45 protein-coding genes, 1 tRNA gene, 4 pseudogenes and 1 riboswitch are annotated in these 55,062 nt (G+C 71.7%); of the genes and pseudogenes, 26 read left to right on the top strand and 24 right to left on the bottom strand.

Annotated features, from left to right (window positions below; translation table 11 throughout):
* Positions 1-217 precede the first annotated feature (217 nt).
* Positions 218-1,090: an ABC transporter permease gene (locus ABT297_RS16840; RefSeq protein ID WP_350549869.1), complete on the top strand. Its 873-nt coding sequence runs from the start codon at positions 218-220 to the stop codon at positions 1,088-1,090.
* Positions 1,091-1,133: 43 nt separating this feature from the next.
* A complete protein-coding gene (locus ABT297_RS16835; RefSeq protein ID WP_350549866.1) occupies positions 1,134-1,601 on the top strand; it encodes a hypothetical protein in 468 nt (155 codons plus the stop codon).
* A gap of 60 nt (positions 1,602-1,661) precedes the next feature.
* Here ABT297_RS16835 and ABT297_RS16830 read toward each other — a convergent pair whose 3' ends face one another.
* Positions 1,662-2,582 (bottom strand): glucosyl-3-phosphoglycerate synthase, encoded by a 921-nt coding sequence (locus ABT297_RS16830; RefSeq protein WP_350549863.1) that lies wholly within the window; start codon positions 2,580-2,582, stop codon positions 1,662-1,664.
* Positions 2,583-2,680: 98 nt separating this feature from the next.
* A riboswitch (SAM riboswitch) is annotated at positions 2,681-2,826 on the top strand.
* A gap of 13 nt (positions 2,827-2,839) precedes the next feature.
* On the opposite strand from ABT297_RS16830, the gene thrC reads away from it, so the two are divergent.
* From thrC to ABT297_RS16800, 6 genes are all read left to right on the top strand, one after another.
* Positions 2,840-4,108 carry a threonine synthase gene (gene thrC, locus ABT297_RS16825; protein WP_350549861.1) on the top strand — a complete coding sequence of 423 codons (1,269 nt, stop codon included), beginning with the start codon at positions 2,840-2,842 and terminating at the stop codon, positions 4,106-4,108.
* A 385-nt stretch (positions 4,109-4,493) separates the two neighbouring features.
* The gene (locus ABT297_RS16820) at positions 4,494-5,504 is read left to right on the top strand and encodes a GNAT family N-acetyltransferase (RefSeq protein ID WP_350549858.1); all 1,011 of its coding nucleotides are present in this window, start codon (positions 4,494-4,496) and stop codon (positions 5,502-5,504) included.
* Between the two features lie 66 nt (positions 5,505-5,570).
* Positions 5,571-7,262 (top strand): phenylacetic acid degradation protein PaaN, encoded by a 1,692-nt coding sequence (gene paaN / locus ABT297_RS16815; protein WP_350549856.1) that lies wholly within the window; start codon positions 5,571-5,573, stop codon positions 7,260-7,262.
* A 262-nt stretch (positions 7,263-7,524) separates the two neighbouring features.
* Positions 7,525-7,728: a cold-shock protein gene (locus ABT297_RS16810; protein ID WP_223100800.1), complete on the top strand. Its 204-nt coding sequence runs from the start codon at positions 7,525-7,527 to the stop codon at positions 7,726-7,728.
* A gap of 453 nt (positions 7,729-8,181) precedes the next feature.
* Positions 8,182-9,804: a chaperonin GroEL gene (gene groL, locus ABT297_RS16805; RefSeq protein ID WP_350549853.1), complete on the top strand. Its 1,623-nt coding sequence runs from the start codon at positions 8,182-8,184 to the stop codon at positions 9,802-9,804.
* A 181-nt stretch (positions 9,805-9,985) separates the two neighbouring features.
* Positions 9,986-10,855 (top strand): GNAT family N-acetyltransferase, encoded by an 870-nt coding sequence (locus ABT297_RS16800; protein WP_350549850.1) that lies wholly within the window; start codon positions 9,986-9,988, stop codon positions 10,853-10,855.
* Positions 10,856-11,605: 750 nt separating this feature from the next.
* Here the strand turns inward: ABT297_RS16800 and ABT297_RS16795 are convergent.
* Together ABT297_RS16795 and ABT297_RS16790 are read right to left on the bottom strand one after the other, a co-directional pair.
* Positions 11,606-13,948 carry a S8 family serine peptidase gene (locus ABT297_RS16795; RefSeq protein WP_350549847.1) on the bottom strand — a complete coding sequence of 781 codons (2,343 nt, stop codon included), beginning with the start codon at positions 13,946-13,948 and terminating at the stop codon, positions 11,606-11,608.
* Between the two features lie 102 nt (positions 13,949-14,050).
* A complete protein-coding gene (locus ABT297_RS16790; protein ID WP_350549845.1) occupies positions 14,051-14,503 on the bottom strand; it encodes an SRPBCC family protein in 453 nt (150 codons plus the stop codon).
* Between the two features lie 67 nt (positions 14,504-14,570).
* Between ABT297_RS16790 and ABT297_RS16785 the strand changes: the two genes are divergently transcribed.
* The 3 genes from ABT297_RS16785 to ABT297_RS16775 all read left to right on the top strand — a co-directional run bounded on the left by ABT297_RS16785 (position 14,571) and on the right by ABT297_RS16775 (position 20,391).
* On the top strand, positions 14,571-16,415 hold the full coding sequence (locus ABT297_RS16785) for a glycerol-3-phosphate dehydrogenase/oxidase (RefSeq protein ID WP_350549842.1): 1,845 nt from the start codon (positions 14,571-14,573) through the stop codon (positions 16,413-16,415).
* A 140-nt stretch (positions 16,416-16,555) separates the two neighbouring features.
* Positions 16,556-19,783: a diguanylate cyclase gene (locus tag ABT297_RS16780; protein ID WP_350549839.1), complete on the top strand. Its 3,228-nt coding sequence runs from the start codon at positions 16,556-16,558 to the stop codon at positions 19,781-19,783.
* 2 nt (positions 19,784-19,785) lie between these two features.
* Positions 19,786-20,391 carry an HD domain-containing protein gene (locus ABT297_RS16775; RefSeq protein WP_350549836.1) on the top strand — a complete coding sequence of 202 codons (606 nt, stop codon included), beginning with the start codon at positions 19,786-19,788 and terminating at the stop codon, positions 20,389-20,391.
* Here ABT297_RS16775 and bfr read toward each other — a convergent pair.
* Genes bfr through ABT297_RS16760 form a run of 3 tightly spaced genes read right to left on the bottom strand, consistent with a single transcriptional unit; the run spans position 20,366 to position 21,428 of the window.
* A complete protein-coding gene (gene bfr / locus ABT297_RS16770; RefSeq protein ID WP_350549833.1) occupies positions 20,366-20,848 on the bottom strand; it encodes a bacterioferritin in 483 nt (160 codons plus the stop codon). The two genes, ABT297_RS16775 and bfr, sit on opposite strands and share 26 nt — an antisense overlap.
* Positions 20,849-20,878: 30 nt before the next feature.
* Positions 20,879-21,064: a (2Fe-2S)-binding protein gene (locus ABT297_RS16765; RefSeq protein ID WP_350549831.1), complete on the bottom strand. Its 186-nt coding sequence runs from the start codon at positions 21,062-21,064 to the stop codon at positions 20,879-20,881.
* A 40-nt stretch (positions 21,065-21,104) separates the two neighbouring features.
* Positions 21,105-21,428 (bottom strand): DUF4031 domain-containing protein, encoded by a 324-nt coding sequence (locus tag ABT297_RS16760; RefSeq protein ID WP_350549828.1) that lies wholly within the window; start codon positions 21,426-21,428, stop codon positions 21,105-21,107.
* A 19-nt stretch (positions 21,429-21,447) separates the two neighbouring features.
* Between ABT297_RS16760 and ABT297_RS16755 the strand changes: the two genes are divergently transcribed.
* Together ABT297_RS16755 and ABT297_RS16750 are read left to right on the top strand one after the other, a co-directional pair.
* Positions 21,448-22,851 carry an FAD-binding oxidoreductase gene (locus ABT297_RS16755; RefSeq protein ID WP_350549825.1) on the top strand — a complete coding sequence of 468 codons (1,404 nt, stop codon included), beginning with the start codon at positions 21,448-21,450 and terminating at the stop codon, positions 22,849-22,851.
* 100 nt (positions 22,852-22,951) lie between these two features.
* A complete protein-coding gene (locus ABT297_RS16750) occupies positions 22,952-23,653 on the top strand; it encodes a hemerythrin domain-containing protein (RefSeq protein WP_350549823.1) in 702 nt (233 codons plus the stop codon).
* Between the two features lie 79 nt (positions 23,654-23,732).
* Here the strand turns inward: ABT297_RS16750 and ABT297_RS16745 are convergent, their stop codons facing one another.
* On the bottom strand, positions 23,733-24,497 hold the full coding sequence (locus tag ABT297_RS16745) for a hypothetical protein (protein WP_350549820.1): 765 nt from the start codon (positions 24,495-24,497) through the stop codon (positions 23,733-23,735).
* A 187-nt stretch (positions 24,498-24,684) separates the two neighbouring features.
* Between ABT297_RS16745 and ABT297_RS16740 the strand changes: the two genes are divergently transcribed.
* Entirely contained in the window at positions 24,685-26,262 is a 1,578-nt protein-coding gene (locus ABT297_RS16740; protein ID WP_350549818.1) for an AfsR/SARP family transcriptional regulator, read from the top strand.
* Between the two features lie 470 nt (positions 26,263-26,732).
* Here ABT297_RS16740 and ABT297_RS16735 read toward each other — a convergent pair whose 3' ends face one another.
* Complete coding sequence (locus ABT297_RS16735) at positions 26,733-27,668, bottom strand: NAD(P)-dependent oxidoreductase (RefSeq protein ID WP_350549816.1); 936 nt, start codon at positions 27,666-27,668, stop codon at positions 26,733-26,735.
* Positions 27,669-27,764: 96 nt separating this feature from the next.
* On the opposite strand from ABT297_RS16735, the gene ABT297_RS16730 reads away from it, so the two are divergent.
* The 3 genes from ABT297_RS16730 (at position 27,765) to ABT297_RS16720 (ending at position 28,782) form a co-directional block, all read left to right on the top strand.
* The gene (locus ABT297_RS16730; RefSeq protein WP_350549970.1) at positions 27,765-28,325 is read left to right on the top strand and encodes a CGNR zinc finger domain-containing protein; all 561 of its coding nucleotides are present in this window, start codon (positions 27,765-27,767) and stop codon (positions 28,323-28,325) included.
* 174 nt (positions 28,326-28,499) lie between these two features.
* The gene (locus ABT297_RS16725; RefSeq protein ID WP_350549814.1) at positions 28,500-28,634 is read left to right on the top strand and encodes a hypothetical protein; all 135 of its coding nucleotides are present in this window, start codon (positions 28,500-28,502) and stop codon (positions 28,632-28,634) included.
* Entirely contained in the window at positions 28,597-28,782 is a 186-nt protein-coding gene (locus ABT297_RS16720; protein WP_350549967.1) for a hypothetical protein, read from the top strand. Before ABT297_RS16725 ends, ABT297_RS16720 begins: the two co-directional genes overlap by 38 nt.
* On the opposite strand, the gene ABT297_RS16715 is transcribed toward ABT297_RS16720, so the two are convergent.
* Together ABT297_RS16715 and ABT297_RS16710 are read right to left on the bottom strand one after the other, a co-directional pair.
* Positions 28,692-29,039, bottom strand: coding sequence for a hypothetical protein (locus ABT297_RS16715; RefSeq protein WP_350549811.1), 348 nt, complete (start codon positions 29,037-29,039; stop codon positions 28,692-28,694). The genes ABT297_RS16720 and ABT297_RS16715 overlap by 91 nt on opposite strands.
* Positions 28,964-29,200, bottom strand: a pseudogene (locus ABT297_RS16710) (IS110 family transposase); the annotation flags it as partial. The gene ABT297_RS16715 and the pseudogene ABT297_RS16710, both read right to left, overlap by 76 nt.
* Before the next feature lie 1,580 nt (positions 29,201-30,780).
* Here ABT297_RS16710 and ABT297_RS16705 point away from each other — a divergent pair.
* The gene (locus ABT297_RS16705) at positions 30,781-31,251 is read left to right on the top strand and encodes a hypothetical protein (RefSeq protein WP_350549805.1); all 471 of its coding nucleotides are present in this window, start codon (positions 30,781-30,783) and stop codon (positions 31,249-31,251) included.
* Positions 31,252-31,879: 628 nt separating this feature from the next.
* Positions 31,880-32,485, top strand: coding sequence for a hypothetical protein (locus ABT297_RS16700; protein WP_350549802.1), 606 nt, complete (start codon positions 31,880-31,882; stop codon positions 32,483-32,485).
* A 781-nt stretch (positions 32,486-33,266) separates the two neighbouring features.
* On the opposite strand, the gene ABT297_RS16695 is transcribed toward ABT297_RS16700, so the two are convergent.
* The 3 genes from ABT297_RS16695 to ABT297_RS16685 all read right to left on the bottom strand — a co-directional run bounded on the left by ABT297_RS16695 (position 33,267) and on the right by ABT297_RS16685 (position 35,499).
* Positions 33,267-33,340, bottom strand: a tRNA-Pro gene (locus ABT297_RS16695).
* Positions 33,341-33,424: 84 nt separating this feature from the next.
* Positions 33,425-34,609, bottom strand: a complete 1,185-nt coding sequence (locus ABT297_RS16690) for an alpha/beta hydrolase family protein (protein ID WP_350549799.1) — start codon at positions 34,607-34,609, stop codon at positions 33,425-33,427.
* Entirely contained in the window at positions 34,606-35,499 is an 894-nt protein-coding gene (locus ABT297_RS16685) for a metallophosphoesterase (protein ID WP_350549796.1), read from the bottom strand. The genes ABT297_RS16690 and ABT297_RS16685 overlap by 4 nt, the downstream gene beginning before the upstream one ends.
* Before the next feature lie 64 nt (positions 35,500-35,563).
* Between ABT297_RS16685 and ABT297_RS16680 the strand changes: the two genes are divergently transcribed.
* Positions 35,564-36,016 carry a GatB/YqeY domain-containing protein gene (locus ABT297_RS16680; RefSeq protein WP_350549793.1) on the top strand — a complete coding sequence of 151 codons (453 nt, stop codon included), beginning with the start codon at positions 35,564-35,566 and terminating at the stop codon, positions 36,014-36,016.
* A gap of 80 nt (positions 36,017-36,096) precedes the next feature.
* Here ABT297_RS16680 and ABT297_RS43160 read toward each other — a convergent pair whose 3' ends face one another.
* From ABT297_RS43160 to ABT297_RS43150, 3 genes and pseudogenes are all read right to left on the bottom strand, one after another.
* Positions 36,097-36,513, bottom strand: coding sequence for a PASTA domain-containing protein (locus tag ABT297_RS43160; protein ID WP_502885581.1), 417 nt, complete (start codon positions 36,511-36,513; stop codon positions 36,097-36,099).
* Between the two features lie 150 nt (positions 36,514-36,663).
* Positions 36,664-37,374 (bottom strand): annotated as a pseudogene (locus tag ABT297_RS43155) (penicillin-binding transpeptidase domain-containing protein); the annotation flags it as partial.
* A gap of 462 nt (positions 37,375-37,836) precedes the next feature.
* Positions 37,837-38,325, bottom strand: a pseudogene (locus ABT297_RS43150) (transglycosylase domain-containing protein); the annotation flags it as partial.
* Between the two features lie 663 nt (positions 38,326-38,988).
* Between ABT297_RS43150 and ABT297_RS16670 the strand changes: the two are divergent.
* Positions 38,989-39,294, top strand: coding sequence for a WhiB family transcriptional regulator (locus ABT297_RS16670; RefSeq protein WP_350549791.1), 306 nt, complete (start codon positions 38,989-38,991; stop codon positions 39,292-39,294).
* Between the two features lie 23 nt (positions 39,295-39,317).
* Here the strand turns inward: ABT297_RS16670 and bagB are convergent, their stop codons facing one another.
* The 3 genes from bagB to ABT297_RS16655 are packed head-to-tail and all read right to left on the bottom strand — an operon-like array spanning position 39,318 to position 42,333.
* On the bottom strand, positions 39,318-40,463 hold the full coding sequence (gene bagB / locus ABT297_RS16665; protein WP_350549962.1) for an ArsA family ATPase: 1,146 nt from the start codon (positions 40,461-40,463) through the stop codon (positions 39,318-39,320).
* A gap of 25 nt (positions 40,464-40,488) precedes the next feature.
* Positions 40,489-41,466 carry an ATPase BagA gene (gene bagA / locus ABT297_RS16660; RefSeq protein WP_350549788.1) on the bottom strand — a complete coding sequence of 326 codons (978 nt, stop codon included), beginning with the start codon at positions 41,464-41,466 and terminating at the stop codon, positions 40,489-40,491.
* A gap of 30 nt (positions 41,467-41,496) precedes the next feature.
* Complete coding sequence (locus ABT297_RS16655; RefSeq protein WP_350549785.1) at positions 41,497-42,333, bottom strand: Rv0361 family membrane protein; 837 nt, start codon at positions 42,331-42,333, stop codon at positions 41,497-41,499.
* Between the two features lie 124 nt (positions 42,334-42,457).
* On the opposite strand from ABT297_RS16655, the gene sp36 reads away from it, so the two are divergent.
* The 5 genes from sp36 to ABT297_RS16630 all read left to right on the top strand — a co-directional run bounded on the left by sp36 (position 42,458) and on the right by ABT297_RS16630 (position 49,520).
* Positions 42,458-42,616, top strand: a complete 159-nt coding sequence (gene sp36 / locus ABT297_RS16650; protein ID WP_350549782.1) for a Sp36 family protein — start codon at positions 42,458-42,460, stop codon at positions 42,614-42,616.
* A 1-nt stretch (position 42,617) separates the two neighbouring features.
* Positions 42,618-43,076, top strand: coding sequence for a RidA family protein (locus tag ABT297_RS16645; protein WP_350549779.1), 459 nt, complete (start codon positions 42,618-42,620; stop codon positions 43,074-43,076).
* 146 nt (positions 43,077-43,222) lie between these two features.
* Positions 43,223-44,008, top strand: a complete 786-nt coding sequence (locus tag ABT297_RS16640; RefSeq protein WP_350549776.1) for an MBL fold metallo-hydrolase — start codon at positions 43,223-43,225, stop codon at positions 44,006-44,008.
* Positions 44,005-47,589 carry an adenylate/guanylate cyclase domain-containing protein gene (locus ABT297_RS16635; RefSeq protein WP_350549774.1) on the top strand — a complete coding sequence of 1,195 codons (3,585 nt, stop codon included), beginning with the start codon at positions 44,005-44,007 and terminating at the stop codon, positions 47,587-47,589. The genes ABT297_RS16640 and ABT297_RS16635 overlap by 4 nt, the downstream gene beginning before the upstream one ends.
* Before the next feature lie 62 nt (positions 47,590-47,651).
* Entirely contained in the window at positions 47,652-49,520 is a 1,869-nt protein-coding gene (locus ABT297_RS16630) for a serine/threonine-protein kinase (protein ID WP_502885580.1), read from the top strand.
* Positions 49,521-49,529: 9 nt separating this feature from the next.
* Here the strand turns inward: ABT297_RS16630 and ABT297_RS16625 are convergent, their stop codons facing one another.
* The 5 genes and pseudogenes from ABT297_RS16625 to ABT297_RS16605 all read right to left on the bottom strand — a co-directional run.
* Complete coding sequence (locus tag ABT297_RS16625; RefSeq protein WP_350549771.1) at positions 49,530-50,690, bottom strand: acyl-CoA dehydrogenase family protein; 1,161 nt, start codon at positions 50,688-50,690, stop codon at positions 49,530-49,532.
* Positions 50,691-50,713: 23 nt separating this feature from the next.
* On the bottom strand, positions 50,714-52,744 hold the full coding sequence (locus ABT297_RS16620) for an acetyl/propionyl/methylcrotonyl-CoA carboxylase subunit alpha (protein ID WP_350549768.1): 2,031 nt from the start codon (positions 52,742-52,744) through the stop codon (positions 50,714-50,716).
* A gap of 9 nt (positions 52,745-52,753) precedes the next feature.
* A complete protein-coding gene (locus ABT297_RS16615) occupies positions 52,754-54,271 on the bottom strand; it encodes an acyl-CoA carboxylase subunit beta (RefSeq protein ID WP_350549956.1) in 1,518 nt (505 codons plus the stop codon).
* A 93-nt stretch (positions 54,272-54,364) separates the two neighbouring features.
* A pseudogene (locus ABT297_RS16610) lies at positions 54,365-54,553 on the bottom strand (acyl-CoA dehydrogenase family protein); the annotation flags it as partial.
* A 5-nt stretch (positions 54,554-54,558) separates the two neighbouring features.
* Positions 54,559-55,062 (bottom strand): AtuA-related protein (locus tag ABT297_RS16605; RefSeq protein WP_502885579.1); only part of this gene is annotated, 504 nt, incomplete at its 5' end.

Raw genomic sequence — 55,062 nt, 5'->3', positions numbered from 1 at the left:
TAGCTCAGGCCGTGGCCGGAGCGAAGCGGAGGTTTCGGCATGAGCGGTACGGAGCGAAGCGGAGTGGCCGCTCATTGGGGGCGCAGGTTTAGCTCAGGCCGTGGCCGGAGCGAAGCGGAGGTTTCGGCATGAGCGGTACGGAGCGGAGCGGAGTGGCCGCTCATTGGGGGCGCAGGTTTAGCTCGCGCCGCTGCCGGAGCGAAGCGGAGGGTTCGGCGTGAGTACGGACGTGGTGGGGGGCGCGGTCGGGTATCGGCCGGGCGCCACCCTCTCGCTGTGGACCGAGATCCGCCGGCAGGCCTCCCGCCGGCGCACCCAGCTGGCGCTGGGCTTCATGGTGCTGCTGCCGCTGATCATCCTGGCCGCGTTCCAGCTGGACAGCGCGAACGACCGCGACGAGGGCGGCCCGGGCGGCGAGTTCTCCCGCCTGTCCGACCTCGCCACGTCGGGCGGCCCCAACTTCACCCTGTTCACGCTGCTGGTCTCGGCGGGCTTCCTGCTGGTCGTGGTGGTCGCGCTGTTCTGCGGCGACACCGTGGCCGGCGAGGCGAGTTGGGGGAGCCTGCGATACCTCCTGGCGATGCCGGTGCCGCGGGCCCGTCTGCTCGGCATCAAGCTGGCCGTTTCGCTGCTCTACAGCCTGCTCGCGATCCTGACGCTGGTGGCCACGGCGCTGCTGGCCGGGACGCTGCGCTACGGCTGGGCGCCGCTGAGCGCCCCGATCGGCGGCGAGATCCCGCCGGGCACGGGGGTCCTGCGGCTGATGGAGATCGTCGCGTACCTCTGCGTGACGCTGCTGGTCGTGGCCTCGCTCGCGTTTCTGCTGTCGGTGTCGACCGACGCCCCGCTCGGCGCCGTCGGCGGGGCGGTGCTGCTGCAGATCCTGTCCAACATCCTGGACCAGATCACCGCGCTGGGAAACCTGCGCACCCTGCTGCCGACCCACTACGCCGACGCCTGGCTGGGCCTGCTCTCCAGCCCTATGCAGACCGGCGACCTGGTCAAGGGCTGTGTGGCGGCACTGGCGTACGCCACCCTGTTCTTCTCCCTCGCCTGGTGGCGCTTCCTGCGCAAGGACGTGGTGAGCTGACCGCCGCCGGACGGCCCCCTACCGGCGGGTAGGGTGCTCGTCCATGCGGAGATCCGCCCTCGGTGGCGCATGCGTCTTGGCCGTGGGGCTCGCCGCCCTGGCGGCGGGCCTCTACTACGACCAGGCGCATCTCATGCAGTGGACCCACTTCGCGCAGAGCTCCGACCTGACGAGGGGCCCGGTCGAGGCGGAGACCGCCCGGATCTTCACCCTGCTGGGGGCGATAACGGCGGCGTTCGCCGCCGCGATCGCGGGCGGCAGCGTGGTGCTGGCCGTGCTGCCCGGCCGCACGGGCGTGTGGGTGCTCCGCCTGACCTCGGTCCTGCTGCTGGTGCTCATGCTCCTGGTCGCCGCCGCGCTGCTCGTGGGTTCCCTCACCGGCGACGCCCCGGTCGCGATCATCGACACCCCGTGGTGGCTGCTCACCGCGGAGTGGTCCGCCCTGGCCCTCGCCGTCGCGGGCGCCGGCACCGCCACGACCCAGCTGTGGCGGTTCGTCCCCGAGTCGTGAAAGACATCACGCCGTCGCCGCGTTCACGCTCGCGCTGTGGCCGAGGAACCGGCGCGGGGATCAGGCGGGCGAGTAGCCGGGGATGCTCCGCATCGGGGGGCGGTCCGGGTGGGCGACGGGCGTCACCCGCGGTACGGCCGCGGAGTCATGGCGCTCGAACTGCGTCAGGGTCGGCCACAGCGGGTTGCCGGGGGACACGCGGGCGTTGACCGTGTGCACGATGGTGGCGGCCATGCGGCCCAGGGCGGCCGTGTCCTGATGGCCATGGGTGCGCTGGCCTAGGTCGACCTGGGCCACCGCGTCCAGGCCGTGGCGGCGGTAGGTGTCGATGAGCAGGCCGGTCTCGACGCCGTAGCCCGCGGCGAACGGCAGCGACTCCAGCAGCGTGCGGCGGGCCGCGTATTCGCCGGCCAGCGGCTGCACCACGCCGGCCAGCTCCGGGAAGTGCGCGTTGAGCAGCGGGCGGGCGGCGAGCTCGGTGACCCGGCCGCCGCCGGCCGCGGAGAGGTCGAGCAGGGGGCGGTCGTAGAAGGCCTTGACCATCAGCGTGCCCGGGTCGTCGAGCAGCGGGCCCAGCAGGCCCGTCACGAAGTGCGGGCGGAAGTCGGTGAGGTCGGCGTCGACGTACACGACGATGTCGCCCTTGGTGACCGCGAGCGCCTTCCACAGCACCTCGCCCTTGCCCGGGCGGGAGCCCGTCGACGGCAGGATGTCGTCGCGGTGGTGGACCGTGGCGCCGGCGGCCGCGGCGACCTCGGCAGTGCGGTCGACCGAGCCGGAGTCGATCACGACCAGTTCGTCGACGATCGGGCCGAGGGTCCGTATGCCGGTCACGATCTCGCCGACGGTGGGCTCCTCGTCCAGGGCGGGCAGCACGACGCTCACCATCGTGTCGCCCTTCGCGTCGAGCAGCTCGTCGGCGGGCCAGTCCCGCCAGCTGGACGTACGCCGCGAAAACCAGTCGATCGCGATCGGGTGCATGGGTGAAACGCTAGCCGGGCCCACGTCGTGAGATGACTCATACCCGGGCGCCGGTGGTGCCCCTTACACTCATCTGAAGCGCACAACCACAATTGCATACCTCATCCAGAGGGGCAGAGGGATACGGCCCGATGAAGCCCCGGCAACCCCTGCGGCGTCTCAATGGTGTCTCGATGTTGAGGTCCGACGCGGTAGGTGCCAAATCCGTCCCGGTGCACGCCCGTGTGCTTGGGAAAGATGAGAGGAAGGCCTCCGCCATGACCTCGACGCTCAGCGTCTTCACTGACTCCCCGGCCCGCAACCTTGTCTGCCGGGGGTGTGGGGCCACGTTCCCGCTCGCCGCGCAGCACGCCTGTTATGAGTGTTTCGGCCCCCTCGAGGTGGGCTACGACCCCGCGGCGCTGGCGTCGGTGACCCGCGAGCAGATCGAGGCGGGACCGAAGAACATCTGGCGCTACGCGCCGCTGCTGCCGGTCGGCGTCGACCCGCAGACCCGCGTCACGCTCGACCCGGGGCTCACCCCGCTGGTCAAGGCCGACGGGCTGGGTAAGGAGCTCGGCTTCACCGCCCAGCTGTGGGTCAAGGACGACTCGGCCAACCCGACGCACTCGTTCAAGGACCGGGTCGTCTCCGTCGCGCTGACCGCGGCTCGGGCGCTTGGCTTCACGCGGTATTCCTGCGCCTCCACCGGTAACCTCGCCAACTCCGTCGCCGCGCACGCGGCCCGGGTCGGCGTCCCGTCGACCGTGTTCATCCCGGCCGACCTGGAGCCGGGCAAGGTTGTCATGACCGCGGTGTACGGCGGCGAGGTCGTCGCGATCGAGGGCTCCTACGACGAGGTGAACCGGCTCTGCTCGGAGCTGACCGAGACCGACGAGTTCGAGGACACCGCGTTCGTCAACGTCAACGTCCGGCCGTTCTACGCCGAGGGCTCCAAGACGCTCGGGTATGAGGTCGCCGAGCAGCTCGGCTGGCGCATCCCGGCCCAGGTGGTCATCCCGATGGCCAGCGGCGAGCTGCTCACGAAGGTCGACAAGGCGTTCGCCGAGCTGGTCGAGATCGGGCTGGTGCCGAACACGCCGTGGAAGGTCTTCGGCGCCCAGTCGGCCGGCTGCAACCCGATCGCGAAGGCGCTGCACGACGGCGTCGACGACATCACCCCGGTCAAGCCGACCGGCATCGCCAAGTCGTTGAACATCGGCGACCCGGCGGCCGGCGTCTACGCCCTGGAGTCGGTGCGCCGCAGCGGCGGCTGGATGGAGTACGCGGACGACGACGAGATCCGCGCGGGCATCCAGCTGCTGGCCCGCACCACCGGCGTGTACGCCGAGACGGCCGGCGGCGTGACCACCGCGGTGCTCAAGAAGCTCGTCGAGTCCGGCCGGCTCGACCCGAGCGCCGAGACGGTCATCTTCAACACCGGCGACGGGCTCAAGACCCTCGATGCGGTGGCGGACCTGGTTGGCCCCACCCATCGGGTGAAGCCGTCGCTGAAGTCGGCGCGGGAGGCCGGCCTGCTCGGATGATTTTTTCGGGCGATGCGATTACCGAGCGTTCAGATTGAGAGAGCGCTTCCACGCTTGGACGAGGGATGGATCGTCCGATTGGTGGAGATGATCGACACTGAGCGTAACCGATGGTGCGCCGTGCGTTCAGTGGTGGACTTGACGCCTTAAGACCCGAGCGCCAGGATGCTCGGTGCGGGAGGACGTGTCGCCGCGAGGCTCGAGCCGATTAGTCGGTGGGAGCCCGCGACCACAACACCGGAGGTGTTGGCGAGCGTCCTCTCGACCATTTCCGGAGCCTGTCCAGATCCCCAGCCGGACCTTCGTTCCGGCCGATCGCCCTTTCCGGCCGATCGCCGACATAAATGGATTGCCGGGCTCTGGTGCGCGGGGCGACCCTGAGGGTATGGCCCAATCCCCGTTCGAGATCGTCGAGGTGCGCGCCGATGACCCGGCGGCGATCGACGCGGCATTCGAGATCGGCAACGACGCGCTGCGCGTGGACCTGCCGGATTTGCCGGAGAACTGCCGATACCAGCACGACATGAGCTTCACGGTGCCGCCGCCGTGGGATGAGCGGCACGTGTTCCTGGCGATGGATGGTGACGTACCGGCCGGGACCGTCAAGCTCGACCTGCCCCGCCACGACAACCTGGACAAGGCGCACGTCGAGGTCCGGGTCCGGCCCGCGCATCGGCGCCGGGGGATCGGCCGCGCGCTGTACCGGCACGCCGCGGGCGTCGCTCGGACCGCCGGCCGCACGAGCCTGCTCGGGTTCAGTGCCTCGCGCCCCGCGCCGCGGGGGTTCGCCGAGGCGTTCGGGGCGAGCAACGGGCTGACCGAGGCGAGGCGCCGGCTGCTGCTGGCCGGTCTCGACGAGGGCGCGGTCGACCGCCTGTATACCGACGGTCTGGCCCGGTCCGGCGGCTACGCCGTCGTGCAGTGGTGCAACGAGCCGCCGGAGGAGTACCTCGAGGACCTCGCCGCGCTCGACAGCTCGTTCCTGGTCGAGGCGCCGACGGGGGAGATCGACTACGAGCCGCAGAAGGTCGATGCCGAGCGGCTGCGGCGCCAGCACGAGGTGTTCACGCGGTGGGGCTTCCGGGCGTATCAGACCGGCATGGTCCACGAGGCGACCGGCCGGCTCGTCGCCTGGACCGCGATGCGGGTGACGAAGAGTGTGGACTGGCACGCCTCGCAGATGATCACGCTGGTCCACCCCGCGCACCGCGGGCGCCGGCTGGGCGTCGTGGCGAAGGTGACGAACCTGCGCTTCCTGCGCGCGCAAGAGCCGGCGGTGACGACGATCGACACGTTCAACGCCGTGGAGAACTCCTACATGATCGCGATCAACGAGGCCATGGGCTTCCGCTTCGCCGAGCTCTGGTCCAACTGGCAGGGGCCCGCACCCGAGTAGGGCTGCCCGCCCGCGGGAAATCGCGGGATCGTCGGCGGCTCCGCCCGGCGGTGGCAGGATGGCGCCATGGAGAACTCACACCCCATGTTCGCCAGCCACGCCGACACGCTGGAGCGAGCGCTGACCGCGATCGCCGAGCGTGCGTACTGGTCCAACTACCCCGAGTCGCCGAGCCCCAGGATCTACGGCGAGCACGCCGCCGCCGAGGGCGAGGCCGCCTTCCGCGCCTACCTGGGCGCCGACTTCCCGCTCAAGGACCAGCCGGGCATCACCGGCTGGGTGTCGACCGAGCGCTCGCCGTTCGGCGTCGCGCTCGACGTGCGGTACCCCCACCTGGATCTTGATCTTGCCTTTGCCGCGCTCGCCGAGGGCATGCCGGCGTGGCGCGCGGCCGGCCCGCAGACTCGCGCCGGCGTGTGCCTGGAGATCCTCGCCCGCCTGCACCGGGCCGCGTTCGAGCTGGCCAACGCCGTGCACGCGACCACCGGCCAGGCCTTCGTCATGGCCTTCCAGGCCGGCGCGCCGCACGCGTTCGACCGTGCGCTGGAGGCGGTCGCCTACGCCTACCGGGAGATGACCCGCACCCCGGCCACGGCCGACTGGGAGAAGCCCGCCGGCAAGGGCCAGACGCTGCACATGTCGAAGACCTTCCATGTCGTACCGCGGGGTGCGGCCCTCGTCATCGGCTGCAACACGTTCCCGACGTGGAACTCCTACCCTGGCCTCTTCGCGTCCCTGGCCACGGGCAACCCCGTGATCGTCAAGCCGCACCCGCGCGCCGTCCTGCCGCTCGCGATCACCGTCAAGATCGCCCGCGAGGTGCTCGCCGACGCCGGCTTCGACCCCAATCTGGTGCTGCTGGCCGCCGAGGCCCCCGGCGAGGGGCTGGCCAAGACCCTCGCGCTGCGCCCCGAGGTCCGCATCATCGACTTCACCGGCTCGACCGAGTTCGGCGACTGGCTGGAGGCAAACGCCCGCCAGGCCGTCGTCTACACCGAGAAGGCCGGCGTCAACACCGTGGTGATCGACTCGACGGACGATTTCGCCGGGATGTGCCGCAACATCGGGTTCTCCCTGGTGCTGTACTCCGGTCAGATGTGCACGACCCCGCAGAACATTCTCGTCCCGGCGTCCGGCGTCGCCACGAACGAGGGGCACAAGAGCCTCGACGAGGTGGCGGGCGGCATCGCGGCCGCGGTGGGCGCGCTCACCGCCGACGCCGCCAAGGGTGTCGAACTCACCGGCGCGATCGTCAACGACGGCGTACTGAAGCGGCTCGAGAGAGCCGGCGCGGTCGGCGAGGCGGTGCTCGAATCATCAGACGTTTCGCACCCCGCGTACGAGGGCGCGACCGTGCGTACGCCGCTCATCCGGAAACTCGGCGTGAGCGACGCGCAGACCTACGGGACGGAGTGGTTCGGGCCCATTTCCTTCGTTGTCGCCACCGATTCCACGGCGGGCAGTTTGCGGATCTTCGCCGACACCGTCGGCAAGAAGGGCGCATTGACCGCCTCGGTGTATTCGACATCGGACGAGGTCCTGGACGCGATGGAAGAGGCCGCTTTACTTGCCGGTGTGCATTTGTCAGTCAACCTTACCGGCGGGGTCTTCGTGAACCAGTCGGCGGCGTTTTCCGACTTCCACGCCAGTGGCGCCAATCCGGCGGCCAATGCCGCGCTCACCGACGGGGCCTACGTGGCCAGCCGCTTCCGCGTCGTACAGTCACGCCGTCACGTGTGTAGCGTCCAAGGTTACTAACACGTAGTCGCCGGGCAATGTTTGACTCTGCAAGGAAACGCGTGGAGAAGGCATGCCCGGCGACCTTTTCGAACTGCATGATTCGTGACCTTGCTGTCCGATTTGGGCCTGTCGGGGCTCGGGTTACCTCGTGTACCGTGCGGTTCGGTCGTCGTTCCCTCGCCGGAGCCACCCCCGGAGCCGGCGGCTGTGGTCGAGACCCGGGGCTGGTCCCCACAGCCAGCCGAATGACGCAGCAGGACCGAAGTAGAGGAAGTGCACCGTGGCACAGGGCACCGTCAAGTGGTTCAACAGCGAGAAGGGCTATGGCTTCATCGCGGTCGACGGGGGGCAGGACGTGTTCGTCCACTTCTCCGCGATTGAGATGGACGGCTACAAGTCGCTGGAAGACGGACAGCGCGTCGAGTTCGAGATCGCGCAGGGCCAGAAAGGCCCGCAAGCGGAGCAGGTCCGCCTTCTCGCCTGACCAAGTTCCGCATTCACCCCACCGGGGCACCGTCCTCATTGACGAGGAGCGGTGCCCTGCGTCTTTTCCGGAATTCTGGCGCGATTCGCGGGATCATCGCGTGATTGTTGATCTTTGAGTGATTTACGCCAATGTCATCCCTTTTGGGGCCCCGGCGGGGGCGGTCGTCGAGTTGATCTTGCCGGGTGGCCACCTTGCGCGTCACCCCGGGTTTGCTTGCACTCGACCAGCCAGAGTGCTAAACAAGGACTTGGCACTCGCAACCGGTGAGTGCCAATGGTCGGGGCGGTGCAGTCCTCCGGTGGGCAACCATCGCGAGGCTGGTCGTCGCGGGCTCATCCGGCCCGACCGCCGGGGATCCGGCTGGGTCCTCGAAGGTGCGAAAGCAGGCGGTGAGCCGCAGGCCCCACGTGGGTCGAGGCGAATCGTGAGTGTCCAGGAGGACAACGCCGAATGGCCAAGATTATCGCGTTCGACGAAGAGGCGCGCCGCGGTCTTGAGCGGGGTATGAACACCCTCGCCGACGCCGTCAAGGTGACGCTTGGCCCGAAGGGCCGCAACGTCGTCCTCGAGAAGAAGTGGGGCGCGCCCACCATCACCAACGATGGTGTGAGCATCGCCAAGGAGATCGAGCTCGAGGACCCGTACGAGAAGATCGGCGCTGAGCTGGTCAAGGAAGTCGCGAAGAAGACCGACGACGTCGCCGGTGACGGCACGACGACGGCAACCGTGCTGGCGCAGGCGCTGGTCCGCGAGGGCCTCCGCAACGTCGCCGCCGGCGCGAACCCGATCGCCCTGAAGCGCGGCATCGAGGCGGCGGTCTCGTCCGTCGCCGACGAGCTGGCCAACCTGGCCAAGGACGTGGAGACGAAGGAGCAGATCGCCTCCACCGCCTCCATCTCCGCGGGCGACTCCACGGTCGGCGAGATCATCGCCGAGGCGATGGACAAGGTCGGCAAGGAAGGCGTCATCACCGTCGAGGAGAGCAACACCTTCGGCCTCGAGCTCGAGCTCACCGAGGGCATGCGCTTCGACAAGGGCTACATCTCGCCGTACTTCGTGACCGACACCGACCGGATGGAGGCCGTCCTCGACGACCCGTACATCCTGATCGTCGAGTCGAAGATCTCCGCGGTGAAGGACCTCCTCCCGGTTCTGGAGAAGGTCATGCAGTCGGGCAAGCCGCTCGCCATCATCTCCGAGGACGTCGAGGCCGAGGCCCTGGCGACCCTCGTGGTGAACAAGATCCGCGGCACCTTCAAGTCGGTCGCCGTCAAGGCCCCCGGCTTCGGTGACCGTCGCAAGGCGATGCTGACCGACATCGCGATCCTGACCGGCGGTCAGGTCATCAGCGAGACCGTCGGCCTCAAGCTGGAGAACGCCGACCTGTCCCTGCTCGGCCGCGCCCGCAAGGTGGTCGTGACCAAGGACGAGACGACCATCGTCGACGGCTCCGGCGACGCTGACGCGATCAACGGCCGGGTCTCGCAGATCCGCGCCGAGATCGAGAAGAGCGACTCGGACTACGACCGCGAGAAGCTGCAGGAGCGGCTGGCCAAGCTGGCCGGCGGCGTCGCGGTCATCAAGGTCGGCGCGGCCACCGAGGTCGAGCTCAAGGAGCGCAAGCACCGCATCGAGGACGCCGTGCGCAACGCGAAGGCGGCCGTCGAGGAGGGCATCGTGCCCGGCGGTGGCGTGGCCCTGGTGCAGGCCGGCAAGACCGCGTTCGAGAAGCTGGACCTGGTCGGCGACGAGGCCACCGGCGCGCAGATCGTGCGCGTCGCGCTCGACGCCCCGCTGCGCCAGATCGCCGTCAACGCCGGCCTCGAGGGCGGCGTCGTCGTGGAGCGTGTCCGCAACCTGGACCCCGGCCACGGCCTCAACGCGGCGACCGGCGAATACGTCAACCTGCTGGCTGAGGGCATCATCGACCCGGCCAAGGTGACGCGTTCGGCGCTGCAGAACGCCGCCTCCATCGCGGCGCTGTTCCTCACCACGGAGGCCGTGGTGGCGGACAAGCCGGAGAAGGAGAAGGCCCCGGCCGGTGCGCCGGGCGGCGGCGACATGGACTTCTGAGTCCAAGCCTCTCGTCAGGGCGGGTCGACCTCCGGGTCGGCCCGCCCTTTCGCATCCCCACGCCGCCCGCGCACCACGCTTGCGGTGCGCATCTTGCGGAGCGTAGCTGGCTCGTTTCGTTTTCTTCACATCCGTGCGACGAGGGCGCTTGCCAGGGCAAACAGTTCGATATGTTGACCAAATGATCGTGGATCTCCAGGACGTTTCCGCAGCGGAGGGGCTGCTTGCCCGGGCACTGGACCTGCCGGAGGATGCCGCCGAGGCGGGCAGTCTCGTCGCGCGGCTCGCGGCGCCTCCGGCCGGGCGGCTCGTCGCGCGCCTGGGCGCCGCCGACGGCAGCGGCGTCGTCTTCGCCTCGATCAACGACTCCGACCCGGGGCTCGGCCACATCGAGCTGCTCGCCGTCCTGCCGCAGGCCCGGCGCCGGGGCCTCGGCTCCGCCCTGGTGCGCGCCGCCGAGGAGCGCTTGACCGCCCTCGGCGCGGACCGGGTCCGCCTCGGCGGCAATCCGCCGTGCTACGCGTGGCCGGGCATCGATGTGCGGTACACCCCGGCGGTCTGCCTGGCCCGCAGGGCCGGCTACGAGCTCTCGGACACGGCCTGGAACATGACCGCGGACCTGGCGCTGTCCAGCCCGGAAGCCCCCGGCGACGAGGCCCGCCTGGAGGTGTCCGGCGTGAAGGTGCTTCCGGCCGGCCCCGACGCCCCCGACTGGGTGCGCTCGATCTGGGGCGACGGCTGGGCCTGGGAGGTCGAGCAGTCGCTGGGCCGGCGCGGTGCCGGCTGCTACGTCGCCGTGCGGGACGGGGAGATCCTGGGCTTCGCCGCGTACGGTGCGAACCGCCCGAGCTGGTTCGGCCCGATGGGCACCGCGCCGGCCGCTCAGGGCCTGGGCGTCGGCCGGGTGCTGCTGCGTCGCTGTCTTGCCGACCAGCATGCGGCCGGCCATGCGACGGCGCAGATCGGCTGGGCGGGCCCGATCGGTTTCTACTCCAAGGCGGTGGCCGCCCGCCTGGAGCGCATCTTCTGGATCTGCACCAAGACCCTCTGATCGGGGCGGCACGACATACGCGTGCGGGGCGGGCCGTGGGTTCGCCACGATCCTGCCCCGCACACGTGCCGCCGAAGCCCGTGATCCCCCGTCATGCCACGGGCGCCGACGTCGTACTCGGTGCCGTCACATGCCCGGCTGGCCGCCGCGCTTCTTTCTGCGGCGAGCCCCTCATGTCGGCCGACTTCACCATATGGGGACAGTCGGCAGGTTGGTGGCAAATCGTGCATTTCGGAAACCGTAAGGCCTGGGGCCATGTCGCGCGCCGCGTGTGCAGGGGCGGCGCGGGTTGTCGCGGTGCTGGCGGGTCGGTGGCGTGTCGCGCGCCGTGCGTGCAGGGGCGACAAGAAGCGGGCCGCGGCGCCGGTCGACAGGATCTATGACCCCGGCAACTCTCAGCGGGTGTGGCGCCAGCCGCCGCGGAACGCGGAGACGTCGATGGCTCGGCCGGGATGGCGTCGAGGAGCTCATGCGGCGCCGCATGGTCGACGACGGGATCGTCGGCGCGCTCACCACAGACCGCGTCGACGGGGCGCGGGCTGTACCGGTCCGCCAATTCCAAGGCCGGCCGGTGCGGCGGTCTGGGGCCCGGTGCGATCAACGGTCCGGCCTCGACGATGTCTCCGGCGACGACGCCTCGCATTCGGCGCAGGTCGAAGTAGTCCGTGCTCGGTGACGAGATGACGGCGACCGGACGGGGCGCACGACGAACCGGCACGGCGGACCGAGCCACGAAGGGCCGGGCCGGGGTCAGGGCGGGGGGAGTGCGACCGCGGCCTGCACTGCCGCCAGGGCATCGACCACGCCGGCGCCCTCCGTGTCGGCCGGGAGGCCGCAGACCCTGCCGGTGAGCTCCACCGGGCGGGCGGTGGCCGCCAGGATCGCACGGGTCCGGGTGACGTCGCCGACCAGCGCCGGGTTGGCCGACCACATCAGCGCGACCACGCCCGCCACGTGCGGGGTCGCCATCGACGTGCCGTCGAGGTAGCCGTAGCCGCCGCCCGGCAGCGCGGAGAGGACGCGGACGCCGGGCGCCATGACGTCGGGCTTGGTCAGGCCGCCGGGGGTCGGGCCGCGGCTGGAGAATTCGGCGACGCGGAGGTTGCGGTCCACGGCGCCGACGGTCAGCGTGCTCGCGTAGTTGGACGGCGGGTCGGTGATCGACTCGCAGCGCGGGCCGCTGTTGCCGGCCGCCGCGACGAAGAAGATGCCCGCGGCCGCGAAGGCGTCGATGGCGGGGCGCATCGAATACAGGTCGCAGCCCTCGACCGCGGGGCACCCCCACGAGTTGGTGAGCACCTGCGGCGCCCGCTCGGGACGCCCGGCGTGCCACGGGTCGGTGCCCGGCGCATACGGCGCGAGCATGAACTGCAGGCAGGTGATGTAGTTGGCCATGCTGCCGAGGTTGCGGGGCAGGTTTTCGCAGGCCATCCACTGCGCGCCCGGGGCCACGCCGACGCCCGCGCCGACCGCGGTGGCCATCGTGTGGGTGCCGTGGCCGTTGTGGTCGGACGGGCTGCGGGCGGTGCCGAATGGGGCGAGCCAGGAGTCGTCGCCGCCGCGGAAGTTGCCGCGCAGGGCGGGGTGGGTGCCGTCGACACCTGAGTCCGAGTTGCCGACGACGATGCCCTTGCCGGTCGTATAGCGCGCCCAGACCCGGTCCGCCCCGATGAGCGAGAGGTTCCACGGCGTCGCGGACGGCGCGCCGACCGTGCCGCGCATCGGCGGCGCGGTCGCCGGCAGTGGCCGCAGGCGCGGGTTGAGCAGCACGTGCGCGACGTCGGAGCGGCTCTCCAGCCACTGGCGCGCGACCGGCCCGACGTTCACCTCCACGCCGTTGACCAGGTAGAACGGTGTGAACGACACGTGCCTGGCGCGCAGCGTGGCCCGCAGCGGCGCCTGCGTGCGCTCGGCGGTGCCGACCAGGCGCTCATACGTCTGCCGAACCCGGTCCGTGCGATTCGGGATCGCGGACAGCCCGGACAGGTCGGCCTGCTCGCGCATGACCACGAACAGCCGCTCGCCCTCGAAGCCGGGCCGGCCGACCGTGGCGTAGACCGCGGCGCCGCCGGCGGTCACCACGGCCACCAGCACCGCGGCGAGCCAGGGGCTCCAGCGCACCCGGCGGAACACCACCAGCACCGCGATCGCGGCCAGCAGGGCCAGCACGCCGGTCGCCACGGCGCCCACCGCGCCCCAGAACAGCCCGTCGCGCAACCCCAGGATGAGCGACGTCTCGTCGGGGTCGATGAACGCCAGCAGGCCGAACAGCACCGGCGTGAGCAGCGCGACGACCGACGGCTCGCCCTTGTGCCGCAGGGCGGCGAGGGCGAAGGCGACCGGTGGCACGCACAGCAGCGCGAGCAGTTGCACGGCCGGCTCGCCGACGCCCCCGGCCAGCGGCGTCAGGCCGACCCCGGCGAGCAGGCCCGCGAGCGCCGCCCGCCCCCAGCCGCTGCCGCGGGCCGTGACCCGGCCGGTCAGCGCCAGCATCGGGCGGGTCGCGAGCCAGGCCACGGCGAGCGCGGCGATCAGCGCGAGCACCGTCTCCACGACGCCGCCGAGCGAGCCGACCCACAGCCAGGGCAGCAGGAGCAGCAGGCCCGCGGCGAGCGACAGCCAGAACATCCAGCGGTCCGGCTGGATGCGCCGCTCCAGCCGCCCGGCGACCGTCATGTGCACGGCCGCGGTCACGGCGGCCAGCGCGGCGAGGACGGCGAGGTAGACCTCGTGGTAGGTCTCCGGGACCAGCCGCGCCAAGCCGAGCAGCACGCCGAAGATCGAGGCGAGCAGCCACTGCCGCCCGGCGGTGCGGGCGAACTGCACCGGGGACAGCTGTGCGAGCAGCAGCGCCGGCAGCCCGGCCAGCAGCGCGATGAACAGCGACACCAGCGGCCAGGCCACGACCGGCAGCGAGAGGCCCTCGATGACCAGCGTGTCGCCGATGAGCCAGACGATCGCGTTGGGCACGACGACCACGGCGACGGTCCACAGCCCGAGCAGGATGGTCAGCGCGAGCGACCAGCCCCAGGCGCGCCGCGACGGCGTCGCCGGTGGCGGCGGGAAGACGGGTCCGGCCTCGGGGGGAACCATGGTCGGGACTCTACGTGGCGGGTACGACAGATCGGAGCGCGAAGGGAAGGAGACTGGGGAGCATGCCGGAACGGCCGACGCGATGCGCCGGATCTATCCGCGTCAGTGCTGCGGCTGCCCCGTGCGGTGCTCGGCGATGTCGGCCAGGCGCTGCAGTACCTCGGCGTTACGGAAGTGCAGCACCGCGTCACCGACCCGGTTGCGCACCTTCAGCAGCGGCCCCTCGGTGAAGCGCTCCTGCAGGGTGACCCGGGTCGCCTCGGCGTCGAGCGGGTCGAGCGTGAACCGCGCCTGCCCTTCCCCGAGCGGCCACACGTGCACTTTGAGCAGCAGCATCCGGCCAGGCTCGCACTCCAGCGACTCGCTGCGTTCGCGGACGGAGACCGGCCACGGCCCGGCCTTGTGGTGCACCCGGGCGCCGGGGCGCGGCCAGCCGGCGTCGACGTCGCGAACGTGCGCCGTGCCGACCGCCCAATCGGAGTATGACCAGCCGTCGGACAGCACGGAGTACACCCGGTCGGCAGGCGCGCGGACGATGCGTTCGGTAATGGACACCCTCGTGTGATTCCCCGGGCAACGGATCTCACACCGGCGGCGTGACTGGCGAGGCTACCGTGTAGTGGTGCGCCGTGATCCCTCCGAGTCCCGATTCGAGGCGTCCCGCCTGTCGCCCGCCCGCCGTGCGGCCGACGTGGCCCGGCTGCGCCGTGAGCGTTTCGACGTCCTGATCATCGGCGGCGGCGTCACCGGCGCCGGCGCCGCGCTCGACGCCGCCTCCCGCGGGCTCTCGGTGGCCCTCGTCGAGGCGCGCGACCTGGCCTCCGGCACGTCGAGCCGCTCCTCGAAGCTCATCCACGGCGGCCTGCGATACCTCGAACAGCTCGAGTTCGGCCTGGTCGCCGAGGCACTGCAGGAGCGTGGCCTGCTCGCCGCCCGCCTGGCACCGCACCTCGTGCGACCGGTGCCGATCCTCGTCCCGCTGCCGGCCCACCGCGGCCTCACCGGCCTGGCCCACCGGGCGTGGCAGCGCGCCTATTACGGCGCCGGCGTGGGCCTCTACGACGCCTTCGCCAGCGTGGCGCGGCTGCACCGGTCCTCCCCGCGCGGCATGCCGCTGCACCGGCACCTGTCGCGCACCGAGACCCATCGCCGCTTCCCGTCCCTGCGCGAGGACGCGATCAGCGGCGCCATCCAGTACTTCGACGGCCAGGTCGACGACGCCCGCCTCGTGGCCACCCTGGCCCGCAGTGCCGCCGCCCTGGGCGCCGCCGTCGTGCCGAGCGCACGTGCCGTGGGCCTGCTGCGCGATGCCCGCGAGGTCACCGGCGTGATCGTGCGCGACCTCGAGACCCGCGAGGAGTTCGAGGTCCACGCCCGCACCGTCGTCGCCGCGACCGGCGTCTGGATGGACGACATCGCCGGCATGCTGTCCGGGGAGGGGCCGCGCGAGTCGGCCGGCCTCCAGGTCCGCGCCAGCAAGGGCGTCCATCTGGTCGTACCCCGCTCGGCCATCACCGGCGAGGCCGGGCTCATCCTGCGCACCCCCACGTCGGTGCTCTTCGTCATCCCGTGGGGCGGCCACTGGATCATCGGCACGACTGACACCGACTGGACTCTCGACCGCGGCCACCCAGCCGCCTCGGCCACCGACATCTCCTACCTGCTCGGCCAGGTCAACGCCGTGCTCGACCGCCCGCTCGGCACCACCGACATCGAGGGCGTCTACGCGGGCCTACGCCCCCTGCTGTCCCGCGAGGCCAGGCACCGCCAGCCGCACAGCCGCGACGAGCAGACGTCCGCGCTGTCGCGCAGCCACGCCGTCGTCGAGCCCATGCTCGGCCTGCTCCTCATCGCCGGCGGGAAGTACACGACGTATCGCGTGATGGCCGCCGACGTCATCGACCGCGTGGCGCACCGACTGGGTGGCCTGCGCCGGCACGGCGGCCTGGTCCCCGCCTCGCGCACCGCGGACCTGCCCCTCCTCGGCGCCGACGGCTACCATCCACTGTGGACGAACCGGGCCGATCTGGCCCGCCGGCACGGTATCCCGGTCGGGGTGTTCGAGCACCTGCTGGAGCGCTACGGCTCGCTGGCCTTCGAGGTGCTCGCCCTCGGCCCGCAGCTGCGGCGCCCGGTGGCCGGCGCGCCCGAGTATCTGGCCGCCGAGGTCGCCTACGCCGCCCTCGCCGAAGGGGCGCTGCACCTCGAGGACGTGCTCACCCGGCGCACGCGCATCTCGTTCGAGACCGATCACCGCGGCGCCGCCTCGGCCGCGGACGCGGCGAAGGTGATGGGCGACGTGCTCGGCTGGGACGCGGCGACGCGCGCCCGCGAGGTCGACCACTACCTGGCGCGGGTGGCCGCCGAGCAGGAGTCGCAGCGGATGCCCGACGACCTGACCGCGGACGCGGCCCGGCTGGGCGCCCCGGACGTGCGCGGCTTCCAGGCCGACCGCGCCGGCGTCTGACGCCTCCGCGCACCCCGGGAAGTTCCCCTTCAACGCCGGGCCCGGCCCGTGGCGGCCGGCCCGACGGCCTGCACGGATAGTCACCCCAGGCGACGCAAAGGGACGAACGGTGGCGAGGATGGTCCGGCCGCCGTCCACCGATGCGCCAAATACGGTCGAACCTCTTCAGCGGGGACCCGGTGACGCCGATCAAGCTGGCGATGAACGTGCAGGGCGGCCCGGCACCGGTGACGATGGATCCAGTCACCGGCGCACGTTCGCGCGCCGCCCTCGACGCCGCGCTGCGCGACGTCGCCGGGTGCAGCCTGCTGCTGTTCGACGTCGACCACTTCAAGACCGTCAACGACGCGTTCGGCCACCTGCGCGGCGACGTGCTGCTGCGCCAGCTCGCCGAGCGGATCCAGGACCTGATCCGCGCCGACGACGTGCTGTTCCGCTACGGCGGCGACGAGTTCGTGCTGCTGCTGCCCGACACGGGCCCGGGCGAGGCGCTGCGGCTCGCGATCCGGCTCACCGACGAGGTGCGGGCCCGGGAGTACGCCGGGACGCCGCCGCTGCACCTGTCGATCAGCATGGGCGTGGCGAGCAGCCCCGCCGACGGTACCGACGGCAAGACCCTGATCGCCGCCGCGGACCGGCGCAACTACCTGGCCAAGCGGCGCGGCCGCGGCCAGGCGGTCGGCGACGACGCCGAGGCGGACGCGGCGGCCGGCTCGTCGCGGCTGTGGGAGCGTGATGCGGCGCTGAGCGCCACGCAGGAGTTCCTGACGCGCGTCGCGGCCGGTCTGCGCGGCGCGTTGCGGGTCGCCGGCCCGAAGGGCGCCGGCCACACGAGGTTTCTGCGCGAGGTCGCGCAGATCGCCCGCCTCCGCGGCTTCCAGACCGAACTGGCCGTGCAAAACCCCGGAACCCCGGATGTCGTACTGCTGGCCGACGTCGACGACCCGCTGCCCGAGCTCGGCGAGGCGGCGGCCGTCGTCTACGCCACGACCGGCCTGCGCGACGACGACCCCCGGCGCACCGCCCTGCCCGAGTGCGTCGTCGAGCTGACCCCCTGGTCGCCCGCCACGCTGCGGATCTGGCTGCGCATCGCGCTCGCCGGGGAGCCGGACCAGGCCCTCATCGACCGGCTGATCGAGCGCTCCGGCGGGCTGCCCGCCCGGGCCGAGACCGAGCTGCGGCGGCTGCGCGCCCAGGGCGAGCTCATCGCCGCCGGGGACGGGACCTGGGGTGTGAAAACGGCCGCGCCGAGGCGCCGCCGCAGCCGGCTCCCGGTACCGATGACGAAGCTGGTCGGCCGGGACCGGGAGACGGCCCGGGTGGCCGGCCTGGTCCGCGACGGGCGTCTGGTGACCCTCGTCGGGCCGGGCGGCATCGGCAAGACCCGGCTGTCGCTGGCCGCGGCGGCGCTGGTGGCCGACGAGTTCGCAGACGGCGCGGTGTTCGTGCCGCTGGCCGACACCACCGACGCCGAGCTGGTGGCGGCCGCGCTCGCCCGGGCGCTGCACGTGGCCGAGCTGCCGGACCAGCACCTGTTCGACACGGTGCTGGACCATCTGGCCGAGGCCGAGCAACTGCTGGTGCTCGACAACTTCGAGCAGGTCGTCGACGACGGCGCGGCGCTGGTCAGCGACCTGCTGGCGGCCGCGCCCGGGGTGCGCGCGCTGGTCACCAGCCGGGAACGCCTCTCGCTGTACGGCGAGCAGGTGTACCAGGTGCCGGCGCTGTCCGACTCGCCGGCGGTGACGCTGTTCGAGCATCGGGCCCGGGCCGTCGACGCGGACTTCGAGATCACGATCGACACCGCGCTGCCGGTCGCCGCGCTGTGCCGCCGGCTGGACGGGCTGCCGCTCGCGATCGAGCTGGCCGCGGCGCGCATCGACCGGTGGACCCCGGACGAGCTGCTCGAACACCTGACCGAGCACCTTGACCGCGACCTGGACGCGCTCGGCGGCTCGGGGCCGCGCGACCTGCCCGCCCGCCAGCAGACACTGCGCGGGGCGATCGACTGGAGCTTCGTGCTGCTCGACACCGAGGAGCAGCGGCTCATGACCGAGCTGTCGGTGTTCGCCGGGGGCTGGACCACGCCGGCGGCGCTCGCGGTGACCTCGCCGGGAGGGGACTCGGACCTGCTGGAGAAGCGGCTCTCGGCGCTCGTGGACAAGCACCTCGTGGTGCGCGACGACGGCGACGTGCGGTACCACCTCCTGACGACCATCCGCGCCTACGCGCGCAACAGGCTCGGCGACGCCGCCGGCCCGCCCGACCGGCACGCGGCCTTCTACGCCGCCTTCGCGGAGGACTCGGCGGCCGGCCTCACCGGGCCCGAGCAGGTGGAGTGGACAGGCCGGATCGAGGCGGACTACCAGAACGTACGGGTGGCGTTCGCTCACGGCGACGTACCGACGAAGACCCGGATCTGCCTGGGGCTCTGGCGGTACTGGCGCAACGGGGCGCACATCGGCGAGGGGCGGGACTGGCTGGCCCGGGTCCTTGGCGCCGCCGACCCGCCCGGCGACGGCACCCGGGCGCGGCTGCTGCACGCGGCCGCGATCCTGGCCGCGACTCAGGACGAGCACGAGGCCGCGTACCGGCTCGGCGAGGAGAGCCTGCGCCGGGCGACCGCGGCCGGCGACCGGGCCACGATCGGTCACGCGCACAACGCCGTGGGCATCGCCGCGATCGGCGGCGGCGACCACGAGGCGGCCACCGCGCACTTCGGCGAGAGCCTGGCGGTGTGGCGCGAGCTCGACGTGCCACAGGGTGTCGCGGCGTCGCTGGGCAACCTGAGCAAGGTCGCGCTGAGCCGGGGCGACAACGACGCGGCCGAGCGGTACGCGCACGAGTGCCTGGGGCTGGAGCGCTCGGCCGGCAACACCCGCGGCATCCTGCTGGCGCTGGAGTGTGTCGGGCAGGCCCTGCTGGCCCGCGGCGACGTGGCGGGAGCGCGGTCGGCGCTGGACGAGAGCCTGGCGCTGAGCCGGCAGATCGGCGACGCGTTCGGCGCGGCGATGGCGCAGCACCAGCTCGGGCTGGCCGCGCGGGCCGAGGGCGACGGTGTCGAGGCGTTGCGCCTGCTGGTGGCGGCGCTGCTCACCCGGCACGAGGTCGGCGACCGCCTCGACCTCGCGATCTCGCTCGACACGGTCGCCGCGATGCTTGCCGACGCCGACCCGGCGCACGCGGCCCGGCTCATCGGCGCCGCGGACGGCCTGCGCGACCGGCACCGGCTGGCCGAGCCGCCCGATGCGCAGACCCTGCGCTCCCGGACGGTGCCGCGCATCGCGGCGAACCAGCGCGACCGCGCGGCCGGCCGCGCGCTCAGCCTGGATCACATCGTGGAGAGCGTGCGGGGCCTAAGCTCGTGAGCGTGATCGAGGCCTGGCAGGCGATCTTCCCGGGCGAGGAGGCCGTGGGGCGCGACCTGCTCGCGCGGTGGTCCGAGCCCCATCGGCGGTACCACACGCTCGACCACCTGGCGCTCATGCTCCGCGTGATCGACGAGCACGCCGGGCTGGCCGACGACGCCGACGCGGTGCGCCTGGCGGCGTGGTTCCACGACGCGGTGTACGAGATCTTCGCCCACGACAACGAGGAGCGCAGCGCGCGGCTGGCCCTGGCGGCACTGGCGGACCTCGGTTGTCCGCGGCCACGGGCGGAGGAGGTGGCGCGGCTGGTGCGGCTCACCGCCGGCCACGCGGTCGCGTCCGGTGATCGCAACGGAGGTCTGCTGGCTGACGCCGACCTGGCGATCCTCGCTTCGGAGAAGCCGGACTACGCCCGGTATGCCGAGGCGGTGCGGGCCGAATACGCGGCGGTCCCCGACGACGTGTTCCGGCCGGGTCGGGCCGGAATTCTGCGGAACCTGGCGGATCTACCGGAGATTTTCCGAGTTGTACCGGCACGGGCGGAGTGGACCGCCCGTGCGCGCGCGAATCTCGAGGCGGAGATCAGGATGCTTCTGGATGCTTCGTGACGTTCTGGAGGTACAGCGCCTCGCCGAGCTTCTCGATGAGCCCGAGCTGCGTCTCCAGGTAGTCCACGTGCTCCTCCTCGTCGGCGAGGATGTCCTCGAAGATGTTCGCCGAGGTCACGTCGCCGATCGAGCGCATGTACTCGATGCCGCGGCGCAGCCGGTCGATCGCCTCCACCTCGACCTGTAGGTCGCACTTGAACTGCTCCGGCACCGTCTCGCCGATGCGCAGCGGGAGAAGGCGCTGGTAGTTGGGCAGCGCCTCCAGGAACAGAATGCGATCGGTGAGCACCTCCGCGTGCTTCATCTCGTCGATCGACTCGTGTCTGGTGTGCTTGGCCAGGATCGTGTATCCCCAGTTCTCCTGCATCTTCGCGTGTAGGAAGTACTGGTTGATCGCCGTGAGCTCGGCGGTGAGCTGCTCATTCAGAAATTCGATGACTCGTGCATCCCCCTGCATGCTGGCAGGGTACGCCGTTTACGCCGGTTTCTAGGTGAAAACGGGCAGAGCGGCCGGGGTTTCCGCGTCGATGAGGTCCGCGATGCGATCCAGGCACGTCCCGCAGCCGGAGCCGGCCCCGCACTCGTCACTGACGGCGTCCTCGGTGTGGGCGCCGGACTGGATGACCCGGCGGATCTCGCACTCGCGGACGCGGTGGCAGATGCAGACGTACACGGCCGAACTCCTCGCTTAGGCTTACCTAAGCAAGGGTCACCTAAGGTCTGCTCGAAAACAACCCCTGAGCAGGCACTTTCTTCCCCGGATTCGGGCACCGGGAAGCGGACAAATGACGCGGGCGGCGCAGCCCGGCGGCAACCAGGCGCTCGACGATCTCCCGCGAGGTCACCTGCCGCGCGCCCAGCCACACGGCGATCCGCGCACCCTCCACCGACACGTCGTAGTGGTCGCGCTCGAACGCGCGCCGCCGCGCCCCGATCAACTCCGCGAACGCGTGCAGCTCGGCCACGGAGACGTCGCTGATCAGATGCGCCCAGAGGCGCCCGTGAGCGGGCCACCGGGGCGTGTCGACGTAGAGCACACACACTAGGTTGCCAGGTATGGATCTCAACATGGAGCTCGTCGAGGAGCTGCGCGCGGCCCTGCCTCACGAGGGCGGCGTGCTGACCGATCCGGACCTGTTACGGTCGTACGAGCACGACGAGGCCGACCTGGTGCCGTTCGGGACGCCCGCGGTGGTGGTGCGGCCGCGGACTACCGGGCAGGTTTCGGCCGTACTCCGCGCCGCGACCCGCTACAAGGTGCCCGTGATCCCGCAGGGCGCCCGCTCCGGGCTCGCCGGCGGCGCCAACGCCATCGACGGCGCGATCGTGCTGTCCCTCGTCGCGATGAACGAGATCATCGACATCGACACCGAGAACCGCATCGCCGTCGTCCAGCCCGGCGTCGTCAACGCCCAGCTGCGCCGCGCCGTGGCCGAGAAGGGCCTGTACTACCCGCCGGACCCCGGCTCGTGGGAGCAGTCCACGATCGGCGGCAACGTGTCCACCGACGCGGGCGGCATGTGCTGCGTCAAATACGGCGTGACCAGCGACCATGTCATCGGCCTGGAGGTCGTCCTGGCCAGCGGCGAGGTGCTCACCTGCGGCCGGCGCACCGCGAAGGGCGTCGCCGGCTACGACCTGACCAGCCTCTTCGTCGGCTCCGAGGGCACCCTGGGCGTGATCACCGAGATCACCGTCCGGCTCCGCCCCGCCCCCGAGCCCTCCCTGACCCTGGTCGCCGTCTTCGACACCTTCCCCGCCGCCGGCGCCGCGGTCTCCGCCATCATCGGCTCCGGCATGCAGCCGAGCATGCTGGAGGTCATCGACCGGGTCGCGATGAGCGCGATCGAGGCGTACCAGCCGATGGACCTCCCGACCGGCTCCGCCGCCCTGCTCATCGCCTCCGTCGACTCCGGCTCCCAGGCCCCGGACGACCTGGCGCGCATCTCCGCGATGTGCCACCAGGCGCAGGCCGCCGACGTGTTCGTGGCCACGGACGCCGCCGAGGCCGACGCCCTGCTGGCCGCCCGCCGCCTGGCCCACCCGGCCCTGGAGCACTTCGCCGCCCACCTCTACCCGCTGGGCGGCGGCATCATGATCGACGACGTGGCGGTGCCGCGCACCCGCCTCGTCGAGCTGATCGAGGGCATCGAACGCATCGCCACCGAGCACGGCGTGGTCGTGGCCACGGTCGGCCACGCCGGCGACGGCAACCTGCACCCGATCATCGTGATCGACCGCTCCGACCCGGTCAGCCTGTCCCAGGGCCAGAAGGTCTTCGACGCCATCATGTCGCTGGGCCTGTCCCTGGGCGGCACGTCGACGGGCGAGCACGGCGTGGGCCTGCTCAAGCGCGACTGGCTGGCGCGGGAGATCGGCCCGACCGGCCTGAAGGCACACCGCTCCATCAAGGCCGCCCTGGACCCGGACAACATCCTCAACCCGGGCAAGATCTTCTGATCCGCCAGGACTGGCACCCCCTGAAAGCAGGGATGGTGGCTCGATCCGCGCTCACCGTACGTTGCTTGCGACCCCGCAACGACGATCGGAGACGACTTCCGTGACCACGCCGCACACCGCCCGCGTCGACCTCTTCACCGGAATCCACAAGGCCCTTCGAGCCGGCCTGTTCGACCTCACCGCCCGCGCCGGCGCAACGGACTGGAGCGACCTGACCGAGGTCGCCGAGCTCGGCACCCGCTGGGACGCCATGGTCGAACTCCTGCACAGCCATACCGAGCACGAGGACAAGTACATCTTCCGGCTGCTGGACGGCCACGAAGCCGCGCTCGCGCTGCCCGAGGACGACCACCGGGACCTCGACGACCTGCTGTCCGACCTGGAGGGGCGTTTCAGCGCGTTGCGCGCAGCGGCCGACCCGGACGCCGGGCTCGCCTGGTACCGCGACCTCGCCCGCTACGTCGGCACGACCCTCCATCACCTGCACGAGGAGGAGACCACCATCATGGCCGCCATCTGGCAGGTCCGGTCGGACCGGGAGCTGGACGCGTGCCGTGAACAGTTCCTCGCCGCCACGCCCGCCTCGGTGACGCGGACCAGCATCCGGTGGCTGCTGGCCGCGCTCGAACGGCCCGCCCGGCTCGGCTGGCTCGCCGGCCTCGCCGGCGCCCCGGCGCCGGCCCGCGAAGCCGTCGCCGGCCTGGCCCAGCAGGTCCTCACCCCCCTCCGACGCCGCACAGGCCCGCGTGGCGCTGGGTCTGGGCTGAGCTCCCGGGATCCGGTTCGGACGCGGGGCAACTAAGGCGGCTGTCGTCGCCGCCTCCTGAGGTGGCTGAGCGTGCGCATCGGTGCCCCCGTGGCGCCGATGCGCACGCAGCTCACTACGGGCTGTACATGGCGGCGGGTGCTTCGATCACCTTCGAGCCGGTCGGCTTCGTGATGGTGACTGGCGAGCCGAAGTCCGAGAACTTCAGGTCGTACTCGCTGTCCTTGCCGTCGTCGATCTTGGGCAGCGTGGCGTTGAACTCGGCCAGGTAACCCTGCTCGTTGACCGACGCGGTGAACTTCACCGCGTCGGCCCGGTCGGCCGCGGCCGCAAGCACGGAGTCGAGGAACTTCTGCGAGCCGGCCGTGGCGCCCTTCGCCTTCGTCAGGTCCAGGGTGCCGGTGAACGAGCCCGGCGCGGTCAAGCTGACGTCCTTGACGCCGGTCAGCAGGGTCAGCGGCGTCAGGACGTCGGCCAAAATGGCGAGCGGGCTCTTCGCGTCGAGCTTCGCGATCTTCAGGTGCATGGTCTTGCCGTTGAAGTCGCTCAGGCCGGCGAGGTACAGGTCGTCGGGGGTGGCGATGATCGTCATGCGGTCGGCGCCCGATGCCTGCGCGATCGAAGAGATTTTGTTCGTCGCGTCGTAACTACCCGTCACGTTCTCTTCGGCCTTGTTGCCGGCGAGGACCACCTTCAGGTTGACCCCGGTGGTCTTGGCGACCGCGGCGGCCAGCACCGTCGCGGGTTCCGGCGCCGGAGACGCCGCGGACGAGGCGGGCGCGGCCGCCGACCCGCCGGCCGTATCGGCGGCCGAGCAGCCGGTCAGCGTGGCGACCAGGGCGGTGCCGAGCACTGCACCGACGATGAATCTGGAGAGCATTCGTTCCTCTTATGGATCGTTTTTCACAGGCGACCGTCGGTCGCCGACACATCGTTGAAGAACCCGCTGTCGACCGACTGCCGTCGCGCTGCCGGGCACTGCGATCGCACTGCCGGCAGCGCGTTGCACCTGGATGGAGGGTCTGCATAGCCACCCGTAGACTGTCCGGCGGCACGGGGAGGTCGGGGTGGCCAGGACGCCGGACGGGCAGGAGTTGCCCCGTTTTGAGATTCTCGGGCCCGTTCGCGCCTGGCGGGGCGAGGCGGAGCTCGACCTCGGGCCGGCGAAGCAGCGGGCAGTGCTGACCGCGCTCCTGATCAACGCGAACCGGCCGGTCCCGACGGCGCAGATCGTGGACACGGTGTGGCAGACGGAGCCGCCGGAGAACGGCGCGAACGTGGTGCAGAAGTACGTGGCCGGGCTGCGGCGGGTGCTGGAGCCCGACCGGTCGCCGCGAAGCCCGGGCAGCCTGCTCGCCTTGACCGACGCTGGATACCAGCTCTCGGTCGGCCCGGAGCGGCTGGATGCCGACGTCTTCCACAGCCATTTGCGGGAGGCGCAGGCCGCGCGAGCGGAGGGCCGGCTGGCCGACGCCAGCGGGCTGCTGCAGCGCGCACTGGGACTCTGGCGGGGCAGCGCGCTCGCCGGGTTGTCCGGCGCGTCGTTCGACGCGACCCGGGACCGGCTCGCTGAGAGCCGAGCGACCGCTCTGGAGTCCTGGGCGGCGCTGGAGATGGAGCGCGGCCAGCACGCCCAGCTCCTACCGAGGCTCGCCGAGCTTGTCGTCGAGTTTCCCTTGCGCGAGGAGCTGCGATACCTGTCGATGCTGGCGCTCTACCGATGTGGTCGGCAGCCGGAGGCGCTGGCCGCGTTCCGCGACGCCCGCCAGCTGCTCGCCGACGAGTTCGGCGTCGAACCCAGCGAGCGGCTGCAGGAGCTACACCGCGGGATCCTGCGCGCGGAACCCTCACTCGCCGCGCCCGAACCGCCACGTCCGGCGGTCAGCGGCCACCGGCACCAACCGTCCGCCGCGCGTCCGCCGACCGCCGTGCTGCAGCCCACAGTGTTGCCGCCCGTTGTACTGCTGCCCCCCGCCATACCGCCGCCCGCCGCACCACGATCCCGTCGCTTTCCGGTCTGGCTGGCCTGCACCATCGCGGGCGCCATGCCGCTGCTGACGTGCGGGTTGACGAGCTGGCTGGTCGTCGGCGTCCTCGCCGTCGTCTACCGCAGCCGGATGCTGGGCGTCGTCGCGGCGGCGTTCCTCACGCTGCTGGTGTTCTTCGCAGTGGCCATGGAGCTGGACGGGCCGTCGGAGGAAGCCGGGCCTTGGGCGAGCGTGGGAGTGCTTGCCCTCTTCGTGGCGACCCTGGGTGGCTCGGTGGCCGGCGCGCTCACCCCCATCCGCCCGCCCGGCCGCCTTCCGGCGCCGTCCACCGTGGTCGAGCTCGCCCAGAGGGTACGGCGGGAGCAGGCGCGGCAGCTCGTCAACCACCACCCGTCGATCGCGCGTGAGCTACGCATCGGGCGGCCCGACCTGCCGCGCACGTTCGACGACGGTGGCCTCGTCGACATCAACAACGCCCCGGAGACCATCCTCGGGTCGCTGCACGGGATCGGGCCGGACGAGGCCCGGCGGATCGTCGCTGACCGGCACATGCGCGGCCCGCTGGCCTCGGTCGACGAGCTGGTCACCCGAAACCTCGTGCACTGGTCGGTGGTCCGGGCGCTGGGCGAGACCCTGGTAGCGGTACGGCCCGGCTGACGTGGGGTAGTGCTGGATTTCCCGCTCTGCGCTCGAACGGCCCGCCCGGCTCGGCTGGCTCACCGGCCTCGCCGGCGCGCCGGCGCCGGTCCTCGCCCCTCCGACGCCGCGCAGGCCCGCGTGGCGCTCGGCCTGGCCTGAGCTCCCGAAGCACCAGGGGCTTCTCGTCGTCACGGGGCACACCGCACGGCAGGCTGGTCGGCGAGGTCGTCTCACCCAGCAACGCGGGCGCCGATCGGCACCTGGTCCGGGTTCTGGTCACGGGGCATCGATCAGGAACACCGCCTCTGCGTTGACCGGGTTGCCGCCGGCGGCCGCCGCAGCCCCAGGAGGTAGAGGTAGCCCGGCGACTCGTCGGGCAGTAGGGCGAGGCTTGCGCGGCACGCGGTCACCGCGGCTGCACTGGCGAGGTCTGGCCAAGCTGTCCGGTCCGGGACTTCAGGTCTTCACCGGCACGCCGACATGACCGATCAGGCGTACGCGACGGTGAACCGCTGCCGGTCGTAGCCGCGCTGTTCGATGGTGTCGACGATCGCGGCCGCGAAGTCGGGGATGCTGATGCGGCTCTCGCCCGCCGCGTCTGTGAGCGGTGTGTCGCGGGCCTCGGTCCGGTATCGGCCCGTGCGGGCGCCGTCGACCAAGTGCACTGGTGGCGGGCTGGCGTATGTCCAACTCACGGGACCGGACGAGGCTCGCAGCAGTTCGAGGGCCGCGGCCTGGTCCTGCGCCGTTTGCCGGTACGCGGCGGGGAAGTCGGGCGAGTCGACGTACCGCTGGCCGGGAGCGTACTCGAGGCTGCCGCCGCCGCCGACGAAGACCAGCCGGTGTACGCCTGCGCGGGTGAGGCCGGCGAGCAGCGCTGCCGCACCACGCGGTACAAGGCCGTCGGGGCCTTTGAGCGAGGCGACGACAGCGTCGTGACCGGCGACCGCTGCGGTCACCGAGGCGGGATCGGTGACGTCCATGGTGGATCGGCCGAGCGGGGTGACCTGGTGACCACGATCGGCCGCCTCGCGGGCGATCGCGCCGCCGAGCCGGCCGCCCGCGCCGATCACGGCGATCTTGCGGTGCAGTGCGCGCGGGAAGCCGTCGATGAGCGGCACGATCTCGGGCAAGTTCTCCTCCAGTGCGAGGTGGCCGGTGTCGAAGTGCTGGTCGAGGGTCCACCCGGAGGGGTCGACCGGCGTCGTGTCCGCAGTGCCGCCCTCGTACTGGCCACGGGTGACCGGCAGAGTGGGAATCTCACGCACGCGGTCCTCGGCGCCGGGAACGCCCGGCCGGTTGGCGATCATGTGGCGGGCCGGTTCCGACAGGCCATCGACGTACGCGTTGGCATTTTGGACCACGATGCCCGTGACCCCGCTCCAGGTGTCGCAGGGCGAGCCGCATGTCGCGAGAGTGGTCAAGGTCTAATCCCTTTTTCGGGTGATGATGCATTAGATCCTGCGACCTCGCGAACTAATGCGTCAAGTGTCTGGAGTACGATTAGGTGTGTGAGGGAGATGACGATCCCGCTCGCCGGCGAGCCGCTTGCCTTGGATCTGGTCAACACGCTCGCGAACGGGCCGGACGGCGAAGTCCTCGACCTGCTCACCTCGCCGAAAACGGCAGCCACCTGGTTGGACGCGCAGCATGCCCTGGGCCGGCTCACCGATGCACGCGCCGGCGATCTGGATCTTGTTGCGCTGCGGCAGCTGCGCTCACACATCGCCGAGTGCGTCGAGCGGGTCCGGCAAGGCGCGGCTCCGCCGCCACAGGCGCTGGCGGCACTCAACGCCGCGCTACACGCCGCGCCGGCGTACCTCCGGATGAGTTGGAGCGGCACGGCCGTGACCATCACTGTCGCGCGCAGCGGCGACCCGCGCCATGACCTGTGCGCCGAGCTGGCGCACGCCGCTGCGGAGCTGCTCAGCGACCCGGCGATCACGCGCGTACGCACCTGTGAAGGCGCGCGCTGCCGCCTGCTGTTCCTGCCCGCGCACCCGAAGCGCAGGTGGTGTTCCCCGAGTGCATGCGGCAACCGTGCCCGCGTAGCACGCCATTACCAGAAGCACCGCAGCTGACTGCTGCCTCAGGGCCGGTCGCTGCCTGAGTGAGTACGAGTCGCTCAAGGGGACGGCGTACCTGATGGCCAGCCCCGCCAGCGCCCGCCCGGCTGAACGAGGCCATCGAGGAACTGCATACCGGTGGCGAGGTGCACGACCTGATGGCAGCAGGACCGCCACATGCTCAGGCGCGTGAACGCGCTGATCGAGGACATCCACCGCAACGGCCACCAGGCATCGGCAAGCCTGAGCACTCCGTGGCAACTGGTCCGGGTTCTGGTCACGGCGCATCGATCAGGAACACCGCCTGGCGTACCGGGTCGTTGATGACACGGTGCAGATTTTGCGCAGCGCCGCTACCGCTACTCGGCAAGCACCCGGCGGTCAGGACCACGCCGAGGCCGGGCTGGCTGCGGCAGATCTCAGCCTCCGGGTGCTGGTCTGGGTGTTGAGCGTGGTCAGCAACGCGATCTGAGCGCGGACCCCGACGGTGTAGGCGGCGGTGATTGATGCGGGCTGGGTCAGCTGCGGGGTGCGTAACGCTGCCTGGATCGCTGCGGCCTCCGCCTCGACGCCGCGCCGGCGGGCCCGGCGCAGCTCGGCGCTGATGTCTTCCAGGCTCAACTGGGCTGCGGAGGCCGGGTCCGTAGCCGTGTTCAGCAGCTCCGGTGCGTCGAGATCCTCGAACGCCGCGAGCGCGGCTGGGAAGTACTCCCGCAGCATCGAGCGCATCCGCAAGACCTGCCGGGCCGTTCCCAGATCAGGGTCTGATGCGCCCGGGCCAGGACCTTCACCGCGACGGCCTGCACGCTGTCGCCGACCACGACCCGTAACTGCTCCCGCATCACCCGGACCATGCCGGCCAGCACTCCCGCGTCGGAGGTATCGCTCTTCCCGCCCGAGGTCGATACCGCTTCTTACCCGGCCGCGACCGGCATGAGCGTGCACCATTTGACATTATGGACTGCCGTTCGGGGCGGTGGTTTCGGTCGGGTTCCGGGATAATCATATGCATGGGGCAGCTGGGATTATTTTCAAGGGCGGAGTTGGCTGCCATGCGTGACCCAACCAGGTCACGTCGTTATTCTCCGGCGAAGGAGCAGTTCCGCCGTGAGCACGCACGGCATCGGGAATGGGGCCTGGCCAGACGTCACGCCGAGAAACTCCGCCGTCTCCGCAGCGACACCCCGCCGGCGGTCAGCGACCAGCGGGACGGATCGGCGCAGGGGCCAGTGCCGCCCTCGCCGCCGCCGGTCACGCCGCCTGACCAGGCACAACGTCCCGCGAGCAGCACCGCGGCAAGCGACTGCGATCCCGCACCCCGCCAGGTGGACGGCGCCGGACGGCCCGGTCCCGTCCCGAAGCGTCGTCGCGCATCCACGCCACAGCTGCGCCGGCCCGCCGGCCCGGCAACGCATCGAATGATTGGCGGAAATACGCGGGCCACCAGTGTATCGCGGCCGTATTTCGACAATGCCGCGCACGGCCGGGCGGAATTTCCGCAGAATGCTCCGCAAGGTGGGAACCAGCAACCGTTGTCCCCATGGACCACCGGTGTCGATCTCGGCATGTGAGTGCGCCGCCACAGGTGCGCAGGCATCACCGACTAGATGATTGATGCCTTGAAGATTCGGGCGTGTGTCGCTGCTGGATAGATGCGGGGAGGTGTCCAAGATCGGCGTTGCTGACCCAGCCGCCGAACGCCGAACTCTTTGATCCATCGTGTTCAATCAGCATGGGTCCGATGATGCCGCAAGATCGCAACACGTCCCGGGTGGGGCGCCTACGTGTCAGCGCCCGCGAGACCTGCGGCATGACAGGATGGTGCTGAGCTCAGGCCAGTCCGGTCGACTGCCTTGACGGGGCACAGCGGAGATGTCGTGGAACGTCGATACGCCGAATACCGGCCTGTGACGCCGTGGCGCCGGTTCCGGCGTCATGTCCAGCTGTTCCGCAGTGTGCAACTGAACCTGGTCGGCTGGTCGGCGGTCGCGGTGCTGTGTCTGGCTGGCGCGGGAGTCGGTTACGGCGGCGCTCGGCTCGTTGATCTGCCGGTCGGGCCCTGCCTGGCCGGAGGTGCCGTGGCGGTACTGGCCGGTCTGCTCATCCCGGATCGTCGGCGATGGGCCCGGCTTCGTGACCACGGTGCGTCCGAACGCTGACCGCTACGCCGCTGAACCATCGCTCCGCGGCGCAGGCGATCGCGCTGCACCCACGCCGGAAAGCGGGGTTGCCCTGGCGTCAGGCAACCAAGATGTTGCTGTGTTCTATGTACCCGCCGGCTGAGGCTGACGTCGGTGGTCATCACCGTCAACCCGTTCACGTGGTGTAGGTGAGCTACCCCCCGCTTCGGCTCGTTCTCCATGCGCCAGGACGCCAACCGCGCCGTGCTCACAACCCTGGGCACGCCGGACTGGCCCGTCCGGGCCCCGGCGGCGGCGGGGCAGCGTGCACGCGCCGGTACGCTCGCCGGGTGACCTCCAACGACGATCCGGCCGACGGGCACGCCCGATTCCACCAGCTCAGCACCGCCGTGCGGGAGAGTGGGCCCGATGACGACCCGGCGCTGCTCGCAGCTCTGCTCGCCGAGCCTGACCGGCTCATGGCGGAGTCGGTGCTGATGTCTCTTGTGGACACCCGGGCCGACGGGCTGGCCTCGGCGGCGTCGTTCGCCGCGTGGGCGGATCCGCTGGTGGACGCGGTGGGCGCCGACGGGTTCATCGCGCGGCGCGTGCAGGAGTGGGTCCTGTTCAAGGAGCTGCAGTCCGGCGAACCGGTGGATCGCGAGGCGGTGGCGGCCGCGTCGAACTGGCTCCAGCGCAAAGTGGTCGAGGAGGCCGACTCAGCCGCGGTACTGGCGGTGCTGGGCGAGGCCGGCCGCACGAAGCGGGTCCGCAACCTCGCGAAGACCCGCGCCGGGCGCCTGCGATCCCCAGGCCGGTGACCAGCAGACTCCGCCGCACCCCGACCCGGAGCACCGGCCCCCGAATCGCACCGGCGCCCTCCGGCCCCTGGGCCGGGCGTCGTTGGCCACGCCCTGTTCACAGTGCTGGCTGCGCCGCCGCGGGCGGGACGCTTGATCGACCGCGCACCAGCCACTCTCCGCGATAGCACTCCTTGTGCCGATGTACCACAAGCTGCGCACTGACGGCGGCATGTCCGCGCATCCGATCATGGTGTTGGTGGTCTGGGTGCATGCTCCTCGTCCGGTCGGCGAGAGCAGTGTTCGAGAGGTTTGTCCCTGAGGCGGAATGTGCCACCCCGGCGCTCTTCAGTCGGCGGCTCGGCAGGATCGGAAGTCCCAATCCCGCCCGGCTTGTTACCCACGGTGACGAACGCCCGCCGATCGCCGCGTACCAACGGCGGCATGTCCAGACGTCTTGAGTTGTCGGCATTCGAGCGTAGATCACGATCGTGGCTCTGCGGTTCGAGGGCTGCGTGCTTGAGCCCGACCTCGCATGGGAGCGGCCGGGGTTGAAACGGGCGAATGCGGGGAGGAACATGTGCCGGTGCCGACTGGATCACCTCCACGCCTGCAGCGCTGGCTTGCGTGCTCCTGTGTCGCGATAACCATGCTGGCGATAGCGGTCGTGGTGTACGCCCACTGGAATCCGCGCCGGTACCTTTCGCTCAGGCCACTGGCCGCGCTCGAACCGACCATCGCGGTGGCGCTCGCTGCGCCCGTGCTGCTGGCGTTGGCGGTCCTGCTGACCGCGCCACCCGGCTGGCGCCGGACGGTGCCGGCGGCGGTCCTGCTGGGGCTGGTCGTGCCAGTATGTTGCATCGGGTACGTGGAGGACTTGCTTCGCGACGATGGGTACAAGCCGGAGTCGATTGTCACCGCCAGCAGCTCACCCGACGGACGCTGGGCCGTCCTCAGGATCACCTACAGCTGCTATTGCGACTCCGACAGCTACTACGAGGAGTTCCAGCTACGGTCGCGTGCCGGATGGCTCAGCCGGGAGGCGCCACACCCCTTGGCCGTCGTCGGCTACACCGTGCACAAGTCCAGAAGCGAACAGCTTGAAATCGTCCGGATCGAACTCCCCGGCGACAGCACCATCGAGGTGTACACCAACGACGGTGCCGTCCACCGCACGTCCTTCCACCCCGCCAGCCTGACGATCGACGACCAGTTCGAGGAGTGCGGGGACGAGCTGACACACCTCTGCCCATAGCGGTACCGCTCTTCGACCGCTGTAGGCGTATCTCGACGGGGAGCGCCGTCAACGGTGCCCAGCCGACCATCGCCCGTCCCGGCCGGCGTGGCTCGGGGGGCTGCCCTCGTGAGTACGGACTGCGACGTCCGCGATCACGCTTGGCGGCCCCCGCCGCCGGCCTGTCGGCTTTGCCTGGACGGCGGGGTGCGGAGGGGCGCCCACCGGAACCCTGAGGCCCCGGCTGGAGGCCCCGCCGGAGGCGAGGAGCGTGACTACCGGATCAGCTGGCAGGGAGCGCAGCGACCGGTGTCCGCGGGAGCGGCGGTCTGTAGCCCGGCGGACCGGGGTCCAAGAGCTGCGGAACCGCCGACGACCAGAAGCCGACCGGGCCTTATATCTACAGCCGCTGCGGACTGGTCCGCGCGCGGGCCCGCCGAGCTGGCTGACCGCGTGCGGGCTGCGCCGAAGGCGCCTTGACCTAGTACAGCCAGATTCGGCAACCCCATGCGACGGTCGGCCGATTTCATCGTCAGCTTGGCCATCTGGATGGTTCGGTGCAGGCAAGGTACTCCCACACAACCCCGGAGATGCGGGAGCGGCTCAGGGCCAGCCTGACGGATCTCTGGACGGCGGCGCTGGACGCTCGGCGGGAGATCCGGCCCAGCTTGCCGGTGCGGATTCTCGACGATCTGATCCGAGCAAGATCTTCTCCCAAATTTCTCCCAAACGGGCCTGGGAGACGACTCAGGGCCGGTCCCTCGCGATGAGGAAACCGGCCCTGGCCTGGTGTTTCACGAAGTCGGGGTAGCCGGATTTGAACCGACGGCCTCTTCGTCCCGAACGAAGCGCGCTACCAAGCTGCGCTATACCCCGAGCGTGCCGAGTAATCGTAGCCCACACCCGCGCCGCCGCAAACTCGGTATCCCCCGTGTTGGCTGTTGGGTGGGTGAGCTGGGATTACACGGATTTCAGGAACGTGGACAAGCGGTGCTCGTATGCCTCGGGGTTCAGGTTCCAGCCGCGGCAGTGACCGGCCTCACGCGTCTCGACCAAGGTTACGTGCTCGGCGGCGGCGTTCGCGAACTCGACCGTCGGCCAGGGGGCCACCGTGCGGTCGTCGTGGTCCACGTACACCAGCGTCGGCACGTCCAGGCGGTCGGCCAGCGGGCGGTAGTCCAGGTCCGCGGCCCGCACGTCGAGGCGTCGCTGGATCAGTCTCAGCGCCGTCCACGTCCATGCCGGCGGCACGTTGAGCTGGCGGGCGTTCATGCGCAGCGTCGCGTTCCAGTCGACCACCGGGCAGTCCAACACGACGCCGCGCAGGAAGCCGTCGTGGTGCCAGTGGCGGAGCAGGTTGAGGATGGCGGCGCCGCCCATGGACCAGCCCATCAGGATGACGTCGCGGGCGCCCGCCGACCGTGCGTAGTCGATCGCCGACAGGACGTCGCGCCACTCCGTGTGGCCGAGGTGGAAGCGACGGTCGGGGGACGGGGGCGCGTCGGGGTCGTTGCGGTACGACACGACCAGGGTGCGGTGGCCGGACGCGGCCAAGGTAGGCAGGGCGCGCAGGGCCTCGCCGCGCGGGGCGCCGCGGCCGTGCACGGCGATGATCCACGTGTCGTCGGCCGGACCGGCGGGGGGCGGGACCAGCCACGCGGGCAGCGCCCCGAGCTCACCCTGGACGACGACGTCGTCGAACGGCAGGCCCCGGGCGCTATGCGGGTCGCCCTCGAAGACATAACCCGAGGTGTACCCCCGGACGCCCGCCGACAGCGAGCCGCGCGTGACGGCCTCGATCTCGCGGGTGACCGTCGCGCGATCGGCGGCGATCACGTCGCCGAGGCGGGCGTGGCCGCCGGCCCAGACGAACGACAGCGGGATGGACCGGGCCGTGTCCGGGGTCCTCGTCAGCGTGATGCGGTTGCCGGCGAAGGCTCGGACGCGGACGGGATACACCCGGTTGCCGTTGACGTTGAGCACCTGGCCGGCCAGCAACCAGCCGGCGCCGGCGGTGCCGGTGGGCAGCAGCACCGCTAGGCCGGCCGCGCCCGCGATGCCCGCGTAGGCGGCCCGGCGCGCCCACCTGCTCGCCGCCGCGGCCGGCAGCTGGGCCCGGGGTTGGACCTGGGCTTGGGCGGTCATCGCGGGACGAGCGTCAGGATGGACGCCTCCGGCGGGCACGCGAAGCGGATCGGCGCCGTCGGGTGGGTGCCCAGGCCCGCCGACACGTGCAGGTACGACTCGGAATAGGGCCAGCGGTGCAGGCCCTTGGCCATGCTCCGGTCGAGGCCGCAGTTGGTGACGAGGGCGCCGTAGAACGGCACCGCCACCTGGCCGCCGTGCGTGTGGCCGGCCAGCAGCAGGTCGAAGCCGTCGTCGGACATGCGGTCGAGGATGCGCGGCTCGGGGGAGTGGGCCAGGCCGATGCGCACGTCCGCGTCGGCCGCGGCCGGGCCGGCGACCGCGTCGTAGTCGTCGCGGTTGATGTGCGGATCGTCGACACCGATGAGCTCGATCGTGCGGCCGCCCGCCTTGATCGTGGTGCGGGCGTTGTTGAGGTCGGCCCAGCCGGAGCCGGTGAGCAGATCGCGCAGCTCCTCGACGGGGAGCGCCGCGCCCTGCACGTACGGCCTGCTCTTGTTGAAGTAGCCCAGCGGGTTCTTGAACACCGGGCCGCGGTAGTCGTTGGAGCCGAAGACGAAGGCGCCCGGGCGGTCCAGCAGCGGGGTGAGCGCGCGGACCACGGCGGGGACGGCGTCCACGTGGGCCATGTTGTCGCCGGTCACCACGACCAGGTCAGGGTCGGTGCCGGCGAGCTCGGCCACCCAGCGCTGCTTGCGGTGCTGGCCCGGCGTCATGTGCAGGTCGCTGATGTGCAGGATCCGCAGCGGCTCGGCGTCGGGGGCCAGCACCGGGACGTCGAACCGGCGCAGCGTGAACATGTTGCGCTCGACGAGCGAGGCGTAGGCAAGGGTGGCGGCGCCGGCGGCTACGGTGCCGGCCGCGAGTCGCAGTACGGTCTTCGAGCGCATCTGCTCAGCCTACCGGCGCTTTTGCAACGGAATATGAGCAAGATCGGACGGATAGACTTTTCTCATGTTGAAGGTACGCCTGGAGTCCGACCTGCGCGACGCCATGAAGGCTCGTGACGAGCTGGTGACGTCGACCCTGCGGATGGCGATCGCCGCGGTGCGCAACGCGGAGGTCGCCGGGAAGTCCGCACGTGAACTCTCCGACGACGAGGTCCTGTCGGTGCTCACCAAGGAGGCCAAGAAGCGGCGCGAGGCCGCCGAGGCGTTCGCCGGCGCGGGCCGCGAGGCCCAGGCGGCGAAGGAGCGCGCGGAGGAGGAGGTCATCGCCGGATACCTGCCCAAGCAGCTGTCCGACGACGAGCTCGCCGGCATCGTGCGCGACGCCCTGGCCGCCGCGGGGTTCAGCGGCCCGGCGAGCATGGGCCCGGCGATGAAGGCCGCCCAGGCCGCCGTCGCGGGTCGCGCCGAGGGCGGCCGGGTCGCCGCCGTCGTGAGGGCGCAGCTCACCGCGGGCTGACGCACGACAGACCGATATCCGACACGACAAAACGGCGGGTGCCCCGAGGGGGACACCCGCCGTTTCGAATGTTCAGGCGATCAGCAGATCCACGGGATCGGGCAGTTCGGGTCGGTGCCGCCTCGGTTGTTCCGCGGGACGTCGCCGTTCGGGCGGCCGTTGTTGCCCACGTACGGCGGCGCCTGTGCCCCCTGGCCCTTGCTGACGACCAGCGAGACCGGGCCGCCCTTGACCGTGGAGCCGGCCGGCTCGGTGCGGTCGACCGTGCCTGCCGGGCACTGCGACGCGACCTGTTGGCTGGCGACCGAGACGATGAAGCCCGCGTTCTTGACCTTCGAGCGCGCCTGGTCCACGGGGAGGCACTTGACCGACGGGATGTCGACCAGCTTGCCCTGCGCCTTGTCCTTCGTCGGCGGCGTGAACTGCACGACCGGCTGGCCCTCGAGGCCGTCGCGCAGTGTCGCCAGCGCGGCGTAGTTGACCGGCGGGTGCTTCATGTCCTTGCTCGTCTCGGGCCAGTCCGGGTCGGTGAGGAACCCAGAGACCGCGAGCTGCTTGGTCATGACGGTGAAGGTCGCGCTCTTCTCCGAGTCGGTCGTGCCGGTCTTGCCGGCGATCGGCCGCTTCACGAAGCCGCGGGAGTACTGGGCGGTCGCGCCGGAGCACTTGCCGGTCGCGGACTGGTCGCCGACCGGGCAGCGGGCCATGTCCACGGCCGCGCGGGCGACCTCGGGGTCGACGTTCTGCTTGCACTTCGGGTCGAGCCCGTCGACCTTCTTGCCGCTGTTGTCCTTGACCTCGAGGATCGGGGTCGGCTCGCAGTACAGGCCGTCCGCCGCGAGCGTGGCGTAGGCGTTGCCCAGCTGCAGCGGGGTCGTCGCGCTGACGCCCAGCGTGAAGGCGCCCCAGCCCTTCGGGTCGGCCGCCAAATTGGCGTCGTTCGGCGCATTGAACTGGATGCCCAGCCGCTTGGCCACGTCGACGACACGGTCGACGCCGACCATCTGCTCCAGCGGCACGAAGTACGTGTTGATCGAGCTGCCGAAGCCGGTCCACATGTTGTACGGGCCGGACTGGCCGCCGGCGTTCTTCGGGCAGTAGCGGTTGCTGTTACAGGTGGACGGGGCACCCGGCGTGCCGGCGAAGTTCGAGACGAACTGCTTCTCGGTGTTGATCGTTGTCGCCAGCGGGTACCCCGCCTCGAGCGCCGCGACCGAGGTGAAAATCTTGAACGCCGATCCGGCCTGGTAGCCAGGGATGTCCGTGTCGCCGGTGATGATCGGGACCGTGGTGCGCGGCCAGTTGCCCTTCTGGCCCTTCTTGGCGGGGTTGGTGTTCCCCCCGTTCTGCGACTGGTCGTTGCTGAAGATGCGGTTGGTCGCCAGGGCGGTGACCCGGCCGGTGCCCGGCTGCACGGCGGCGAGCATCAGCGCGTTGGACTGGCCCATCTTGACCTGCTGGTCCTTGGACACGTACGGCTGTTCCTGGGCGTACTTGAACGCCGCCGTCTGCGTCTGGATGTCCAGGGACGAGATGACCGTGTAGCCGCCGGACCGCAGCCGGTTGGCGCGCTGGTACGTGTCCTCGCCGAAGACCTTCTGATCCAGCCACCAGCGGCGCAGGTAGTCGCAGTAGAAGCCGGCGCCGAGCTCCGGGCGCTGCACCGACTCGCAGCCCTCGGGCGTGCGCTTGCCGACGATGTTCAGCTTCTCCTTGCCGGCCGCGTCGGCGGCGGCCCGGTCGATGTACCCCATCGACACCATCTGGTTGAGCACGTACTTCTGCCGGTCGAGCGCGGGCTGCAAGCCCTTGGCGGTCGCCGGGTCGTTGGTGCCGGGGGCCTTCACCAGGCCGGCGATCAGCGCCGCCTCGGGCAGCGTCAGATCCTTGGGGTCCTTCTCGAAGTACACGTGCGACGCCGCGAAGATGCCGTAGGCGCCGTGACCGAACGCGGCGATGTTGAGGTACCGCTCGAGGATGTCCCGCTTGGAGAGCTTCTTCTCGAGGTCGATCGCGTATTTCATCTCGCGCAGCTTGCGCGTCGGCGTCTTGTCGGTGGCGTCCACCACCTCCTGCGGCGTCTTGGCCGAGTAGGAGATGGCCTGGCGCACATACTGCATCGTCAGGGTCGAGGCGCCCTGCGCGGTCTGGCCGCCGGCGTTCTGGTTGGCCACGAACGCGCGGGCCACGCCCTTCACGTCGACGCCGCGGTGCTCGAAGAATCGGTTGTCCTCGGCCGCGACGATCGCCCTCCACATGACCTCGGCGACATCGTCGATCTTCACGTCGCGCCGGTTCTCGTCGTACATCATCGCGAGGACGGTTTGACGATCCGACGCGAAGATGTAGCTGATCTGCGGCGAGGGCAGCACGTCGATATCGGTGGGAAGGTTTTCGAACGTGTCGGCACCGGCCTTGGCGGCCAGGCCCGACATTGCGACAGCAGGGAACGCGGCCGCAGCGACCACCAGCCCTGCCAAGAGCCCACACAGCAATAAAGAAGCCGCGTTGGGCAGCAGGCCGTGCTCGCGTTTGCGCATCCAGGTCACCGCCTCAGACTACGGGACGACGTTACGAGGCCGCGTCCAGACGGACGCGCCCTCGTTGTCCTAGACGCGTGACACCGAGTGTGAGGTTGACCCGTTTCTGATTCTGCGTCAAGCGATGCGGGGGCGCCGGGATTTTGGGCAAATCGCACCCGGGAGTGACGAGGCGGTAGCGCCCATCGGCCCTTTGGGGGATCGCTAATGGGCGGTTAACCTGGTGCGACAACGTTGCGTAACTGGACGACTACAGAGCATGATGTTCCGGAAAGCTCCTCTCGGGGTTCCCGTGGCCGGGGACCCTCCTGTCACGCCGGGCGATCCGGCGAACTGCACCCGAATGCCATGGGGGGACGTGGTTTGGGCGCTTTTCGCCGGGGCAAGAGCGGCGGATGGACCCGGGGGGAGTCCAAGGGGGGAAGAGGAAATATGAGCATGGTCGTCGACTGGCCCAGCATCGCCGCGTGTCGCAATGGCGACCCGGATGCCTTGTTCGTTCAGGGCGCCGAGCAAAACGTGGCGAAGCGGATCTGCCGCAGCTGCCCTGTGCGGTACGAGTGCCTGGCGGACGCCCTCGACAACCGGATCGAGTTCGGGGTCTGGGGCGGTATGACCGAGCGCGAGCGCCGTGCGTTGCTGCGCCGTCACCCGCAGGTGTCCAGCTGGCGCAAGATGTTCGAAGCGGCCATCGACCGCGACGAGAAGGACACCAAAGAGCTGGTTCCGACCGGCTGAGCCGATACAAAACGCCAAACGCTCTACGCGAAGGTTGATCCGATCGCGCGCAGCCCGTCGAGGTCATGGACGTCGGCGGGCTGCGCCGGAACCCGGACGACCGGCACGCCCGGATGCGCGCGCAGGAACCGGCCGGAGACCGCCGTCTGCCGGTCGTGCTGATCGGCCAGTTCCGCGTGCACGCGCAACACGTCGGCCGTGGCCGAGTGCCCGTCGATCCCGTCGAGGCGGGCCGCGGCCGCGCGCGCGTCGCCGGCGGAGAGCTGCGGCGCGGCAACCGGCACCACCCGGTTGAGCACCAGGCCGGCCAGGGGCATCCGGTCGGCGGCGAGCCGCCCCGCGAAGTACACCGCCTCGCGCACCGCGTCCGGCTCGGGCGCCGCGACGACCAGGAACGCCGTCTCGGGCGCCTGCAGCACGCGGTACGTCTGCTCGGCCCGCTCGCGGAAACCGCCGAACATCGAGTCCAGCGCGCCGACGAAGCCCGAGAGGTCGGTCAGCAGCTGCGCGCCCAGAATCTTCGTCACCGTGCGGCTGAACAGCCCGAACGAGGCCGAGACCAGGTTGAACACGCTGCGGCCGCCGGCGCGGGCCGGTGCCAGCAGCAGGCGCAGCATCTTGCCGTCGAGGAACCGCGACAGCCGGGCGGGCGCGTCGAGGAAGTCCAGCGCCGAGCGCGACGGCGGGGTGTCCACCACGATCAGGTCCCACTCGTCGCGGGCGCGCAGCTGGCCGAGCTTCTCCATGGCCATGTATTCCTGCGTGCCCGAGAACGTCGAGCTCATGGCCTGGTAGAACGGGTTGGCGAAGATCTCCTCGGCCTTCTTCGGGTCGGTGTGCGCGAGCACGACCTCGTCGAAGGTCCGCTTCATGTCGAGCATCATCGCCTGCAGCTCGGCCGAGTCCGGCTGCAGGCCCTTGACCTGCCGGGGCGTGTTGTCCAGCTCGGTCAGGCCGAGCGCCTGGGCCAGCCGCCGGGCCGGATCGATGGTCAGCACCACCGTGCGCCGGCCGTGCTCCTCCGCCGCCCGCAGCGCCAGCGCCGCGGCCGTTGTCGTCTTCCCGACACCGCCCGAGCCGCAGCAGACCACGATGCGGATCGCCCGATCGGCGAGGACCGCATCAAGATCCAGCTGAGGCGACCGCGGCTCGGCAGTGGGAGGCACAATGCGAGCGTATCCGCTGGGGGCCTCCTCAAGCAGACGTGAGGAGCAGATCACCGAGCGACTCGAGCACGTCCACCGTCACGCCCTCGGGGACAACCGGCAGCTCGACCAGCGGCCGGCCGAGGCCCTGCAACTCGGCGCGTAGCGACGCCTCCGCGGCCACCCGCGTCTGGTACGCCCGCGCCTCGCCGACCAGCCCGCCCAGGAGATCCTTGTCGGCCGTCACGCCGGCCGCGGCGAGCCCGCGCCGCAGGTCGGCCTGGGTGAGCTTGACGCCCGCCAGGACCGGGGGACGGGTGGCGTTCACGATGACGGTACCGATGGGGATGCCCAGCCGCGTGAGCTCGTCGATCGCGTCCGCGGTCTCCTGGACCGGCATCTCCTCCAGGAGGGTGACCACATGCACGGCGGTCATCGGCGAGCGCAGGATGGCCGCGACGCCCTCGCTCTGCGTCTTGATCGGGCCGATCTTGGCCAGCCGGGCCGTCTCGGCCGTCACGTTGAGGAACCGGCCGATCCGCCCGGTCGGGGGCGCGTCCAGCACCACGGCGTCGTAGACGCGCCGGCCGTCGGCGGTCCGGGTGACCGCCTCCTTGATCTTGCCGGTGAGCAGGACGTCGCGCAGGCCCGGGGCGATCGTGGTGGCGAAGTCCACCGCGCCGACCTTGCGCAGCGCCCGGCCGGCCACGCCCAGCCGGTAGAACATCTCGAGGTACTCCAGCAGCGCCTCTTCGACGTCCACCGCCAGCGCCCGCATCTCCCCACCGCCCCTGGCCGTGGCGATGCGCAGCTCCTGGTAGGGCAGCGGGTCGCGGTCGAACAACTGGGCGATGCCCTGCCGCGCCTCGACCTCGATGAGCAGGGTCCGCTTGCCGTCGCGGGCCAGGGCGAGGGCCAGGGCGGCGGCGACCGTCGTCTTGCCGGTGCCGCCTTTGCCGGTGACCACATGCAGACGGGCGGGCCAGCCGTAGCCGCCCCGCCCGTCCGGGAAGTCGCGCGTCGTCACGTCCTCGACGCTACCTGGTCGGGGGAACGATCACGCCGCGGTGATCTCGCACACCCACCACCCCTTGCTCTGGGTGGCGATGTACTTGTACTTCATCTCGGAGACCTTCTCGTCGCTGGTCGACACCTTGACCGGCACGATCAGCGTGGCGATGTCCTTGTCCTGCTTCTCCACGGTCGGCGCGGGCCAGGTGTAGGCCGGGCTGCTCAGCGACGCGTCGAACCGGCGGATCTCGTCGACCCGCGCGGCGAGCTTGTCCTTGTTCCGCGACGAGGCACACACGTACTTCAGCGCCTCCGTGCTGTTCTTGTTCTTGTACACCGCGGTGAGGAAGCCGTTGACGGCCTCGACCGGGCTCGGCGCGCCGGTGCCCTGGTTGTTCTGCACCACGAAATACGCGGCCGCGCCGCCACCGCCGCAGAGCACCAGCACCACGCCGAGGACGATCAGCGTGATCATCAGCCCGCGCTTCTTCTTGACCGGGACCTGCTGCGGGTAGCCCGGATAGCCCATCGCCGGCGGCCCGGAGAACGGCGGTGCCATCCCCGGCTGGGGGATCGGGCCGGTAGGCGGGGCTCCGGCGGGCATGGGCCCGGCCGGGAACTGCCCGGTGGGCGGTGGGAACTGCCCGGCCGGCTGCCCGAAGGCCCCGGCCGCCGGCATCTGCCCGGTCGGCGGCGCGTAGGGCACCGCATACGGCTGACCGGACGTCGGGGGCGCCGAGGTCGGCGGGGCCGCATAGGGGTCCGGCACCGGCGGCGCCGCGAACGGGTCCTGGACCGGCGGTGGTGGCGGCCAGCCCTGCCCCGGCTGGCCCGGCTGGCCTTGGTACTCCGGCTGGCCCGGGTACTGGGGCGGTTGCGTCATCTTTCCCACCTCTGTGCGACACGCGACGGCGGCCCTCACAGTAGCGGCAGGAGACGAGCCATGGGGGTCCGCGATATCGGCCTGTGCCCGACGGGCCGGTCTCGTCCGGCGTTACTGTCCCCACATGCAGAAATGGGAGTACCTAACCGCACCGCTGCTGGTCCACAACACCAAGATGATTCTCGACAACTTCGGCGAGGAGGGCTGGGAGCTGGTGACGGTCGTCCCGGGCCCCAACCCGGAGAACCTGGTCGCCTACTTCAAGCGCCCGAAGGCCGGCTGAGATGGGCGACGTCCACGCCCGGCTCGCCGAGCTCGGGGTCGCCATTCCGCCCGTGGTACCGCCGGTGGCCGCCTACGTGCCGGCGGTGCTGACGGGCAACCACGTGTACGTCTCCGGCCAGCTGCCGATGGTCGACGGCGCGCTGCCGGCCACCGGGCTCGTGGGCGCGGACGTCTCGCCGGAGCGGGCCAAGGAGCTCGCGCGGCAGTCCGGCATCAACGTGCTCGCGGCCGTTGAGGCGCTCGTCGGCCTGGGCCGGGTGGTGAGGGTCGTGAAGATCGTCGGGTTTGTCGCGTCGGCGCCCGGCTTCACCGGCCAGCCCGCGGTCGTCAACGGCGCGAGCGAGCTGTTCGGTGAGGTCTTCGGCGACGCGGGCCGGCATGCGCGCAGCGCGGTGGGCGTCTCGTCGCTGCCGCTGAACGCGCCCGTCGAGGTCGAGGCGATCCTGGAGATCGCCTGAGCGGCGCTAAGCGGATATAACCGAAATGTCGTACATGTCCGTCCCGGTGTGGCGGACATGTACGACTCGCCGAACATCCGGAACGGGTGTTCCAATGGCCGGTCGGGGGACGTGTCGGCCGAACGGCTCCGCCGTAGGATTCCCTCGTGGTAAGCCACGTCACCATCCCCGCGGCCGAGGTACTCGAAGCGTTGCCCGACTGGGTGACGCTGGTCCGTGCGCCCAATCCGGGGCCGATGACGCTCGACGGCACCAACACGTGGCTGCTGCGCGCCCCGGGTGGCGGCAGCATCGTGGTCGACCCCGGGCCCCTCGACGAGGGGCACCTGCGCGCGGTCGCCGCGCACGCGCCCGTCGCGGCCATCGTTCTCACCCACGGTCACATTGACCATACCGAGGGTGTATCGCGACTGGCCGAGCTCACCGGCGCCCCCGTGTACCACCCGCCCGTGCTCGACGGCCTCGACGCCGACGGGGTCACGGTCGAGCCGCTGCCGACGCCCGGGCACACCATGGACTCGGTCTGCTTCGTCGTGCGGTACGGCGGCGAGGAGATCGTGCTGACCGGCGACACGATCCTCGGGCGGGGCACGACGGTGGTGGCCTGGCCCGACGGGAACCTCGGCGACTACCTGGACAGCCTGGCCCGGCTCGCGGCGCTCGACGGCCGGCCCGCGCTGCCCGGCCACGGGCCCGCGCTGAGCGACGCTGGCGTCGCCGCCCGCTTCTACCGCAGCCACCGCGAGGCCCGGCTCGAGCAGGTCCGCGCCGCGGTCACCGCGGGCGCGACCGACGCCGCCGAGGTCGTGGCGCGCGTCTACGCCGACGTCGACCGTGGCCTGTGGCCCGCGGCCGAGTTGAGCGTGCGCGCGCAGCTCGATTTCCTGCGACGGGAATCACACCCACCCGTTGATGGGTTGAGTGCGACGTGACGTGTTCGGTGTGCGGGACTGTGGCCGTTCCCGGTGCGCGGTTCTGCCACCATTGCGGCTCCGCGCTGCCCGGCGCCGCCACCCTGCCGGCGGCCGAGCGGCGGATCGTCACCGTCCTGTTCGGTGACCTGTCCGACTTCACGGCCTGGTCCGAGGACCTGGATCCCGAGCGTGTCGGTGCCGTCACCGACCGTGTTCTAGCCGCGTTGGCGGGCGCCGTCAAGACCTTCGGCGGGCACGTCGACAAGCTCACCGGCGACGGCATCATGGCCGTGTTCGGCGCGCCGGTCGCGCACGAGGACGACGCCGAGCGCGCGGTGCGCGCCGCCCTGTCGATGCAGCGTGCGGTGCGCCGGGTGCTCGACGACGAGCGCGGCGGCGGCGCCCCGCTCGGGCTGCGCATCGGGCTCAACACCGGGCCGGTGGTCGCGGGCGTGCAGGCCGGCATCGAGTACACGGTCATCGGCGACACCGTGAACACCGCTGCCCGGCTGGCCGACGCCGCCGCGATCGGCGCCGTGTACGCGGGCGACCGCACCTCCTCGTCCACCCGCCGCCTGGCCTCCTGGCGCGTCCTGCGTCCGCTGCGGCTCAAGGGCAAGCGGGAGCCGGTCGACGCGTTCGAGCTGCTCGGCCTGCTTGACGCCCCGGGCACCCGCTCCGGCCTCGGCGACGAGGCGCCGTTCGTCGGGCGCGAGGCCGAGCTGGGCCGCGTGTCCGGCCGCCTCGCCGAGATCGCCGACCGGCAGGAACCGCGCGTGCTGGTCTTCACCGGCGAGGCGGGCCTGGGCAAGACCCGGCTGGCCGGCGAGATCGAGCGGTTCGCCGCCGGCTACCTCGGCGGCGCCGGATACACGCCCAGCGCCGGCTTCGCGTCCGGCGGCGGCGCCCGCGTGCTGTCGGTGCACTGCGCGGCGTTCGGCGAGCGGCGCCGGCTCGCGCCGCTGGCCGACCTGGTCCGCGCCGCGATCGGCCTGCCGCCCGACGCCGCGTTCACCCGCGAGGCGGTCGAGGAGCGGCTGCGCCGCCTCGCCCAGCGCCTGGCCCGGGTCGCCCGGGGTCGCCCGGAGCCGCCGCGCCTGGCCAGCGACCTGCTGCTGAGCCTGATCGGGTGTACCGAGGCACCCGGCGACACCGCCTGGGTCGCGCCCGCGGCCGGGCTGGGCCGGCTGGGCGCGGTGGCGCCGGGCCAGCCCGGGCGCGGCGAGCCCGACGAGCTCGACCTGCACGCCGTGCCCAACGCCGTCGCCGAGTTGCTGTCCGGCCTGGCCGCGGAGACCCCGCTCGTGTTGATTGTCGACGACCTGCACGACGCCACCGCGGAGACCCTCGACACGCTCGGCGCCACCATCGAGCGGCTCAGCGGCCCGGTGCTCATCGTGCTGCTCGGCCGGCCCGAGCTGGTCCGCTCCGTCGGAGTGCTGACCCACATCGCCGACGCCGAGGTGGTACCCATCCCGCCGCTGCGCGGTGCGGACTCGGCCCGGCTGCTCTCGGCGTACCTCGGCGGCGGCCGGCTGGCCCCGCCCGACGAGGACCGGCTGCTGGCCACCGCACAGGGCAACCCGTTCTATCTCGCCGAGCTGGTCACGCTGCTGCAGGAGCGCGGCGCGCTCACCACCGTGACCGGCACCGACCCGGCCGGCTGGCGGCTCACGCCCGGCTCGCTCGGCGGCCGGCTGCTCTCCCGCGACCTCGCCGCCGTCCTCGCCGCTCGCATCGACGCGCTACCGGCCGACACCCGCGCGGTGCTGCGCGACGCCGCCGTCATCGGCGACAACGTGCCGGCCCGGGCCCTGGAGGCGCTGCGGTTCAACCCGCCCGGCCAGCCGGCCCGCCCGGCGGTCGTCGCCGCCGTCGAGCTGGAGCGGGCCGTAGAGGAGCTGCTGCAACGCCGCATGCTGCGCCGCGGCCGGGCCGGCTACGCGTTCGCCACCCCGCTGCTGCGCGAGGCGGCGTACGCCGGCATCGGCAAGGCCGACCTCGCCGAGCGGCACGCCGCGCTGTCGCGGTGGGCCTCGGCCGCCGTCACCGCGTTTCTCGCCAGCGGGGGCACCGGCAACGTCACCGGGCTCAACATGACCGTCGGCGCCGCCGACGCCTTCATCGCCGAGCACGCCGAGCGCGCCGGACAGCTCGCCGACGTCGTCGGGCTGCGCCCCGACTCGCTGGCCCGCTCCGCCGCGCCGCTGGGCGTCCAGGCGCTGAGCCGGGCCGCCCGGGCCGCGCTGGCCAGCGGCGAGCCGGCGCAGGCCGCGCAGGCCGCCGACCGCGCCGTGGCGCTCGGCGCCGGCGCGCTGCCGACCGCCGACCGGCTCGTGCACGCCCGGGCGCTACTGCAGCTCGGCCGCTCGGCGGAGGCCCTCGGATACGCCGAGAAGATCACCGCCAACGCGGGCGACGACGCCGCCGTGCGGGTCGGCGCCCTGCTCGTGGCCGGGCGCGCCTACCGGGCCATGGGCGACCACCGGCGCAGCTACCGGACGCTGACCGAGGCGCTGGAGGCGGCGACGGCGGCGCACCTGACGTACGAGCGCGGCGACGCCATGCGCCGCCTCGGCATGTCCGACTTCCTGGAGGGGCGCCTGGCCGAGGCCGGCGGCCGGTTCGCCGAGTCGTTCCAGATCGCGGTCACCGCCGGCGACCGGCGTGCCCAGGCGTGGTCGTTGCAGCACCTGGCCTGGGTCACCACCACCCGCGGCGACTTCGCCGGCGCCGACGCGGCGCTGGGACGGGCCGCGCGCCGCTTCGCCGAGATCGGCGACCCGGTCGGGCGCGCCTGGCTGCGCGGCACGACGGCGTTCGTGCGGCTGCTGGCCGGCCGCCTCGGCGAGGCCCGCCGGCTGGCCAACGCCTTCCTGCCCTTCGGCGAGCAGGTCGGCGACGCCTGGGCGGTCGGCACGCTGCGCGCGGTCGAGGCGTTCGCCGCGGCCGAGAGCGGCGACCTGGCCGAGGCCGACCGCGAGGCCCGGCGGGCGTATCGCGATTTCGCCGCCGCCGGCGACGACTGGGGCCGTGGCCTGGCGCTGGTGGTCCGCGGCGTGGTCGCCCGCGAGCTGTCCGAGCCGGCGCACGCCTACGACCTGCTCTCCGACGCCACCGAGTACGGCGAGAAGACCGGTCACCCGCTCCTGCTCGGCATGTCCCGCACGATCCGCGGCTTCGTCAGCCTCGACCGGGGCGATCCGGTCGCCGCCGAGACCGACGCCCGGGCGGTGCTGCAGGTCGTGGACACCCACGACGTGCTCGAGCCGGCCAAGGTCGGCCCGCGCGTGCTGTTCGGGCTGGCCCGCCTCGCCCAGGGTGACCTGCCCACGGCGCTGGAGACCCTCGGCTGCGTCGCCGCCGAGCGCCCCGGCCCGTCGGTGATCTTCTCCCGCCGGCACGCGGTGGCCGCCTACGCCGCGGCGCTGCTCGCGGCCGGGCGCAACGCCGAGGCCCTCGACTGGGCCCGGCAGGCGCAGTCCGCGCCGGGCGAGGACGTGCGCGGCCGCGATTATGCCGCGGCGGTACTCCAGGAAGCGCTCGAGGCCAACGCGGAGTGCGCGAACGACTCTGTCCCGGTGGTCGCCGAGTCCTGAGATTCAGGGTGTGGCCGATGTGTGACGAAGAAATGTCGGACCCCTGTCGTACCGTCTTAGCCGTGACCGCATCGACTCCACTCCCCACGGTGCCCGGCCTGACCGGGTTCTCCGTGCTGGCCCGCGGTGGTTATGCCACCGTCTACCGGGCTGAGCAGGAGTCGGTCGGCCGCGACGTCGCCGTCAAGGTCGAGAACCGCACGATCGAGACCGATCGAGACCGCCGCCGCTTCCTGCGCGAGGCGCGCGCCGCCGGCCGCATGTCCAGCCACCCGCACGTCGTCGACCTGTTCGACGCCGGCGTCACCGGCGACGGGCACCCCTACCTGGTCATGGAGCTCTGCGACGGCTCCTATGCCGAGCGCATGCGCACCGCGCCGCTGAGCCCCGCCGAGGTCCGCGAGGTCGGCTTCAAGATCGCCGACGCGCTCGCCGACGCGCATTCGCTGGGCGTCCTGCACCGCGACGTCAAGCCGGCCAACATCCTGTTCAGCCGGTTCGGCGAGCCCGCCCTGGCCGACTTCGGCCTGGCCATCCTCGCCGAGTGGCGCGACGTGTCGATCACCCTCGACGTGCTCACCCCGGCCTACGCGCCGCCCGAGACGTTCCGCCACGCCACGCCCGGCCCCGCCGCCGACGTCTATGCGCTGTGCGCCACGCTTTACGCCCTCATGCGCGGCCGCCCGCCCCGCTGGCGCGCCGACCAGATGCCCAGCCTGCTGTCGCTGGTCGACATGTTCAACGACCACATCCCCGACTTGCCGGGCTGCCCCGACGAGCTGATGGTGATCCTTCGCGCCGGCATGTCCAACGACGACGCGGCCCGGCCCACGGCGCTGCAGCTGCGCGACGCGCTGACGGGCCTGCGGATGGCCCCACCGCCCCAGGTGATCCTGCCGCCGCTGGGCTCGCCGCCGGTCGAGCCGGTGCATGCGGCGCCCCCACTGCCGTCCACCCCACCGCCCCGGGGCGACCGGCTGCTCGACTCGCCGTTCCTGGGCGGGTTCCCGCGCGACCTGGAGCAGACCGTCCCGCACCAGGCCGGCCTGGAGGAGCCGCCGACCGACCCGCTGGCTGCCCGCTTCGGCGCCTCGTCCGCACCCTCCGGTGTCGGCGCCCCTGCCAGCTCCTCCACGTCCGCTGGTCCTTCCGGCTCGTCCTCGTCGCCTGGGCCCTCCGGCGGTGCTTCCGGTCCTTCTGCTCTTTCCGCTCTTTCCGGTCCTTTCGATCCTTTCGGTCCCTTCGGGGGCACCGGCGGCGCCTCGGTCGCGGCGGCGGATTCCGGTTCGTCCGGTTTGCCGGGGATCTTCCTCGGCGTTTCGACTGGCGGACCGTCTGATTCGCCCGGCTTGTCCGGCGATCGTGGGGATGCCGCCTTGTTTGGGGCTCCGATCGCACCGCCGGCCGATCCGTTCGTAGCGCCCGTCAAGTCACCGGCGGCGAGCCGGCGGGGGATGTGGCTGGGCGTGATCGGCGGGCTGGTAGCGGTGGCCGTCCTGGCGGGGATCGCCGTTGCCTACGGACTCGGCGGCCGCACGCCGGACCCCACCGCGTCGCAGTCGTCGATCGCCGTCCCGCCCCTGGCCACGTGCGGCCCGGTCGCCGGCCCGGGCGCCCGCTGCTCCGACACCCCGGAGTGCTTCGACGCGAAGCCGTCCCCAGTGGACTGCGCGGGCCGCCACACGTGGGAGGTGTTCGCATACGGCGACCTGCCCGCCGGCAGCGCCGTGTCCGACAAGAAGGACCCGGCCGTGGCCGCGGTGTGCAGCCTGCCGACCCTCATGTCGGTCAACGTCGCCGCCACGAACTGGCGGATCGACGTGCTCCTGCCGAGCCTCGGTGCCCAGAAGGCCGGCCCGACCACGTTCCGCTGCCTGGCCGGCAGGGGCGACGTCGCCCTGATCGGCGAGCAACTGCACAAGTCCCGCTGAGCCGCGCTGTCAGTAGGACTTCTCCTGCCCCATGAGGTGCTGGGACACGAAGTTCAGGATCATCTCGCGGGAGACCGGTGCGATCCGGCCGGCCCGGACCGAGCCGAGCAGGGTGGCCACGCCGAACTCCGTGGTCATGCCGTTGCCGCCCAGGGACTGGATCGCGGTGTCGACGGCGAGCGCGGCCGCCTCGGCGGCGGCGTATTTCGCCATGTTCGCCGCCACGCCCGCCTCCAGATCGCGGCCGGCGTCGTAGAGGGCCGCGGCCTTGGCGACCATGAGCCGGGCGAGCTCCACCTGGATGTGGGCGTGCGCGAGCGGGTGCGCCACACCCTGGTGGCTGCCGATCGGGCGGCCCCACACGGCGCGGGTCGCGGTGTAGGTGGAGGCGCGCTCGAGGGCGTAGCGGGCGGTGCCGCACGCCATCGCGGCCACCGTGATCCGCTCCGGGTTGAGGCCGGAGAAGAGCGCCGGCAGGCCCGCCTCGGGATCCTCGCCGATGAGCGCGTCGGCCGGGACGCGCACGTCGTCGAGGTACAACAGGAATTGGTTCTCGGGGCTGACGATCTCCATGTCCAGCTTCGTCGCGGTCAGTCCCGGCGCGTCGGCCGGTACCACGAACAGGGCGGGCTTGAGCCGTCCGGTGCGCTCGTCCTCCAGGCGCGCCACCACCATGATCTTCGAGCATTCGTCGACGCCCGAGATGTACACCTTGCGGCCGGTCAGCGAGTAGCCGCCCTCGGACGGCCGGGCCACGGTGCTGAGCTTGTGGAAGTTGGAACCGGCGTCCGGCTCGGTGATGGCGAAGCAGACCTTCAGCGTGCCGGCGGCGAAGCCGGGGAGCATGGCCCGCCGCTGGGCGTCCGTGCCGTGCTTGGCCACGATGGTGGCCGCGATGGCGGGGGAGACGACGAGCAGCAGCAGCGGCGTGCCGGCCGCGGCCAGTTCCTCGCAGACGATCGCGAGCTCGGTGATGCCGCCGCCCCCGCCGTCGTACTGCTCGGGCACGCTGACGCCGAGGTAGCCGAGCCGGGCGGCCTCCTCCCACAGCTCGTCGGAGTGCTCACCGGCCTTCGCCTTGCGCACGAAGTACTCGTGGCCGTAGCGCTTGCCGAGCTTGGCGACCGCGTCGCGGAGGTCCTGCTGTTGAGGGGTGTAGTCGAAGTCCACGAACTCTCCTCATGAGGGAGGTGCTAGGCGGGGGTAAGCACAGCCAGCAGTGCGCCGGACTCGACCTGCGAGCCGGCCGCGACCCGCAGGTCGCTGATGACGCCGTCGGTGGGGGCGTGCACGGGGTGTTCGAGCTTCATCGCCTCCACCGTCAGCAGCAGGTCGCCGGCCACGACCCGTTGGCCGGGCACGACGAGCACCCGGCCGACCGCGCCGGGCAGCGGCGCGACCAGGGAGCCCTCGGGCTGCTCGGCGACAGGCAGCGGGTACCGCGGCAGCTCCGTCAGCGTCACCGAGCCCTCGGTGCTGTCCACGAAGGACACCCCGTCGACCTCGTGGATCACGAACTGCAGACGCACGCCGCCGACGTCGAGCACCACCCGCTCGCCGGTCGCGCTGATGATCCCCGCCGGCGGATGGTCGAGCGCGCCGGCCGGGTCGAGCGCGGCGCCGGGCAGCCCAGCGCTCTCCAGTTCCTCCCGATCGATCCGGCGCACGGCCCAGGCGGCCAGGTCGTTGGCGCGGTCCAGCCGGTAGCCGACCTCGATCGTGCCCGTCGGCCCCTCGTACACCACCGTCTGTAGCGCGCTGGGCACGTTGCGCCAGCCGGAGGGCAGGCCGGGCAGCAGCGCGGTCTTGGCGCGGCGCGCGGCGCCGGACAGCGCCGCCGCGAGGCACGACAGGCGCACCGCGTCGACCGAGGAGAGCAGGGGCGCGAACACCTCGGGGTGGCGATCCAGAAAGCCGGTGTCGGTACCGCCGGACAGGAACGCCGAGTGCCGCAGCACCCGCACGAGCAGGTCGCGGTTGGTCGTCACGCCGTGGATGCGCGCCCGCGCGAGGGCCCCGCCGAGCATCCGGGCGGCCTCGGCGCGGGTCGGCGCCCAGGCGATCAGCTTCGCGAGCATCGGGTCGTAGTGCACGCCGATGACCGAGCCGTCGGCGACGCCGGAGTCCAGCCGCAGGCCGGGCGCGGGCAGCGGGCCGAATGCGTGCGCGACCCCGGGGACGTCGAAGCGGTGCAGCGTGCCGGTGGAGGGCATCCATGCGTACGCGGGATCCTCGGCGTACAGGCGGACCTCGATCGCGTGGCCGCGCAGCGGCGGCGGGCCGTTGAACGGCAGTGCGCCGCCCTCGGCCACGACCAGTTGCAGCCGGACCATGTCGACGCCGACCACGCACTCGGTTACCGGGTGCTCGACCTGTAGCCGGGTGTTCATCTCCAGGAAGAAGAACTCGCCGCCCGGCGCCAGCAGGAACTCGACGGTGCCGGCGCCGATGTAGGAGACCGCGCGGGCGGCCGCGATCGCCGCCTGGCAGAGCTGCTCGCGCAGCGCCGCGTCGACCGCCGGCGATGGGGTCTCCTCGACGATCTTCTGATGCCGCCGCTGGATCGAGCACTCGCGCTCGCCGAGCGGGACCACGTTGCCGTGCGAGTCCGCCATGATCTGGACCTCGATGTGGCGGGCGCGTTCGACGTACCGCTCGCAGAAGACCGTCCCGTCGCCGAACGCCGAAGCGGCCTCGCGGCGCGCCGCCGCCACGGCCTCGGCCAATGACTCGCGATCGCGCACGATCCGCATGCCCCGGCCGCCGCCGCCCGCGGACGCCTTGACCAGCACCGGGAACGTGTCGACGTCCTCGGGCTCGATGGCGGTCGGCAGCATCGGCACCCCGGCCTCGGCCAGCAGCGCCTTGGCCTCCAGCTTCGAGCCCATCATCGCGATCGCCTTCGGCGAAGGGCCGACCCAGGTCAGGCCCGCGTCGATCACCGCCCGCGCGAAGTCGGCGTTCTCCGAGAGAAACCCATATCCCGGGTGTACCGCGTCGGCGCCGCACTTGCGGGCCGCCGCGATCAGCAGATCGCCGCGCAGGTAGGTGGCCATCGGCGAGTTGCCGGGCAGGTGCACGGCGTAGTCGGCCTCGGCGACGTGCGGGGAGTCGGCGTCCGCGTCGGAGTAGACGGCGACCGTCTCGACCCCCATTGCCCGGCAGGTGGCGAACACCCGGCGGGCGATCTCGCCGCGGTTGGCTACCAGCAGCCTTCTGATCACTATCGCTCCCTAGTGCCGGAATACGCCGAATTGGGCGGTTTCGCCGGTGCCCACGAGCGCCAGGCACATGCCCAGCACGGTGCGGGTGTCGCGCGGGTCGATCACGCCGTCGTCGTAGAGGCGGCCGGAAAGGAACAGCGCCGCCGACTCCTGCTCCACCTTGCGCTCGACCATGAACCGCATGGTGCGGTCCTGCTCCTCGTCGTAGGCGTGCCCCTTCGCCTCGGCCGCCTGCCGGGCCACGATCGACAGCACGCCGGCCAGCTGCTGCGGCCCCATGACCGCGGACTTGGCGTTGGGCCAGGTGAAGAGGAACCGCGGCTCGAAGGCGCGGCCGCACATGCCGTAGTTGCCGGCGCCGTACGAGGCGCCGATGTTGACCGTCAGGTGCGGCACCCGCGAGTTCGCCACCGCGTTGATCATCAGCGCGCCGTGCTTGATGATGCCGCCCTGCTCGTACTCGCTGCCGACCATGTACCCGGTGGTGTTCTGCAGGAAGACCAGCGGGATGCCGCTGCTGTTGGCCAGCTGGATGAACTGGGCGGCCTTCTGTGCCTCGGCGGAGAACAGCACGCCCCGGACGTTGGCCAGCACGCCGACGCGGTGGCCGTGGATCGCGCCCCAGCCGGTACACAGCGCCGGACCGTAGGCGGGCTTGAACTCGTCGAACTCGCTGCCGTCGAGGATCCGGGCGAGGATCTCGCGCGGGTCGAACGGCACACGCAGGTCCGCGCTCGGGATGCCCAGCAGGTCGTCGGCGTCGAACTTCGGTTCGGGGCCGTAGGTGCGGGATTGCCCGGGATTTCGAAAATTTCGTACGCAGCCGCGCGCCAGGCGCAGGGCGTCGCGCTCGTCCTCGGCCACGAAGTCGGCCAGGCCCGAGCGCGTCGCGTGCATCACCGCGCCGCCGAGCGTCTCGTCGTCCACCGTCTCGCCGGTCGCCATCTTCACCAGCGGCGGCCCGGCCAGGAACACCTTCGCCCGGTCGCGCACGAAGATCGTGTAGTCCGACATGCCCGGCACGTACGCGCCGCCGGCCGTCGCGTTGCCGAACACCACCGCGACCGTCGGGATCGCCGCCGCCGACAGTCGCGTCAGGTCCCGGAACGCGGCGCCGCCCGGGATGAAGATCTCCGCCTGCTGCGGCAGGTCCGCGCCGCCCGACTCGACCAGATTGATCAGCGGCAGCCGGTTCTCCCGGGCGATCTGCCCGGCCCGCTGGGTCTTCTTGAGCGAGAACGGGTTGACCGCGCCGCCCCGCACGGTCGGGTCGTTGGCCACGATCACGCAGGGAACACCCTCGACGATGCCGATGCCGGTCACGACGCTCGCCCCGACCGGGTAGTCGGTGCCCCACGCGGCGACCGGGCACAGCTCCAGGAACGGCGAGTCGCGGTCGACCAGCAGCTCGATGCGCTCGCGCGGCAGCAGCTTGCCGCGCGCGTGGTGGCGGGCCACATACTTCTCGCCCCCGCCGCCGCGTGCCTGCCGCAGCGCCGACTCCAGCTCGGTCAGCCGTTCGAGCATCGCCTGGCGATTTTCCTGGTAGGCGCTCACGCGTGGGTCCCCCGGGCGGCCGCCCCCACCCAGGTCGAGGTTGCTCGTCAACACCGGCATGCCTCAGACCCCCAACTGCTTCGCGATGATCTCGTTCATGATCTCCGTGGTACCGCCGCCGTGCGACCGCCCGGCCCGGTCGACGACGTGATCGCACGCCGCGACCGCGGTGTTCTTCGCCATCGCCACCTCCGTAACGAGCCGCTCGCCGCTTGCGACACGCGTCGCGACGTGGTGGACGTACGCGCTCGCCCCGTTCACGGCAGCGGCTCCCCGGTCAGCAGCTCCCCGGGCAGGTCGACCACCCGGGAGCGCAGCCACTCGCCCAGCGCCTTGCCCTGCGGGTCGAACCGCGTGCTGGCCGCGACGCCCTCGCCGAGAATTCCGTGGATCACGAAGTTGACCGCGCGCAGGTTGGGCAGCTCGTACCGCTCGGTTCGCAGCGGGGCGGCCTCGGGCAGCAGCGCCTTGAGCCGCTCGACGGTGAGCTCGGCGCGCAGCCACTCGTACGCCCGGTTGGTGCGCGCCCAGACGCCGATGTTGGCGTCGCCGCCCTTGTCCCCGGATCTGGCCCCGAACAGCACCCCGAGCGGGGCGCGAATCATTTCTTGCCGGATAAATCCGGACACGTCGGTGTCCGGATCGCCCGTGGGGCCGCCCGTGGGGCCGCCCGTGGGGCCGCCCGTGGGGCCGCCCGTGGGGCCGCCCGTGGGGCCGCCCGTGGGGCCACCCGTGGGGCCGCCCGTGGGGCCGCCCGTGGG

Origin of the sequence: Dactylosporangium sp. NPDC000555, from assembly GCF_040300025.1 — a bacterium.
Lineage (GTDB): Bacteria > Actinomycetota > Actinomycetes > Mycobacteriales > Micromonosporaceae > Dactylosporangium.
Note: the sequence above shows the minus strand (reverse complement) of the source record. Positions and strands in the feature narration are given on the sequence as shown.

Coding starts and splice junctions, on each gene's coding strand:
- ABT297_RS16835 (WP_350549866.1), top strand. CDS start 1,134: ATGCGGAGATCCGCCCTCGGTGGCGCATGCGTCTTGGCCGTGGGGCTC.
- ABT297_RS16830 (WP_350549863.1), bottom strand. CDS start 2,582: ATGCACCCGATCGCGATCGACTGGTTTTCGCGGCGTACGTCCAGCTGG.
- thrC (WP_350549861.1), top strand. CDS start 2,840: ATGACCTCGACGCTCAGCGTCTTCACTGACTCCCCGGCCCGCAACCTT.
- ABT297_RS16820 (WP_350549858.1), top strand. CDS start 4,494: ATGGCCCAATCCCCGTTCGAGATCGTCGAGGTGCGCGCCGATGACCCG.
- paaN (WP_350549856.1), top strand. CDS start 5,571: ATGGAGAACTCACACCCCATGTTCGCCAGCCACGCCGACACGCTGGAG.
- groL (WP_350549853.1), top strand. CDS start 8,182: ATGGCCAAGATTATCGCGTTCGACGAAGAGGCGCGCCGCGGTCTTGAG.
- ABT297_RS16800 (WP_350549850.1), top strand. CDS start 9,986: ATGATCGTGGATCTCCAGGACGTTTCCGCAGCGGAGGGGCTGCTTGCC.
- ABT297_RS16795 (WP_350549847.1), bottom strand. CDS start 13,948: ATGGTTCCCCCCGAGGCCGGACCCGTCTTCCCGCCGCCACCGGCGACG.
- ABT297_RS16780 (WP_350549839.1), top strand. CDS start 16,556: ATGCGCCAAATACGGTCGAACCTCTTCAGCGGGGACCCGGTGACGCCG.
- bfr (WP_350549833.1), bottom strand. CDS start 20,848: ATGCAGGGGGATGCACGAGTCATCGAATTTCTGAATGAGCAGCTCACC.
- ABT297_RS16755 (WP_350549825.1), top strand. CDS start 21,448: ATGGATCTCAACATGGAGCTCGTCGAGGAGCTGCGCGCGGCCCTGCCT.
- ABT297_RS16745 (WP_350549820.1), bottom strand. CDS start 24,497: ATGCTCTCCAGATTCATCGTCGGTGCAGTGCTCGGCACCGCCCTGGTC.
- ABT297_RS16730 (WP_350549970.1), top strand. CDS start 27,765: ATGACGATCCCGCTCGCCGGCGAGCCGCTTGCCTTGGATCTGGTCAAC.
- ABT297_RS16715 (WP_350549811.1), bottom strand. CDS start 29,039: ATGCGCTCGATGCTGCGGGAGTACTTCCCAGCCGCGCTCGCGGCGTTC.
- ABT297_RS16700 (WP_350549802.1), top strand. CDS start 31,880: ATGCTGGCGATAGCGGTCGTGGTGTACGCCCACTGGAATCCGCGCCGG.
- ABT297_RS16690 (WP_350549799.1), bottom strand. CDS start 34,609: ATGACCGCCCAAGCCCAGGTCCAACCCCGGGCCCAGCTGCCGGCCGCG.
- ABT297_RS16685 (WP_350549796.1), bottom strand. CDS start 35,499: ATGCGCTCGAAGACCGTACTGCGACTCGCGGCCGGCACCGTAGCCGCC.
- ABT297_RS16680 (WP_350549793.1), top strand. CDS start 35,564: ATGTTGAAGGTACGCCTGGAGTCCGACCTGCGCGACGCCATGAAGGCT.
- ABT297_RS43160 (WP_502885581.1), bottom strand. CDS start 36,513: ATGAAGCACCCGCCGGTCAACTACGCCGCGCTGGCGACACTGCGCGAC.
- ABT297_RS16670 (WP_350549791.1), top strand. CDS start 38,989: ATGAGCATGGTCGTCGACTGGCCCAGCATCGCCGCGTGTCGCAATGGC.
- ABT297_RS16655 (WP_350549785.1), bottom strand. CDS start 42,333: ATGACGCAACCGCCCCAGTACCCGGGCCAGCCGGAGTACCAAGGCCAG.
- sp36 (WP_350549782.1), top strand. CDS start 42,458: ATGCAGAAATGGGAGTACCTAACCGCACCGCTGCTGGTCCACAACACC.
- ABT297_RS16645 (WP_350549779.1), top strand. CDS start 42,618: ATGGGCGACGTCCACGCCCGGCTCGCCGAGCTCGGGGTCGCCATTCCG.
- ABT297_RS16615 (WP_350549956.1), bottom strand. CDS start 54,271: ATGCTCGAACGGCTGACCGAGCTGGAGTCGGCGCTGCGGCAGGCACGC.